This is a genomic window from Allokutzneria sp. NRRL B-24872 (assembly GCF_002155965.1).
Taxonomy (GTDB): domain Bacteria; phylum Actinomycetota; class Actinomycetes; order Mycobacteriales; family Pseudonocardiaceae; genus Allokutzneria.
Genome location: NZ_MUMH01000057.1, coordinates 1 through 40,558, shown reverse-complemented (window position 1 = coordinate 40,558; position 40,558 = coordinate 1). Strand labels below are relative to the sequence as shown.

The 40,558-nt window shown below is 70.4% G+C and carries 20 protein-coding genes, 1 pseudogene and 1 riboswitch; of the genes and pseudogenes, 16 read left to right on the top strand and 5 right to left on the bottom strand.

The window, feature by feature from the left end:
• The 7 genes and pseudogenes from CCN37_RS40890 to CCN37_RS15680 form a co-directional block, all read left to right on the top strand.
• Positions 1-3,261: type I polyketide synthase (locus CCN37_RS40890; RefSeq protein WP_143261622.1), on the top strand; the 3,261-nt coding region annotated here is incomplete at its 5' end.
• Between the two features lie 40 nt (positions 3,262-3,301).
• Positions 3,302-13,471, top strand: a pseudogene (locus CCN37_RS41535) (SDR family NAD(P)-dependent oxidoreductase); the annotation flags it as partial.
• The gene (locus CCN37_RS15700) at positions 13,468-17,985 is read left to right on the top strand and encodes an SDR family NAD(P)-dependent oxidoreductase (protein WP_371504266.1); all 4,518 of its coding nucleotides are present in this window, start codon (positions 13,468-13,470) and stop codon (positions 17,983-17,985) included. The pseudogene CCN37_RS41535 and the gene CCN37_RS15700, both read left to right, overlap by 4 nt.
• Before the next feature lie 8 nt (positions 17,986-17,993).
• The gene (locus CCN37_RS15695) at positions 17,994-22,886 is read left to right on the top strand and encodes an SDR family NAD(P)-dependent oxidoreductase (protein ID WP_371504269.1); all 4,893 of its coding nucleotides are present in this window, start codon (positions 17,994-17,996) and stop codon (positions 22,884-22,886) included.
• The gene (locus tag CCN37_RS15690; RefSeq protein WP_086821513.1) at positions 22,883-23,893 is read left to right on the top strand and encodes a hypothetical protein; all 1,011 of its coding nucleotides are present in this window, start codon (positions 22,883-22,885) and stop codon (positions 23,891-23,893) included. The genes CCN37_RS15695 and CCN37_RS15690 overlap by 4 nt, the downstream gene beginning before the upstream one ends.
• A gap of 14 nt (positions 23,894-23,907) precedes the next feature.
• Positions 23,908-25,176 carry an activator-dependent family glycosyltransferase gene (locus tag CCN37_RS15685; RefSeq protein WP_086821512.1) on the top strand — a complete coding sequence of 423 codons (1,269 nt, stop codon included), beginning with the start codon at positions 23,908-23,910 and terminating at the stop codon, positions 25,174-25,176.
• Between the two features lie 13 nt (positions 25,177-25,189).
• Positions 25,190-25,930, top strand: coding sequence for a class I SAM-dependent methyltransferase (locus CCN37_RS15680; RefSeq protein ID WP_246843073.1), 741 nt, complete (start codon positions 25,190-25,192; stop codon positions 25,928-25,930).
• A gap of 69 nt (positions 25,931-25,999) precedes the next feature.
• On the opposite strand, the gene CCN37_RS15675 is transcribed toward CCN37_RS15680, so the two are convergent.
• On the bottom strand, positions 26,000-27,190 hold the full coding sequence (locus CCN37_RS15675; RefSeq protein ID WP_210408044.1) for a cytochrome P450: 1,191 nt from the start codon (positions 27,188-27,190) through the stop codon (positions 26,000-26,002).
• Positions 27,191-27,363: 173 nt separating this feature from the next.
• Here CCN37_RS15675 and CCN37_RS15670 point away from each other — a divergent pair, with 173 nt between their 5' ends.
• Together CCN37_RS15670 and CCN37_RS15665 are read left to right on the top strand one after the other, a co-directional pair.
• Positions 27,364-28,224 carry a sigma-70 family RNA polymerase sigma factor gene (locus CCN37_RS15670; RefSeq protein WP_086821511.1) on the top strand — a complete coding sequence of 287 codons (861 nt, stop codon included), beginning with the start codon at positions 27,364-27,366 and terminating at the stop codon, positions 28,222-28,224.
• 80 nt (positions 28,225-28,304) lie between these two features.
• Positions 28,305-29,045, top strand: a complete 741-nt coding sequence (locus CCN37_RS15665; RefSeq protein WP_086821510.1) for an SDR family oxidoreductase — start codon at positions 28,305-28,307, stop codon at positions 29,043-29,045.
• A 6-nt stretch (positions 29,046-29,051) separates the two neighbouring features.
• On the opposite strand, the gene CCN37_RS15660 is transcribed toward CCN37_RS15665, so the two are convergent.
• On the bottom strand, positions 29,052-29,807 hold the full coding sequence (locus CCN37_RS15660) for a trypsin-like serine protease (protein WP_086821509.1): 756 nt from the start codon (positions 29,805-29,807) through the stop codon (positions 29,052-29,054).
• A 42-nt stretch (positions 29,808-29,849) separates the two neighbouring features.
• The gene (locus CCN37_RS15655) at positions 29,850-30,872 is read right to left on the bottom strand and encodes a CdaR family transcriptional regulator (protein WP_086821508.1); all 1,023 of its coding nucleotides are present in this window, start codon (positions 30,870-30,872) and stop codon (positions 29,850-29,852) included.
• Positions 30,873-30,967: 95 nt separating this feature from the next.
• Here CCN37_RS15655 and CCN37_RS15650 point away from each other — a divergent pair, with 95 nt between their 5' ends.
• Positions 30,968-31,855, top strand: coding sequence for an alpha/beta hydrolase (locus CCN37_RS15650; protein WP_086821507.1), 888 nt, complete (start codon positions 30,968-30,970; stop codon positions 31,853-31,855).
• Positions 31,856-31,859: 4 nt separating this feature from the next.
• On the top strand, positions 31,860-33,002 hold the full coding sequence (locus CCN37_RS15645; RefSeq protein WP_086821506.1) for a serine hydrolase: 1,143 nt from the start codon (positions 31,860-31,862) through the stop codon (positions 33,000-33,002).
• Here the strand turns inward: CCN37_RS15645 and CCN37_RS15640 are convergent.
• Complete coding sequence (locus tag CCN37_RS15640) at positions 32,965-33,597, bottom strand: YbhB/YbcL family Raf kinase inhibitor-like protein (RefSeq protein ID WP_210408043.1); 633 nt, start codon at positions 33,595-33,597, stop codon at positions 32,965-32,967. The genes CCN37_RS15645 and CCN37_RS15640 overlap by 38 nt on opposite strands.
• A 125-nt stretch (positions 33,598-33,722) precedes the next feature.
• Positions 33,723-33,911: riboswitch (cobalamin riboswitch) on the top strand.
• Between the two features lie 24 nt (positions 33,912-33,935).
• Here CCN37_RS15640 and CCN37_RS15635 point away from each other — a divergent pair.
• The 4 genes from CCN37_RS15635 to CCN37_RS42360 are packed head-to-tail and all read left to right on the top strand — an operon-like array spanning position 33,936 to position 39,255.
• The gene (locus CCN37_RS15635) at positions 33,936-35,435 is read left to right on the top strand and encodes a CoA-acylating methylmalonate-semialdehyde dehydrogenase (RefSeq protein ID WP_086821505.1); all 1,500 of its coding nucleotides are present in this window, start codon (positions 33,936-33,938) and stop codon (positions 35,433-35,435) included.
• Between the two features lie 6 nt (positions 35,436-35,441).
• Positions 35,442-36,575, top strand: coding sequence for an acyl-CoA dehydrogenase family protein (locus CCN37_RS15630; protein ID WP_086821504.1), 1,134 nt, complete (start codon positions 35,442-35,444; stop codon positions 36,573-36,575).
• On the top strand, positions 36,572-37,612 hold the full coding sequence (locus tag CCN37_RS15625; RefSeq protein WP_371504259.1) for an enoyl-CoA hydratase/isomerase family protein: 1,041 nt from the start codon (positions 36,572-36,574) through the stop codon (positions 37,610-37,612). Before CCN37_RS15630 ends, CCN37_RS15625 begins: the two co-directional genes overlap by 4 nt.
• The gene (locus CCN37_RS42360) at positions 37,612-39,255 is read left to right on the top strand and encodes an enoyl-CoA hydratase (protein WP_086821502.1); all 1,644 of its coding nucleotides are present in this window, start codon (positions 37,612-37,614) and stop codon (positions 39,253-39,255) included. Before CCN37_RS15625 ends, CCN37_RS42360 begins: the two co-directional genes overlap by 1 nt.
• Here CCN37_RS42360 and CCN37_RS15615 read toward each other — a convergent pair.
• Complete coding sequence (locus tag CCN37_RS15615; protein WP_086821501.1) at positions 39,242-39,973, bottom strand: glyoxalase; 732 nt, start codon at positions 39,971-39,973, stop codon at positions 39,242-39,244. The two genes, CCN37_RS42360 and CCN37_RS15615, sit on opposite strands and share 14 nt — an antisense overlap.
• A 321-nt stretch (positions 39,974-40,294) precedes the next feature.
• On the opposite strand from CCN37_RS15615, the gene CCN37_RS15610 reads away from it, so the two are divergent.
• Positions 40,295-40,558: hypothetical protein (locus CCN37_RS15610; protein ID WP_143261621.1), on the top strand; the 264-nt coding region annotated here is incomplete at its 3' end.

Sequence of the window (40,558 nt, the reverse complement as noted above, 5' to 3'; positions counted from 1 at the left end):
ACCGGGCAGGGCAGCCAGCGCGCGCGGATGGGGCTCGACCTGGCCGCCCACCACCCGGTGTTCGCCGCAGCCTATGACGAGGTGATCACGGAGCTGGACCGGCACCTCGACCGGCCGCTGCGCGAGGTGCTGGAGAGCAGCGCCCTCGATGAGACCGGCTACGCGCAGCCCGCGCTGTTCGCCCTGGAAGTGGCCCTGTTCAAGCTGATCACCTCGTTCGGCGTGCGCCCGGAGGTGGTGCTCGGGCACTCCGTCGGCGAGCTGGCCGCCGCGCACGTCGCCGGGGTGTTCTCCCTGGCCGACGCGTGCGCGCTGGTCGCGGCCAGGGGACGGTTGATGCAGGAGCTGCCCGAGCGCGGCGCGATGGTGTCGGTGCGCGCCTCCGAGGACGAGGTGTTGCCGCTGCTCGGCGACGCCGTGTCGATCGCGGCGATCAACGGCCCGGAATCCACGGTGATCTCCGGGAACGCCGCCGCGGTCGCGGCGATCGCGGCGGAGCTGGCCGAGCGCGGGCACAAGACGAAGCAGCTCACGGTCAGCCACGCGTTCCACTCACCGCTGATGGACCCGATGCTGGAGTCCTTCCGCGCCGTGGCCGAGCGCATCACCTACTCGCCGCCGACGATTCCCGTGGTGTCCGGTGCGGAGATCACCACCGCCGACTACTGGGTGCGCCACGTTCGTCAGCCGGTGCGTTTCCTGGACGCGGTGCGCTCGGCCGGAGCGCGCACGTTCGTCGAGCTGGGGCCGGACGGCGTGCTCTCCGCGATGGGCCAAGACTGCGTTGACGCGGTCTTCATCCCGTTGCTGCGCAAGAGCAAGGACGAGCACCAGGCGTTTCTCGCCGGGCTGGCCGGAGTGCACGTGCGCGGGTTCTCCGTGCGGTGGGAGCAGTTCTTCGACGGCGCCCGCCGGATCGACCTGCCGACGTATCCGTTCCAACGCCGCCGTTACTGGCTGGAGGGCTCCACCGCGAGCGCTGACCTGTCCTCGGCCGGTCTGGAGCGGGCCGCTCACCCGTTGCTCGGCGCCGAGGTCGAGCTGCCGGAGAACGGCGGTCTCGTGTGGACGGCGAAGCTGCCTGCGACCGGGTGGTTGGCCGATCACAGCGTGCTGGACACGGTGCTGCTGCCGGGAACCGCGCTGGTCGACCTCGTCGCGCACGCGGGAGCACGAGTCGGCCTGCCTCGGATCGCTGAACTCACGCTGACCGCGCCGGTGGTGTTGCCCGCCGAGATCCAGGTTCGGGTCGACGGGGACGCCGTGACGGTGCACTCGCGGGTGGAGCGGGAGTGGGTCAGGAACGCCACTGCTGTCCTGAGTGGACAGTCCTCCGCGGACTTCGCGGGTGATTGGCCGTCGAGGCTGACTCCGCGCCCGGACTGGTACGCCTCGAACGCTGGGATCGCCTACGGCCCGGCCTTCCAAGGCGTGCGCGCGGCCGAACAGCGCGGGGACTCGTTCTTCGCCGAGGTCGAGCTGCCGGAAGGGCTCGCGGTTCAAGGATTCGGCGTGCACCCCGCGCTGCTCGACGCCGCGTTGCACGTGATCTCCCTCGCCGGTGCTGACGGGGTGCCGTTCGCGTGGGAGGGCGTGCAGTTGCATGCCTCCGGAGCGCGTGAGCTGCGGGTTCGGGTGACCAAGGTCGGCGAGGACGCGTTCTCGATCTCCGCGACGGATGCCAGCGGGCAGCCGGTGTTCTCGGCCGACTCGCTGACGTTGCGGCCGTTGGACACCGCCGGGCTCGCCGCGCCGCTGTATCGGCTGGAGTGGCAGCCGTTGACCGGCTCGCCCGCGCCTGACAGGGAGTTCGTCCACGCCGAAGTCGACGATGTGACTGCGGCCCTTGAGCTGATCCAGGGTTGGGATCGTCCGGCGAAGCTCGTCGTGGTCAGCTCGAACGGAGCGGTGTGGGGCCTTGTGCGCTCGGCGCAGGCTGAGCACCCGGGCCGGTTCGTGCTCGCTGACGTGGACGATGTCGCGATGTTGCCGACAGCGCTCGGGCACGGAGAACCGCAGTTCACGGTGCGCGGTGGGGTGGTCAGCGTGCCACGCCTGGTGCCCGTGAAGCCCGGTTCGCGGTCGCGGACGTGGGACGGGACGGTCATGATCACCGGCGGGTCGGGGGCGCTGGCCAAGCGGATCGCCGCACACCTTGTCACCGCGCACGGCGTGCGACGGCTCGTGCTGGTCAGCCGCAGCGGCTCCACAGTGGACTTGGACGCCGCCGTCACGGCTGTGGCATGCGACGTGACCGACCGCGAAGCGCTCCGCGAAGTGCTTGCGCAGCACGAGGTCAGCACTGTTGTGCACGCGGCGGGAGTGCTCGACGACGGCGTGTTGAGCGGGCTGACGCCGGAGCGGCTGGCGGCAGTGCTGCGGCCCAAGGTGGAGGGCGCGTTGGCTCTCGACGAGGTGTGCGGCGACAACGTCGAGCTGGTGCTGTTCTCCTCGGCGGCCGGTGTGCTCGGCGGTGCCGGGCAGGCCGCGTACTCGGCGGCCAACGCGTTCCTCGACGCCTTCGCCGAGCGCAGGGCCGCCGCTGGCAAGCCGACCAAGTCGCTGGCCTGGGGTTTGTGGGCGGAAGGCATGGGGGCCGGCGTCGACGCGGCGCGGACCGGCCTGGTGGCGTTGGAGTCGCCGTTGGAGGTCTTCGACGCGGCCATGGCCACGGACGGCGCGGTCGTGGTGCCGGTGCGGTTCGACCTCGCCGCGTTGCGCTCTCGTTCGGACGTGCCCGCAGTGCTGCACGGGCTCGTTCCGCAGTCCACTGTGGAGGTTGCGGTCGAATCGCTCGCGCGGCGGTTGGCCGGGCTGGATTCGGCTGAGCGGGACCGGGTGCTGCTGGAGACGGTTCGCGAGCACGCGGCGGCGGTGCTCGGGCACTCCAGCGCAGACGCCGTCCGGGCGCAGCGGCCGTTCAAGGAGCTGGGCTTCGACTCGCTGAGCGCGGTGGAGCTGCGGAATCGGCTCGGCGCGGCGGCCGGGCTGACCCTGCCCGCGATGCTGGTCTTCGACCACCCGACCCCGCAACGGGTCGCGGACTTCCTCCGCTCCCATATGTCCACTGTGGACACATCTGGGCTCGCGGAGCTGGAGGCGCGGCTCCCCGACCTGACCCCGGATGAGAAGGACCGGCTCGCCGCGCGGCTGCGCGCCTTGCTGGCGGCGCTGTCGGAGAACCCGGCGACCGGGGATCTCGACGGTGCCAGCGACGACGAGCTGTTCCAGATGTTCGACAACGACCTGTCCCTGCCCTGAGACTTCGGAAGGACCAGCGCACGTGGCCGACCACGACACCGAGACGAAGCTCCGCGAGTACTTCAAACGTGCTCTCGCGGAGCTGAAGGAGACGCGCGAGCGTCTGCGCGAGGTGGAGGACAGCCAGCGCGAGCCGATCGCCGTCGTCGGCATGGGCTGCCGCCTGCCCGGCGGGGTCGCTTCGCCGGAGGACCTGTGGCGCCTGGTGGAGGACGGCGTGGACGCGGCGGGGCCGCTGCCGTCCGACCGTGGCTGGGACGTGGCGGGCAGCTACCACCCCGAGCCGGGGACGCCCGGGAAGGCCTACGTGCGCGAGGGTTCCTTCCTGCACGAGGCCGCGCTGTTCGACCCGGCGTTCTTCGAGATCTCGCCGAGGGAAGCCCTGGCGATGGACCCGCAGCAGCGCCTGTTGCTGGAGACCTCGTGGGAGGCCGTCGAGCGCGCGGGTATCGACCCGCATTCCTTGCGCGGCAGCAGGACCGGGGTGTTCGCGGGGGCGATGTACCACGACTACGCGCCCGCGCTGGACAGCGTGCAGGAGGACTTCGGCGGCTACCTCGGCACCGGCACTTCGGGCAGCGTGCTGTCCGGCCGCGTCGCCTACGTGCTCGGCCTTGAAGGTCCCGCGGTCACCGTCGACACGGCGTGCTCGTCGTCGTTGGTGGCGTTGCACATGGCGATCCAGGCACTTCAGCGCGGCGAGTGCGAGATGGCGCTCGCCGGTGGTGTCACGGTGATGTCCACGCTCGGCGGCATCATCGAGATGAGCCGCCAGCGCGCGCTGTCGCCGGACGGTCGTTCGCGGGCCTTCGCGGCCTCGGCGGACGGGGTCGGCTTCTCCGAGGGTGTCGGCGTGCTGCTGGTGGAGCGCCTGTCCGACGCGGAGCGCAACGGCCACCCGATCCTCGCGGTGATCCGGGGGAGCGCGGTCAACCAGGACGGCGCCTCCAACGGCCTCACCGCGCCGAACGGCCCTTCGCAGGAGCGCGTGATCGACGCGGCCCTCGCGAGCGCGGGGCTGACCTACGCCGACGTGGACGCTGTGGAAGCGCACGGCACGGGGACCGATCTCGGCGATCCCATCGAGGCCGCCGCTCTGCTCGCCACCTACGGCAAGGATCGTGCTGAGCCGTTGTGGCTGGGGTCGTTGAAGTCCAACGTCGGCCACACGCAGGCGGCTGCCGGTGTGGCGGGCGTGATCAAGATGATCATGGCTATGCGGCAGGGAGTTCTGCCGCGCACGCTGCACGTGGACGCGCCGACGCCGCACGTCGACTGGTCGAGCGGCGCGGTGCGGCTGCTCACCGAGGCACAGCCCTGGCCTTCGGGTGATCGCCCGCGCCGGGCGGCGGTCTCGTCCTTCGGGATCTCCGGAACCAACGCGCACGTCGTCGTCGAGGCTCCCGCGCCCACCTCCCTGCCTGCGGTCGAGGCCGTGCGCGGTGAGATTCCGCTGCTGTTGTCGGGTCGGTCCGAGAAGGCATTGCGGGATCAGGCTTCCCGTCTGCTGGAGCTGGTCTCGTCGGCTGATCTGTCGGATGTCGCGTTCTCGCTCGCCACCGGGCGGGCTCAGTTGGAGAACCGCGCCGTCGTTGTCGGGGCCGACCGGGACGAGCTGCTGCGCGGCCTTCGTGCACTGGCTGACGGACTGCCCGATTCGACCGTGGTCACCGGGGCTGTGCGAGTCGATCGACCGGTGTTCGTGTTCCCCGGTCAGGGGTCGCAGTGGAGCGGTATGGCCGTTTCGCTGTTGGATGAGCCGGTCTTCGCTTCTCGGATGGCTGAGTGCGCTGCGGCTCTGCGTCCGCATGTTGAGTGGGATTTGTTCGAGGAGCTGCGCGGTCCGCTGGAGCGGGTGGACGTTGTACAGCCGGTGTTGTTCGCGGTGCTCGTGTCGCTGGCCGAGCTGTGGCGGTCTTACGGGGTTTCGCCTGCTGCCGTGATCGGTCATTCTCAGGGAGAGATCGCGGCTGCGTGTGTGGCTGGCGCTCTGTCCCTTGAAGACGCCGCGAAGGTTGTTGCTCTGCGGAGTTTGGCCATTGCGCAGGACCTGGCTGGTCGTGGCGGAATGATGTCCGTTGCCCTGCCTGTGGCTGAAGTTGAAGTGCTTTTGCCGCAAGGTGTTTCGGTTGCGGCGGTGAATGGGCCCGCTTCGACTGTGGTGTCGGGTGATCCTGCGGGGTTGGATGCGCTGGCTGCGTTGTGCGAGGGCGTTCGGGTTCGGCGGATTCCGGTGGACTACGCCTCGCACTCGGTGCATGTGGAGGCGATCCAGGGCCGCTTGTTGAGCGCCTTGGCTGGTATCACGCCGCGTGCGTCGGAGATTCCGTTCTACTCCACGGTGACTGGCTCGCGGATCGATACCGCGACGCTGGATGCGGAGTACTGGTACCGCAACCTGCGGCAGCCGGTGCTGTTCGAGGACACCGTGCGCGCTCTCATCGCCGCCGGCCTCACGGCATTCGTGGAGACCAGTCCGCATCCGGTTCTGGTTCCGGCGATCCAGGAGACCGGCGGTTTCGCGGTGGGCTCGCTGCGGCGTGATGACGGCGGTCGGCGGCGCTTCCTGACCTCGCTCGGTGAGGCGCACGTGCACGGCATCGACGTGGACTGGTCGAAGGCAGTGCGCGGGCGGTGGATCGACCTGCCGACCTACGCTTTCCAGCACCAGCACTTCTGGCTGGAGCAGGCGCGCCACGTGTCCGGTGTGGACAGTCGGCGCTACCGGATCGATTGGAAGCCGGTCACTCCGGCCGCCGCTGTCCTCAGTGGACGGTGGATCGTGCTGGGCGAGGACGACGGCTGGTTCGCCGACACGCTCACCGCGCACGGGGCGGAGGTTGTCCCTGCGGATGCTGAGGGCGAGATCGCCGGAGTGCTGTCGCTGCACGGGCTCGACGACACCCCGCACCCGGAGCACCCCGAGGTGACGAGCGGTGCCGCGGGCGTGTTGGCCCTGGTCAAGAGCGGCCTTCGGGCACCGCTGTGGTGCGTCACCAGTGGCGCGGTCGAGCGTGTGACCAACCCGGCGCAAGCTCAGCTGTGGGGGCTCGGCCAGGTCGTCGGCCTGGAGCTGCCGGAGCACTGGGGCGGCATGATCGACCTGCCCGAACAGCGCGACGAGCGGGTCGGCTCGCTGCTGGTCTCGGCGCTCGCGGGCGCGGAGGACCAGGTCGTCGTGCGCGGGGCAGGACTGCTCTCCCGCCGCCTCGTTCCCGCGCCGAACAAGGGAAACCCCTGGCGTCCCACGGGCACCGTGCAACTCGTCGGCGGCAACGAGGAACTGGCGGAGTGGCTGCTGTCCAACGGTGCCGACCGCGTGGTCACCGAAGGGCCTGCGGACCTCATCGTGCACGCGCCCGCGCCGGTCGGCCTGGCTCCACTCGATGAGACGGATCTCGGCACCTTCGCTGCGGCCGTGTCCGGGCGAGCTGGGGAGATGCTGCGGCTGGCCGAGGACACGCCCATGGTCGTCTTCTCGTCAGTTTCCGGGGTGTGGGGCGGGATCGGGCAGGGCGGCTACGCGGCCGGGACCGCCTATCTCGACGCCCTCGCCGCGCGTCGCGGCGCTCCGACGCGGGTCGTCGCGTGGAGCCCGTGGCGTGGCGCTGGGGTGGATGAGGACGACCTGCTGCGTCGTGGTTTGCGGGCGATGGAGCCGGAATCCGCGCTGAGTGCGGTGGACGCGGACTCCGGCCATCTGGTTGTGGCCGACGTGGACTGGGACGTGTTCCTGCCCCGCTACACCGCCGCGCGCCCACGCCCGCTGGTGTCAGAACTGCTTCCTGAGCCGGTTGTCGCGCCCGGGCAGGGGTCCGCGCTGGCGGCTCGGCTGGCTGAGGTGGCCGAGGCCGATCAGCGCACCTTCGTGCTCGACCTGACCCGCGCGCACGTCGCTGCGGTGCTCGGTCATGAGAGCGCTGGTGCAGTTGAGGCGGCCAAGGCGTTCAAGGAACTGGGATTCGATTCGCTGGCCTCGGTCGAGCTGCGCAACCGGCTCGGCGCGGCGACCGGGCTGACGCTCCCGGCGACGCTGATCTTCGACTACCCGACGCCCGTCGCGCTGGCGGAGTTCCTGCTGGAGCAGGTGCGCGGAGCGGCCGAGCGCACGGAAGCACCCGCACTGTCCACTTCGGATGAACCGATCGCGATCGTGGGCATCGGCTGCCGTTTCCCCGGCGGGGTCAGCTCGCCGGAGCAGCTGTGGGACCTCGTGGTCAACGGCGTGGACGCGGTGACCCCGCTGCCGGAGAACCGGGGTTGGGACGTCGACTCCCTTTACGACCCCGAGCCCGGTGTGCAGGGCAAGACCTACGTCCGCGCGGGCGGATTCCTGCACGAGGCGGCTGACTTCGACGCGGCGTTCTTCGGGATCTCCCCGCGCGAGGCACTGGCGATGGACCCGCAGCAACGGCTGCTGCTCGAAGCGACCTGGGAAGCCCTGGAGCGGGCCGGGATCGACCCCACCGGGTTGCGCGGCTCGTCGACCGGAGTCTTCGCGGGCGTCAACGGCCAGCACTACATGCCGCTCGTCGTGGGCTCGGCCGAGGACTTCGACGGCTACATGGGCACCGGCAACTCGGCGAGCGCGGTGTCCGGTCGCATCTCCTACGTGCTCGGTCTCGAAGGCCCAGCGGCCACTGTGGACACTGCGTGCTCGTCGTCGTTGGTGGCGCTGCACATGGCCGTGCAAGCACTTCAGCGCGGCGAGTGCGACATGGCCCTGGCCGGTGGTGTCACGGTGATGTCCACGCCGGAGATGTTCGTGGAGTTCTCGCGGCAGCGCGTGATGTCGGCGGACGGCCGCTCCAAGGCGTTCGCCGAGGGCGCGGACGGGGTCGGCCTCTCCGAGGGCGTCGGCGTGCTCTTGGTGCAGCGGCTGTCCGACGCGGAGCGCAGCGGTCACCCGATCCTCGCGGTGGTGCGGGGGAGCGCGGTCAACCAGGACGGCGCCTCCAACGGCCTCACCGCCCCGAGTGGCCCTTCGCAGCAGCGGGTCATCCGCCGCGCGCTGGCCGTCGCCGGACTGCGACCGTCCGATGTGGATGCTGTCGAAGCGCACGGCACCGGCACTGTTCTCGGCGACCCGATCGAGGCCCAGGCGGTGCTGGCGACCTACGGCAGGGGCCGCGCGCACCCGCTGTGGCTGGGGTCGTTGAAGTCCAACATCGGTCACACGCAGGCTGCGGCGGGCGTGGCCGGGGTGATCAAGATGATCATGGCGATGCGGCACGGAGTGCTGCCGCAGACCCTGCACGTGGACGCGCCGACCCCGCACGTGGACTGGTCTTCGGGCGAGGTCGCGCTGCTCACCGAACGCGTCGACTGGCCGGAGGTGGACCGCCCGCGTCGCAGCGCCGTGTCCTCCTTCGGCATCGCGGGCACCAACGCCCACATCATCCTGGAGGCCGGACCTCCGCGTCCCGTCGCCGAGAGGACCGAGTCGGCCGCTGATCACCTCCTGGTGCTGTCCGGCCGAGGTGAGAAGGGCCTGAGGGCACAAGCCGCCCAGCTGGCGTCCTTTGTGGACTCCAGCCCGGAGAGCTTGGCGGACATCGGTTTCTCGCTTGCGACCGAGCGAGCCGCGTTGGAGCAGCGCGCGGTCGTCGTCGGCGGTGACAAGGAAACCCTGCTCGCCGGTCTGCGCGCGCTGGCGGAAGGCCGTCCCGAAGCGGGTGTGCTGACCGGCCAGCCGCAGAGCGACAACCGCGTCGTCTTCGTCTTCCCCGGCCAGGGCTCGCAGTGGGTGGACATGGCCAAGGCGCTGCTGGAGGAGTCGGAGGTCTTCCGGTCCTCGGCGCAGGAGTGCGAGCAGGCGCTGTCGGAGTTCCTGGACTGGTCGGTGCTCGACGTCCTGCGCGGCGCGCCCGGCCTGGAGCGGGTCGACGTGGTGCAGCCCGTGCTGTTCACCATGATGGTCTCGCTCGCGCGGATGTGGCTCGCCCACGGCGTCCGCCCGTCGGCCGTGGTCGGCCACAGCCAGGGCGAGATCGCCGCCGCGCACATCGCGGGCGGTCTGTCCCTTGTGGACGCCGCGCGGATCGTGGCCCTGCGCAGCCAGGCTTGGCTGAAGCTCGCTGGTCAGGGCGGCATGGTCTCGATCGCCTTGCCCGCCGACACCGTGCGCGAGCGGATCGAGCGCTTCGGCGACCGCATCTCGGTCGCGGCGGTCAACGGCCCGCACTCCGCCACGGTCGCGGGCTATCCCGATGCGCTCAAGGAGATCACCGAGGAGCTGACAGCCGAAGGCATCCGCGCCCGCGCCATCCCCGGCGTGGACACGGCGGGCCACTCCGCGCAGGTCGACGTGTTCTACGACCACCTGCACGACGTGCTGGCCCCGGTTTCGCCGCGCACCTCGGAGATCCCGTTCTACTCGACGGTGACCGGCGGGCTGTTCGACACCGCCGGGCTGACCGCCGCGTACTGGTACCGCAACATGCGGGAGCCGGTGGAGTTCGAGCTGGCCACGCGCGCGTTGCTGGCGCAGGGGCACGGTGTGTTCCTGGAGTGCAACCCGCATCCGATGCTGGCGACCTCCATGCAGGAGACCTTCGAGGACACCGGAGCTCAGGCCGCGACGCTGGGCACGCTGCGCCGCGAAGAAGGCGGGATGCGGCGCTTCCTGACCTCGCTCGGCCAGGCCCACGTCAAAGGCGTCCATGTCGACTTCGACGCGGTGTTCCCCGGAGCGCAGCGCGTCGACCTGCCCACCTACGCCTTCCAACGCCAGCGCTTCTGGCTGGACCCGTCCGGACTGAGCGGTGATGTGAGCACGGCGGGCCTTGACGCCGCTGATCACCCGCTGCTGGGCGCCGTGCTCACGCTGCCGGACTCCGACAGCGTTGTGCTGACGGGGAAGATCTCGCTGCGCACACACCCGTGGCTCGCCGATCACGCCCTGTCGGGCACGGTTCTCCTGCCGGGAACGGCTTTCGTCGAGCTGGCCATTCGCGCGGCCGATGAGGTCGGTTGCGGTCGGCTGGACGAGATGACCCTTGAGGTGCCCCTGGTCGTGCCGGAGCGCGGTTCGGTGAGCCTCCAGCTGGTGGTCTCCGGCGCCGATGAGTCCGGCCGTCGACCGTTCGCGTTGCACACGCGTGACGGAGAGGACACCACCAGGCACGCCAGCGGTTTCCTCGCAGTGGAACCAGCGAGTGCTGTCCACAGTGGAGAGTGGCCGCCGTCCGGTGCCGTTCGCGTCGATGCCGACGAGCTGTACGCGCGGTTGGACTCGCTGGGCTACGGCTACGGGCCGGTGTTCCGAGGTGTGCGGACCGGATGGGTGCGTGACGGCGAGGTCTTCGCCGAGATCAGCCTGCCCGCCAAGCCCGACGGCTTCGGCGTGCACCCGGCGTTGCTCGACGCGGCGGTGCAGAGCCTGGGCTTCGGCTCGTTCTTCCCAGAGGACGGCGCGGTCCGGCTGCCGTTCTCCTGGCAGGGCGTGACCCTGCACGCCAGTGGAGCTACCACGCTGCGGGTGCGGATCAGCTCGGCGGGACCGGACGCGGTCGCCCTGCACGCGGTCGACGGCGCCGGTCAGCCGGTGCTGTCGGTGGACTCGCTGACCGTGCGGACCTTGGACGCCGGATCACTCGGGCAGTCCACAAAGGACTCTCTGTTCCGGCTCGAATGGACCGAGGTGCAGGCCACCGAGGTTGACTCCATGGCGGACACCACCGTGGTGCACTGGCCCGCTGGAGGCTCCGTCCGCGAAGCCGTTCACCGCGCTCTGGAGCAGGTGCAGGAGTTCCTGACGGACCACGACGGCCGCATGGTGTTCGTCAGCCGGGACGCCAGCGATCCGGCCACGGCGGCGGTGTGGGGCCTGGTGCGGTCCGCGCAGACGGAGAACCCCGGGCGGTTCGTGCTCGCCGACATCGACGACGACGCGGTGCTGCCCGCTGTGCTCTCCACGGGGGAACCGCAGGTCAGGGCCCGCGATGGCGTGATCACCGCGCCGCGGCTGGCCCGAGCTGGCACGACCGTCCTGACCGCTCCCACGGAGGGGCCGTGGCGCCTGGAGGCCGGTGGCGGGACGCTCGACGGGCTCTCGCTGATCCCGGCTCCCGAAGCCGCGGAACCGTTGGCGGACGGGCAGGTGCGCATCGCGGTGCGCGCGGCCGGAGTGAACTTCCGGGACGCGATGATCTCGCTCGGCATGTACCCGGGGCTCGCGATCATGGGCACCGAGGGCGCGGGCGTGATCACCGAGGTCGGCCCCGGCGTGCCCGATCTGGCGCCCGGTGACCGCGTGATGGGCATGTTCCCCGGCTCGTTCGGCCCGGTCGCGGTGGCCGACCACCACATGGTCGTCCGGATGCCGTCCGGGTGGAGCTTCGCCGAAGCGGCCTCCGTGCCCGCCGTGTTCCTCACCGCCTACTACGGCCTGCGCGATCTCGCCGACCTCAAGGCCGGTGAGTCGGTGCTGATCCACGCGGCGGCCGGTGGTGTCGGCATGGCGGCCGTGCAGCTCGCGCGGCACTGGGGCGCGACCGTCTACGGCACCGCGAGCCAGGGCAAGTGGGACACCTTGCGGCAGCAGGGGATCGAGCACATCGCCTCCTCGCGGACACTGGACTTCGAGCGCGAGTTCGACCGCGTGGACGTCGTGCTGAACTCGTTGGCGCGGGAGTTCGTCGACGCGTCGCTGCGGCTGCTGCGGCCAGGTGGCCGGTTCATCGAGATGGGCAAGACCGACATCCGCGAGGCCGCTGACCTGCCCGAGGTGTCCTACCGCGCGTTCGACCTGGTGGAGGCGGGACCGGAGCGCACGCAGGAGATGCTGCGCGAGCTGGTCGCGTTGTTCGAGGCCGGAGTGCTGAAGCCGCTGCCGATCCGCGCGTGGGACGTGCGCGAGGCCCCCGTGGCGATGCGCTTCCTCAGTCAGGCCAAGCACATCGGCAAGCTCGTGCTGACCGTGCCCGCGCCGATCGACCCCGAGGCGACCGTGGTGATCACCGGTGGCACCGGCGTCGCTGGTGGCACGATCGCCCGCCACCTCGTCGCGGAGCACGGCGCTCGCGATCTGCTGCTGGTGAGCCGCACCGGTAAGGCGCCGGAGCTTGAAGCGGAGTTGGTCGGGCTCGGCGCGAAGGTCACCGTCGCCGCGTGTGACGCCGCTGATCGGGACGCGCTGGCCGAAGTCCTCGCCGGGCGCAAGATCACCGCCGTGGTGCACGCCGCCGGTGTCCTGGATGACGGCGTGATCAGCGCACTGGACGCGCAGCGGGTGGACACCGTGCTGCGGCCCAAGGTGGACGCCGCGCTCAACCTGCACGAGCTGACCCGCGATCAGGACCTGGCCGCGTTCGTGCTGTTCTCGTCGGCCTCCTCGATGTTCAGCAGCCCGGGGCAGGCCAACTACACGGCGGCCAATGCCTACCTGGAAGCCTTGGCGCGCAAGCGGAACGAGGTTGGCCTGCCCGCGTCCGCGCTGGCGTGGGGGCTGTGGTCGGAGGCCAGCGGCATGACCAAGCACCTCGATCACGAGGAGCTGGTGCGCCGGATGGCGGCGGGCGGACAGCTGCCGATGAGCGCCGAGGAAGCCGCAGCGCTGTTCGACGCGGGAGTCGCGGCCGTCGAACCTGTGCTGGCGCCGATGAAGCTCGACCTCGGCGCACTACGGTCCAAGGCCGTCGCGCCGCTGCTGCGCGGATTGGTGCGGACCGGGCCGACGCGAGCGGTCAGCGCGGCGGAGGCCGGGGCGGAGGACTTGGCCGCGCGGCTGGCCGGGCATACCGCCGAAGAGCAGCACGAACTCGTGCTGGAGGTGGTGCTCGGCCAGGCAGCGACCGTGCTCGGCCACGGAGGCGCGGCGAGCATCGAGCCCGACCGCGCGTTCCGCGAGCTGGGCTTCGACTCGCTGACCGCCGTCGAGCTGCGCAACCGGATGAACGCGGTCACCGGCCTGAAACTGCCCGCGACGCTGGTGTTCGACCACCCGACGCCGACCGCCCTCGCGGCCCACCTGTGCGCGGAGATCGCGCCGGAGCCCACCGAGCCGGTGCTCGACGAGATCGACCGGCTGGAGCGGTCCCTGGGGCGCTTCGACCGGCTCGACGCGGCGGTCCAGGACGAGGTCGGCGCGCGCATGGCCGACCTGCTGGCGCGCTGGCGGGCGCTCAACGAAGAGACGCCCACGACAGACATCGGAACAGCGTCGGACGACGAGATCTTCGACTTCCTCGACCAGAAACTGGGGCGGTGACCGGGATGAGCGCGGCAGAGGACAAGCTCCGCGACTACCTGCGACGGGCGACGGCGGAGATCAACAGTCTCGGCGAGCGGCTGCGCGTCGCCGAGGAGCGCGGCACCGAGCCGATCGCGATCGTCGGCATGAGCTGCCGTTACCCCGGCGGAGTCGCTTCTCCCGAGGAGTTCTGGGAGCTGCTGGAGTCCGGTGTGGACGCGGTCGGGCCGATCCCCGCCGACCGCGGCTGGAACGCCGAACGCCTCTACCACCCCGATCCCGACCACCCCGGCACGACGTACTGCCGCGAGGGCGGTTTCCTCGATGACGTGGCGGGTTTCGACGCGGAGTTCTTCGGGATTTCCCCGCGTGAGGCTCTGGCGATGGACCCGCAGCAGCGGTTGTTGCTGGAGACCTCGTGGGAGGCGTTCGAGCACGCCGGGATCAACCCGGACACCGTGCGCGGCGAGCAGGTCGGCGTGTTCGCCGGTGCCTGGCACGACGCCTACGCGGCGGGTGCGGGAACGGCTTCGCCGGAGCTCGAAGCGGCGATGCTGACCGGCGGTGTGGTGAGCATGGTCGCCGGTCGCGTGTCCTACGCGCTCGGTCTGGAAGGCCCTGCGGTCACGGTGGACACCGCGTGCTCGTCGTCGTTGGTGGCGCTGCACCTGGCTGTGCGGTCACTGCGCGTGGGCGAGAGTTCGCTGGCGTTGGCGGGTGGCGTGACCGTGCTGGCCGCGCCGGATCTGTTCGTTCAGTTCAGCCGCCAGCGCGGGCTCGCACCTGACGGGCGCTGCAAGGCGTTCGGTGCCTCCGCCGACGGGTTTGGGCCGGGCGAGGGTGTCGGCATGGTGCTGCTGGAGCGGCTTTCCGACGCTGAGCGCAACGGCCACCCGGTGCTCGCGGTGGTGCGGGGGAGCGCGGTCAACCAGGACGGCGCCTCCAACGGGCTGACCGCGCCGAGCGGAGCCGCGCAGCAGAAGGTGATCAAGGCCGCGCTCGCCGACGCCCGGCTGCTCCCGTCCGAAGTGGACGTTGTCGAAGCGCACGGAACCGGCACCGAGCTGGGTGATCCGATCGAAGCGCGCGCCGTGCTGGCGACCTACGGCAAGGACCGGGACACGGCGCTGTGGCTGGGATCGGTGAAGTCGAACATCGGCCACACGCAGGCCGCCGCTGGGGTGGCTGGCGTGATCAAGATGGTCATGGCGATGCGGCGCGGTGTCCTGCCTCGCACCTTGCACGCGGACACACCGTCCCCGCACATCGACTGGTCGGCGGGGAACGTGTCGCTGCTGACCGAGTCGGTGCCGTGGCCGTCGGAGAACCCGCGCCGGGCCGCCGTGTCCGCCTTCGGGATCTCCGGTACCAACGCGCACCTCGTCCTCGAAGCCGCTCCCGAGAAGCGTCACGAGGTCGCCGACCGGCCGGACAGGTATCGGCTGATCCCGGTCTCCGCTCGCACGCCCAAGGCGTTGGCGGCTCAAGCACTCCAGCTGTCGTCCACAGTGGACAATCTCGACGATCTCGGGTTCTCGCTGGCCACCGGTCGCGCCACGTTCGCGCACCGCGCTGTCGTTGTGGCGCGTGACGTCGACGAAGCACGCCGTGGCCTGACCGACCTCGACACCGCCGTGCGTGGGGTGGCGAGGGCTACGGCCAAGCCCGTGTTCGTCTTCCCCGGCCAGGGCTCGCAGTGGAGCGGCATGGCCGTTTCACTGTTGGATGAGCCGGTTTTCGCGGCTCGCATGGCGGAATGCGCCTCGGCACTGAGTCCCTACGTGGACTGGGACCTGTTCGAGGAGCTGCGCGGCCCGTTGGAGCGCGTGGACATCGTGCAGCCCGCGCTGTTCGCGGTCATGGTGTCGCTGGCCGAGCTGTGGCGGTCCTACGGCGTCGAGCCCGCTGCGGTGATCGGCCACAGCCAGGGTGAGATCGCCGCTGCTTGTGTGGCGGGTGCTCTGTCCCTTGAGGACGCGGCAAAGGTCGTTGCTCTGCGCAGCATCGAGATCCGGCGGTCCCTCGCCGGGCACGGCGGCATGGTGTCCGTGTCGCTGCCCTTGGCAGAGGTGTTGCCGCGCTTGGAGAAGCACGGTTCCAAGATCTCGGTCGCCGCGGTGAACGGCCCTGCGGTGGTCGTGGTGTCGGGGGAGCCTGGTGCTTTAGACGAACTGCTCGCGGAGTGCGAGGCCGATGGCGTGCACGCGCGGCGGATTCCCGTGGACTACGCCTCCCACTCCGCTCAGGTGGAGAGCATCCGGGACTCCTTGCTGACCACCCTCGCCGGGATCACGCCTCGTACGTCGGAGATCCCGTTCTACTCCACTGTGGACGGTGGTCGGATCGACACTGCGTTGTGCGACGCGGAGTACTGGTACCGCAACCTCCGGCAGACCGTGGAGTTCGACGGCGCCGTCCGGGCGTTGCTCGCCTCCGGGCACGGCGCGTTCGTCGAGTGCAGCCCACATCCTGTGCTCGTGCCGGCGCTTCAGGAGACGATCTCCGCGACGGAGAGCACGGCGTCGGCCTTCGGGTCGCTTCGCAGGGACGACGGCGGCGCTCGGCGCTTCCTCACCTCGCTGGCAGAAGCGCACGTGCGCGGAGTGCGACTGGACTGGGCGAAGCTGTTCCCGGACGCGCGTCGCGTGGAGCTGCCGACCTATGCCTTCCAACGCCAGCGCTACTGGCTCGACGCGGTGGCGCCATGGTGGGAAGGCGTCACGCCGGAGTCCATTGTGGACAGCTGGCGGTACCGGATCGACTGGAAACCGTTGCCGGAGCGCGAGGCTTCGCTGTCGGGAACGTGGCTCGTGGTCGGTGACGGCGGTGACCCGTGGGTCGCGGCCCTGACCGAGCACGGAGCGGATGTGGTCCGCGCGGCCACGGTCGCCGACATCGACCGCAGCGCCTCCTACGCCGGAGTGCTGTCACTGCTCGGCACCGACGAACGGCCGCACCCCGAGCACCCGTCGATTCCCGTTGGTGTGGCGGCGACGTTGGAGCTGGTGCACGCCGAGCTGGACGCGCCGCAGTGGTTCCTGACTGAGCGCGCCAGCCCGGAACAGGCGCAGATCTGGGGCATGGGCCGGGTCGTCGGCCTGGAGCAGCCGGAGCGCTGGGGCGGCCTGGTGAACGTGCCCGAGGTGGCCGACGCCGACGCCAAGCGGCGATTCGCGGCCGCATTGAGCGACGTCGGCGGTGAGGACCAGGTCGAGATCCGCGCGGAAGGTGCCTTCGGCAGGCGGCTCGTCCGGGCGCCGATCGGTGCGGCCGAGCGGTCGTGGAGTCCACAAGGGACAGTCCTGGTCACCGGTGGCACAGGCGCGATCGGCAGCCACGTCGCGCGTTGGCTGGCGAAGTCCGGTGCTGAGCACGTGGTCCTAGCCAGCCGCCGTGGCCCCGCCGCGCCGGGAGCGGCCGAGCTGGAGGCTGAGCTGGTCGAGCTGGGCGCCAAGGTCACCATCGTGGCCTGTGACTTGGCCGACCGCTCATCGGTCAGCGGCTTGGTCGAAGCCGGCCCGTTCTCGGCAGTCATGCACACGGCCGGAATGCCGCAGACGTCCACATTGGACGAACTGGACCTAGCACGGTTCGAGGCGGTCGTGGCGGGCAAGGTCGCGGGTGCCGAGCACCTGGACGCCCTGCTGGACGACCCCGCGACGACCTTCGTGCTGTTCTCCTCCAACGGAGGCGTGTGGGGCAGCCGGGGCCAGGGCGCCTACGCCGCCGCGAACGCCCACCTCGACGCGCTCGCCGTGCGCCGCCGGGCACGCGGCCTGCACGCGGTGTCCGTGGCGTGGGGGTTGTGGGGCGGCGGCGGGATGGGCGAGGGCGCGGGCGAGGACTACCTGCGCCGCCACGGCCTCGGCGTGATGGACCCGGAGCACGCGCTGGCCGCGCTCCAGCAGACCCTGGACCACGACGAGACCACCGTGTCCGTCGCCGACGTGGACTGGCCGCGCTTCGCGGTCGGATTCACCGCAGCCCGCCCGCGCCCGCTGATCGAAGGCTTGGTTGAGGCACCCGCTGAGGAGCAGGTGGCGGAGAACGACCTCGCCGGGGAGGTGGCCGCGCTGGCCGAGGATGATCGGCGCTCGTTCGTGCTGGACCTGGTGCGGCGGCAGGCCGCGGCGGTGCTCGGGCACTCGGGTGTGGAGTCCGTCGAGCCCGACCGGCCGTTGCGCGAGCTGGGCTTCGACTCGCTGACCGCCGTGGAGTTGCGCAACCGCGTCGCGGAGGCCACCGGGCTGAAGCTGCCGACGACGCTCGTGTTCGACCACCCCACGCCCGAGGCGCTGGCCCGCTTCGTGCTGGGCGAGTTCCACTTCGACGGCGAGCCCGCCGACCCGGAGGAACGTGCGGTGCGGGCGGCTCTGGCGAACATCCCGCTGGCCAAGCTGCGGGAATCCGGCCTGCTCACCGAGCTGCTGCGGCTCGTCGACGGGCAAGAGCCAGACGATGACAGCGAGATTGACGACATGGACGCCGACATGCTCGTGCGGCTCGTCCTCGACGGCGCCGAGGAGTCCTGATCATGGCCGTGTCCCAGGAGAAACTGCTCGAAGCGCTGCGCGTCTCGGCCAAGGAGACCGAGCGGCTGCGCAAGGCCAACCAGCGACTCGTCGCCGAGGCGCGCGAGCCGATCGCGATCATCGGCGTCGGCTGCCGCTACCCGGGCGGGGTCACGTCGCCGGAGCGGCTGTGGGAGCTGGTCGCGGCCGGTGTGGACGCGGTGGGCGACATGCCCGCCGACCGGGGCTGGGACGTCGACGGCCTCTACCACCCGGAGCCGGGAACGCCGGGCCGCACGTACTGCCGCGAGGGCGGATTCCTCGACGACGTCGCGGGTTTCGACGCGGAGTTCTTCGGGATCTCTCCGCGTGAGGCTCTGGCGATGGACCCGCAGCAGCGGCTACTGCTGGAGACCACCTGGGAGGCGTTCGAGCACGCCGGGATCGCGCCGCTGTCGGTCAAGGGCAGCCGCACCGGAGTGTTCCTCGGCGCCTCCTACCAGGGCTACGCACCGCCGCCGGAGGACGTGCCCGAGGAACTCGGCGGATTCCTGTTGACCGGCAACGCCTCCGCGGTGCTCTCCGGTCGTCTGTCCTATGTGTACGGTCTGGAAGGGCCTTCGCTCACCGTCGACACCGCGTGCTCGTCGTCGTTGGTGGCACTGCACCTCGCCGCGCGGGCTCTGCGCGCCGGTGAGTGCTCGATGGCCCTCGCCGGTGGAGTCGCGGTCATGGCGACGCCGGACGCCTTCGTCGAGTTCAGCCGCCAGCGAGGCATGGCGGCCGATGGCCGGTGCAGGTCCTTCGCGGCGTCGGCGGACGGCACAGGTTGGGGCGAGGGCGTCGGAGTGCTCGTGCTGGAACGCCTGTCGGACGCGCGCCGCAACGGTCACGAGATCTTGGCCGTGGTGCGAGGATCGGCGGTCAACCAGGACGGCGTGTCCAACGGGCTCAGCGCGCCGAGCGGACCCGCGCAGCAGCGGGTGATCAGGGCAGCGCTGGCCGACGCCGGGCTCGAACCGTCCGATGTGGACGCTGTGGAGGCGCACGGCACCGGGACCCGGTTGGGCGATCCGATCGAGGCCCAAGCGGTACTGGGTACCTACGGCGAGGACCGCACCCAGCCGCTGTGGCTGGGGTCGCTGAAGTCCAACATCGGCCACGCGCAAGCCGCCTCGGGCGTCGGCGGCGTGATCAAGATGGCGTGGGCGATGCGGCACGGAGTACTACCGCGGACCCTGCACGTGGACGCGCCCACGCCGCACGTCGACTGGTCCAGTGGCGCGGTGCGGCTGCTCACCGAGGCGCAGCCCTGGCCTTCAGGTGAACGCCGGTGCGCCGTCTCGTCGTTCGGCATCAGCGGCACCAACGCGCACATCATCCTCGAATCGGCCAAACCGGAGACCGTGCCCGCCGTCGAGATCAACGGGCCGACGCCGTGGTTGCTCTCCGGCCGATCCGTGCAGGCGTTGGAGCAACAGGCCCGTGAACTTTCGTCCATTGTGGACATTGCTCCGCACGCGGACGTCGCCTACTCGCTCGGCACCACGCGCTCCGGCCTCAGCCACCGCGCCGTGGTGCTCGGGCCTGAAGGACTGGGGCGGCTGACCCCGTTCTCGCCCAGGCCGGGCAAGCTGGCGTTCCTCTTCGCCGGGCAAGGCAGCCAACGCGTCGGAATGGGGCGCGAGCTGTACGCGTCGTTCCCGGTGTTCGCGGCGGCCTTCGACGAGGTTGCCGGGCACCTTCGGGTGTCGGAGGACGACCTGGACCGGACCGGCAACGCGCAGCCGGCGTTGTTCGCGCTGGAGGTCGCGCTGTTCCGGCTCGTGCGGAGCTGGGGGCTGAAGCCGGATCTGCTGCTGGGCCATTCGGTCGGCGAGATCGCCGCCGCGCACGTCGCGGGAGCCCTGTCGCTGCGCGACGCGTGCGCGCTGGTCAAAGCCCGCGCTGAGCTGATGCAGGCGCTGCCCGAAGGCGGCGCGATGGTGTCGGTCCGCGCCACCGAAGCCGAAGTCCAAGACTTGCTGAGCGACGAGGTCGGTATCGCGGCGATCAACGCGCCCGGCTCGGTCGTGCTCTCCGGCGCCGAAGCCCCGGTGCTGCGCGCGGCCGATGAACTGGCGGCACGCGGGCGTAAGACCACGCGGCTCCGCGTCAGCCACGCGTTTCACTCCCCGCTTATGGAGCCGATGCTCGCCGAGTTCCACCGGGTCGCATCGAAGATCTCCTATGCCGCAACGGCCATCCCGGTGGTCTCGAACCTCACGGGCGAGCCCGTCACCGCCTACACCGCCGATTACTGGGTGCGGCACGTGCGCGAAGCGGTGCGGTTCCAAGCCGGGATCGAGTACCTGCGCGAACGCGGTGCCACGGTCTTCGTCGAGCTGGGGCCGGACGGCACGCTCTCCGCACTCGGCCGCGACTGCACCGCCGACGCTGTGTTCCTGCCGACGCTGCACCGGGAGCGCGGTGAACTGGAGACGATCCGCTCCGCCATCGGCCACGCCGCCGCGCACGGTGTCGAGGTGGACTGGGACGCGTTCCTGCCGGGAGCCCGCCGCGTCGACCTGCCGACCTACCCGTTCCAGCACAAGCGCTTCTGGCTGTCCCGCACTCGCACGTCCACTGTGGAGGACTGGCGTTACCGGGTCACCTGGCGCCCGCTGACCGTTGCCGCCGCAGAGCCCGGCGAAGGCTGGATCGTCGTCGGCGAGCCCGACGCGATCTCTGAACGCCTTGGCGCGACGGTGGTGTCGCGTGCCGATCTCGGGAGCGGAATCCCCGAGGCCAAGGGCATCGTCTCGACCCTGGATGCGGCGGGCACCTTGGAGCTGGTCCGAATGCTCAAGGGGAGCACCACGCCGCTGTGGTGCGTGACCCGGGGTGCCGTCGCGGTCTCGGCGAGCGAGGTGCCCGACCCGGGCCAGGCGCAGGTCTGGGGCCTGGGCCGGGCAGTCGGCCTCGAACACCCCGAACGCTGGGGCGGCCTCATCGACCTCCCCGAGACCGGGGGAGAGGACGCACTCGCGCACGTGCTCGCGAATGGTGGGCCTGAGGACCAGATCGCCATTCGCTCCAAGGGAATCTTGGTCCGGCGCCTTGCGAGGGCAAGGGTGCGCGGTGGCGGCCGGGAATGGACGCCGGGCGGCACCGCGTTGATCACCGGCGGCACCGGGGCGCTGGGCAAGCACGTCGCGCGCTGGCTCGCGAAGTCCGGCGTCGAGCACGTCGTGCTGCTGAGCCGCAGCGGTACTGGCACGCCCGAACTCGGAACCAAGACCACGGTCGTCGCGTGCGACGTCACCGACCGGGACGCGCTGGCCGCCGTGATCCGCGAGCACGGTCCATTTAGGACGGTTGTGCACGCGGCGGGCATCGCGCAGGCCACGCCGGTCGAAGAGATGACTGAAGCCGAGTTCGCGGACGTACTCGCAGCCAAGACCCTAGGCGCACAACACCTGGACGCGCTGATCGACGACCCGGCCACGACGTTCGTGCTGTTCTCGTCCACCTCCGGGGTGTGGGGCAGCGGCGGCCAAGGTGCCTACGGAGCCGCCAACGCCTACCTCGACGCACTCGCCCAGCAACGCCGTTCACGCGGGCTGCACGCCGTGTCGGTGGCGTGGGGGCTGTGGGACGGCGACGGCATGGGCGCGGGCGACGGCGGCGAATACCTGCGCCGCCGTGGGCTCGGCACGATGGACCCGGAGCACGCTCTCGCCGAGCTGCGCACGGCCCTCGAACACGATGACACCACGATCGCCGTCGCCGATGTGAACTGGCCTCGCTTCGCCAAGGGCTTCACCGCGTTGCGCGCTCGGCCACTGATCGAAGACCTCGTGCCCGTGGTCGCGGAAACCGTTGCTGTACAAGAAGCTCCGAAGGACCTGGACCAGCTCGTGCGTACGGCGGTGGCCGCCGTTCTCGGTCACGAGGAGCCCGTTCCGGCAGAGCGGGAGTTCCAGGAGCTGGGCTTCGACTCGCTGACCGCCGTGGAGCTCCGCGACCGGCTCAAGGCCGCGACCGGGCTCGACCTTCCGGCGACCCTGGTGTTCGAGCACTCCAACGCGCGAGCACTCGCCGAGCACCTGAAGACCCGATCCACGCCCGAGCGTACGAGCACCTTGGCGCCGCTGTACCGGACGGCCGTTGCGGAGGACACCGCCGAGGAGTTCATCGCGGTGCTGGGCGACCTCGCCCGCTTCCGCCCGAGGTTCACCACCGGGCACCGCGTCGACCTGGTGCGGCTGGCTGAAGGTGCACGAGGTCCGAGCCTGGTGTTCTGCTGCGGCACCGCCGCGATGGCCGGGCCGCACGAGTTCGCCAGGCTGGCCAACGCCGCGCGCGGTGACCACGACGTCTGGGCGTTGCCTCAGCCGGGGTTCGTGCCGGACGAGCCGTTGCCCGCGACCCTGGAGGCCGTCCTCGACGCTCAGGCAGAGGCGCTGAGCGCGCTGGACGGGCCGTTCGTGCTGCTCGGACACTCCGGCGGCGCGAACATGGCGCACGAGCTGACCCGGCACCTGGAACAGCTCGGCCGAGGACCGGCGGGCCTCGTCGCCATCGATGTGTTCCCGCCCAACGACCAGAGCGCGATGAACGTGTGGCAGCGCGAGATCACCGACTACGCGCTGGACAACGCGCCGGTGGAGATCGACGACGCGCGACTCACCGCCATGGGCGCTTACCGCAGGCTGCTCGGCGACTGGAAACCGTTGCCCCCCAATGCACCCGTGCTGTTGCTGCGGGCATCGGAGCCGATGGCGGAGTGGACCGGCCCCGGTGACTGGCGGGCGGAGTGGCCCGGCGCGCACACCGTCGCCGACGTGCCCGGCGATCACTTCACGATGAACGGCGAGCACGCGGAGGTCGCCGTCCGCACGATCGAGGACTGGCTGAACGCGCTCGGAGGAGAGCTGTGACCACTATCGACCGAGTGTTGGGCAGGAGCCTGCACTTCACGCGCGCCGCGCACTGGTTCTCCGGCGAGCACGGCGACGCCTATGCGTTGCTGTTGCGCGGCATGGACGACAACGCCGAGCAGCTGGTTCGCGCGCGCGGCCCGGTGCACCGCGCGGACGACGGCAGCTGGGTGATCGCTGACCCGGCCCTGGGCGCTGACGTGCTGGCCGACCCCCGCTTCGGGCTCCGCCGCGCCGATGGGACGCACCCCGGCCAGCACGTGCACCCGCTGGAGAACTCCGGGCTGTTCCGCGCTTTCGCCGACTACGAGCGCGTACGGGGGATCATCGAGCCGGTCACTGGGGACCACGCCCGCGCTCGCGTGCAGGCTGTTGCGCGCCGTCTGCTCAGCGAGCTGGGCCCGCGCTTCGACCTCGCGGACTTCGCGCGGCGGTTGCCCGTCGCGGTGCTCACCGATCTGTTCGAGCTGACCGACGAGCGGTTCCCCGCGCACTTCGCCGGGCTCGGCCGAACCCTGGACAGCGTGCTGTGCCCGCAGCGCTCCGCCGACGCGCTGCGCACCGCGAACGCGGTCGACGGCCTGCACGAGGTCTTCGCCGATCACCTCGCCGCGCTCACCGCGGAGCAGGCCGGACCGGCGCCGGAGGACACCCGCCTCGCCGGGATGCTGCTCGCGGTCACCACCGCCGAGATCGTCCCCGGCCTGATCTGCAACGCCGTCCTCGGTGATCGGAACGCCCCTGCGGTGGCACTGGAGAGCCGCGTCGCGCACGAGGCGGTTCAGCTCGGCGAAGCGGAGATCGCCGCCGACGACCACGTCGTCGTGCTCGCCGGTGGTGCGCTCGACCGGAGTGTCCACTTTGGACTAGCGGCGCCGCTGATCCGGCTCCAGGTGGAGGTGGCGCTGGAGTCGCTACCGGATCTGCGCGTCACCGGCCCGGTGGTGCGAAACCGGCGCAGTCCCGTGCTGCGTTCGGTGTCCCGCATGCCCGTGACGACCGCGTGAGCGAGGAGAGACCCATGCGCGTGCTGTTCAGCTCCTTCGCCCACAAGACCCACTACTACAACCTCGTCCCGCTGGCCTGGGCGATGCAGACCGCTGGCCACGAGGTCCGCGTGGCCAGCCAACCGTCCCTTGTGGACGCGATCACCGGCACCGGGCTGACGGCGGTCCCGGTCGGCAACGACGACTCGATCATCGAGCTGATCACCAGGATCGGCGGTGACATCGGGCTCTACCAGAAGGGTCTCGACTTCACCGAGCAACGACCGGAGCGGCTGACCTGGGAGTACCTGCTCGGCATGCAGACGATGATCACCGCGTTCTGCCACGAGCCGCTCAACGGTGACGCCACCATCGACGAGCTGACCGACTACGCGCTGTCCTGGCAGCCAGACCTGATCGTCTGGGAGCCGATGACCCTGGCCGCGCCCATCGCCGCCACGGTCTCCGGCGCCGCGCACGCCCGGCTGCTGTGGGGACCCGACGTGGTGACCAGGGCCCGGCAGCAGTTCCTGCGCGCCATGGCCGAGCAGCCGGAGGAGCACCGCGAGGACCCGTTCGCGGAGTGGATGACCTGGACGCTCGCCCGCTACGGCAAGGAGAAGGCGTTCTCCGAGGACCTGCTCACCGGGCAGTGGACCATCGACCCGTCCGCCCCGAGCACCCGCCTCGACCTCGGCGTGCCCACCGTCGGTACCCGCTACGTGCCGCACAACGGCCCCTCGGTGATCCCGGCCTGGCTCGCCGAAGCGCCCACCAGGCCCCGGATCTGCCTCACCGTCGGGGTGTCCGCGCGCGAAACGCTCGGCAAGGACGAGGTGTCGCTCGCCGACCTGCTCGACGCGCTCGGCGACGTCGACGCCGAGGTCGTCGCCACGCTCGACGCGACCCAGCAGGCACTGCTGCCGCGCGTGCCCGACAACGTCCGGCTGGTCGACTTCGTGCCGATGAACGCGCTGCTGCCCACCTGCTCGGTGATCATCAACCACGGCGGCGCCGGCACGCACTCCACCGCGATGCTGCACGGGGTGCCGCAGGTGATGCTGACGAACCTGTGGGACGCGCCGCTCAAGGCCCAGCAGCAGGAGGAACTCGGCGCGGGCATCGCCATCCGGACCGACGAGGTGACCGCGCGCGGAGTGCGCGACGCGGTCGTGCGGGTGCTCACCGAGCCGTCCTTCCGCGAGGGTGCGCTGCGCCTGCGCGCGGAGATGCTGGCCGAGCCCAGCCCGAACGCGATCGTCGACCGGCTTGAAGACCTGACCAAGGCGCACCGGCGCCACTGAGAGGAGCACGAACGTGGCGTACGAGGACTCCATGTACGAGGACTACACAGAGGAAGCCGCCGAGGTCTACGACGCGGTGCACCAGGGCCGCGGCAAGGACTACCGGACCGAGGCCGCCGACATCGCCAAGCTGGTCCGCGGCTACCGGGCCGATGCGGCGTCCCTGCTCGACGTCGCCTGCGGCACCGGCGCTCACCTGCGGTTCTTCGCCGAGGAGTTCGCCGAGGCCGAGGGCGTCGAGCTGTCCGGCGACATGGTGGACATCGCCCGCCGCAAGACCCCCTCGCTGAAGGTGCACCAGGGCGACATGCGGGACTTCGCGCTCGGCCGCGAGTTCGATGCGGTGACGTGCATGTTCAGCTCGATCGGGCACATGGCCGACACCGCGGAGCTGGACAGCGCCGTCGCCACCTTCGCCCGCCACCTCACCCCCGGCGGGGTCGTGGTGGTGGAACCGTGGTGGTTCCCCGAGACCTTCACCCCCGGCCACATCGCCGCCGACGTGGTCCGGGCCGACGGTCGCACCATCTCGCGGGTCTCCCACTCGGTGCGCGAAGACGATCACACCCGCATCGAGGTGCACTACGTGGTGGCCTCCGCCGAACGCGGCATCCGCCATTTCAGCGAGGTCCACGAGATCACGCTCTTCGAACGTTCGGAGTACGAGCGGGCGTTCGTCCGGGCGGACCTGCGCGTCGAATTCCTGGAAGGAGGTCCGTCCGGCAGGGGGCTTTTCATCGGCCTCCGCGACTAACCGCGCGAACAATGCGAAAGGACCCTCGGAGAAATGTCCGAGGGTCCTCAAGCCGTGCCATTTCGCGAATTATGGCCGCACCTTCACCGGAACGTGCTTCGCGGTGAGCTCGTCCGGCTCGTAGAACTCGACGCCGTCGTGGTCGACCTCGAACCGCGGGAACCGCTCGAAGAGCAGCGGCAGCAGCACCTTGGCCTCCAGCCGGGCCAGCGCGGAGCCCAGGCAGTGGTGGATGCCGTGGCCGAAGCTGAAGTGCCGGTTGCGCTCGCGGTGGATGTCGAAGACGTCCGGGTTCGGGAAGACGGTCTCGTCCCGGTTGGCCGAGGCCATCCAGGCGATCACCATCTGTCCCTTGCGCATCTGGTGGCCGTGCAGCTCCGTGTCCTGCTTGAGGATGCGGAAGATGTTGTTGAAGGGGCTGCGGTAGCGCAGCACCTCCTCGATCGCGGCCGGGATCAGCGAGTGGTCGGCGCGCAGCTCGCGCTCGGCCTCGGGGTGTTCGTCCAGGCAGAGCATGATGTTGGCGATCAGCGTGCTGCTGGAGATGTGGCCCGCCGACAGCAGCAGCGCCACGATGCCGACGATCTCCTTGTCGGTCAGCCTGCGCCCGTCCAGCTCGGCGTGCACCAGGTCGCTGAACACGTCGTTGGTCCGCACGGCCCGCTTCTCGGCCGCCTTCTCGTGGAAGTAGGCGACCATCTCCTGGATGACCGGGCCGGTGGTCTCGGCGAAGTCCTCCGGCAGGTTCGGGTACTCCATCGCCTGGTTGCTCAGGAAGTTGTCCACCCAGTCGCGGAACTTGTCCTGGTCGGCGGCGGGGATGCCGAGCAGGTCGGCGATCATGATCACCGGCAGCGGGTAGGCCAGGTGCTCGACCATGTCGAAGCTGTCCCCGGAGATGCCGCTGAGCAGGTCTTTCGCGATCTCGACGATGCGCGGCTCCAACGCCGCGATCCGCTTTGGGGTGAAGGCCTGGCTGACCAGCCTGCGCACCGGGCCGTGCCCGGGCGGGTCCATGCCGCCGAAGACGCCGGGGCCCATCAGCACCTCGGTCTCCGGGGTCAGCGGGAACGCCTCGCGGAAATCCGAGGAGAAGATGGAGGGGTCGGAGGCGACGTGCGCGAAATCCGCGTACCCGAATACCTGCCACGCCTGCCGGGACTCGTCCCAGTAGACCGGATGATTGGCCCGCATGTACGCGAACCAGTCGAGCAGGTCGGCCGCATTGGCGTCCCTGCGCAACTCAAGCGAGAGAGACAAGATTACCGCCCATCAGGTCGAGGATACTCCGCCACCCTAACCCAGCACCCGGTGTGGAAGAACCAATCTCTTCAAATTCCGGAATTGATGTTACCCAGGCGGCGCGACCGTTCACCGGCGGTCGTGCGACCATCGGGGGCCGGTGGGAGACCGCTGGGAGATCGGAGCGGGCGATGACGCGGATGGAGCACGCCGACGCGGTGTTCGCCGGAGTGCGGCCGAGGCTGTTCGGCATCGCCTACCGGATGTCGGGCAGCGTGGCCGACGCGGAGGACCTCGTCCAGGAGACCTGGCTGCGCTGGCAGGCGGCCGACCGCGATGCGGTGCTCAACCCGGACGCCTACCTCGCGACGACGATCACCAGGCTCGCGATCAACGAGAGCAAGACCGCGCGGGCGCGCCGGGAGACCTACGTCGGGCCGTGGTTGCCGGAGCCGGTCGACACCGCCGCGGACCCGCAGATCGGTGCCGAGCGCGGCGCGGTGGTGGAGCTGGCCTTGTTGGCACTGCTGGAAAAGCTCACTCCGACCGAGCGTGCGGCGTACGTGCTGCGCGAAGCGTTCGACTACCCCTACGAGCGGATCGCGGAGATCGTCCGGAGCACGGCGGTCGCGGCGCGGCAGCTCGTGAGTCGTGCGCGCAAGCGGCTGGCGGGGGAGCGGCGGGCCCGCGTGGAGGCCGCCGAGCAGCAACGGCTGCTGACCGCGTTCGTGGCGGCGGCGCGCGCGGGGGACTTGGCGGAGCTGGAGCGGTTGTTCAGCGACGACGTGGTCAGCTACTCCGACAGCGACGGCAAGGCCCGCGCGGCGCGCTCGCCCGTGGTCGGCGCACGCACCCTGGCGAAGGTGGTCAGCGCGTGGGCGCCGGAGTTCTGGCGGGACGCGGAGACGTCCTTCGTGCAGGCCAACGGCTTGGCGGCGGTGGCACTGCGGCGCGACGGCGTGACCTTCGCGGTGGTGACCGTGACCGCGTCGGCGGAGGGCATCGACCAGGTGATGTGGCTGGTGAACCCCGACAAGATCACGGCGTTCTGAACCAGCTGTCACAACCGCGAGGGCTGTCTTGTCCTAGCTGGTGAACGCCCGCGATGGCGGGCTCACGAAAGGGCAGGACCATGAGGATCGTTGTCATCGGCGGAACCGGGCTCATCGGCTCGCAGGTGGTCGCGCGGCTCGGCGAGCACGGCCACGACGCCGTGCCCGCCTCCCCGTCCAGCGGCGTCGACACCCTGACCGGCGACGGCGTGAAGGAGGTGCTCGACGGCGCCGACGTGCTGGTGGACGTGTCGAACTCGCCGTCATTCGCCGACGACGACGTGCTGCGCTTCTTCCGCACCGCGACCGCGAACCTCCTCGAAGCCGCGCGCGGCGCCGGGATCGGCCACTACGTCGCGCTGTCGGTGGTCGGCGCCGACCGCCTGCCGGACTCCGGCTACCTCCGCGCGAAGGTGGCGCAGGAGGAGTTGATCACCGCCTCCGGGCTGCGGCACACGATCGTGCGAGCCACGCAGTTCTTCGAGTTCGCGGGCGCGATCGCTGACACAGCAACGGAGAACGGCGTTGTTCGGCTCTCCGGCGGAGGTGTTCAGCCGATCGCGGCGGCCGATGTCGCCGCAGTGGTGGGGCGAACCGCGGCGGGTGCCGCGGTGGACGGCGTGCTGGAGATCGGCGGGCCGGAGGCGTTCGGGCTCGACGAGTGGGTCCGCACCGTGCTCGCCGCGCGCTCCGACCCGCGCGAGGTCGTCACCGACCCTGGAGCGCGCTACTTCGGCACGCTCCTGGGCCGCGACTCCCTCCGGCCAGCCGCCGGCGCCGAGCTGGCGCCGACGAGCCTGGACGCCTGGCTCGCGCGGTGATGTAGGTCAGAGCTGGCCGAGCACCCATGCGCGGTGCTCGACCAGGTCGGTGTAGATCCCGGTCCCCTGCCCGCACCGCTCGCGCTGGCGCATGCCGGGCCGGGACGTGGCGCCGACCAGTTCCCACCGCCCGTTCGCGCGCACCACGGCAGGGCCACCGGAGTCGCCGCCGCACGGACCGGACACGCCGTCGGGGTTGCTGATGCACAGTTCCTTGGACGTCGTCATCGCGCAGTCGGCGTCCGGGACGAGCTTCACGTCCAGCCTCCGCACCTCCGGCGACATCGGGCACGGCGCGGTCAGGTCGGCGCACGTGCGGCCCCACCCGAGAAGCCGGACATCGGTGCCGACGGCGGGGGAGACAGCCGGGATGGTGATCGGCGTGACGCCGCGCATCTCCTCCACCTTGAGCACCGCGATGTCGGCGTACTTCTTGCCGGGGCCGACGTTGGTGTACTCGGGGTGGAGGCGGATCTCCGTGATCCGGGCGTTGGTGCCGCCGGAGTCGCTGCGCGCGCTGCCGTGGCGGATCGCCAGCCCGTGCGGCTTGCCCACCGCTTGGTTGACGCAGTGCCCCGCGGTGACCAGGGTTGTGCTGTCCACAATGGACGCTCCGCACAGGTGGCCGAAGTCGGCGTCGTGCAGGGAGGCGATGAACGGGTACGGCTCGGTGGCGATCGTGCCGTTGACGATGGCCCCGGCCGGGACCGCCGCGTCCAGGGTGAGGAGCGCGACGGCGGTGCTGATCAAGAGAGTTCTCACGCGTGTCGACGGTACCGTCGATGATCACCGCCCGCGCAGGGGTCAAAGGTGGAACAAGCGCCACGCGGTGAGGGCGAGCCGGGCCCGGGCCAGACCGGTGGGGTCGGTGAGGTCAACGCCCACCGCCTTCCCGATCTGGTCGAGCCGCCGGGCGACGCTGCTGTGGTGCAGGTGCAGCAGCTCCGCGGCTCGGCGCAGGGAACCGTTGGCGCAGTAGACCTCCAGCGTCTGCACGTCCTCCGGGGGAAGCTGCGCGATCGCGGCGACGTCGGCGTTCTCCCGCACGGCCTCGGGCGGCAGCTCGGCCAGCAGCGCGAACGCCCCGAGGTCGGCGTACGACACGACGGGCTCGCGCGAGCTCGTGAAGCGCAGCGCGGTTCGCGCCTGCCGCCACGACCGGCTCGGGCAGCCCGCCGCGCCGATCCCCGCGCGCACACCCTCCGGAAACCGTTGCGCGTCAACGGTTGTGGCCAGAAGTACGCCCACGTCCGCCAGGGGAGCGGCCTTCACCAGGTGTGCCGGGCAGATCAAGCCGCCGATCCGGTCGAGCGGTAGTGACGTGCGCACGGCGACGACGCGCAGCGGCAGATCGGTGCCGAAACCCAACAGCCGCAAGGCTCGTGCGCGCGCGGCCTCCTCGCTGCCGGAGCTGATCACCAGCTCGATCAGCGCGGGATCGGCCATCGTGGTGCGAGCCGGGCCGTAGCGCTCCAGGATCGCGGCGGCGGCGATGGCCAACCGGTCCAGCACCAGCTCGTCCAGCGCGGCGGGCTCGCCGGACCGCGCCAGCCACACCGCCCCGACCTCCTCGTCATCGAGGACGATCGGCCTGGTCGTGGACGCGGAACCCTCGGGCGCCGCACGGCCGTCCGGGCCCATGCTGATCACCCGCCCCGACCCGTGCAGCCGCATCCCCACGACGCACTCCGCCAGGTTCGCCGAAGCCCTCGCGAGCGCGGGCAGGTCGACGCGACGGCGCATGAGCGTGTCGTAGAACATCACCACGCGCATCGCGCCCCCGGCCTCCGCGTCCAACTGCGACAACCGCTGCGCCAGTGCCTCCATGAGCTGGAGGGTATGCGACGAACGGCGCGCCGCGCAGAGGGTGAGCGCGACGCTCGTCGGCTGCACTCCGCGCCCGGCGCCAGCACGATGTGCGCATGGACCCCGAGCTCGAAGCCTTCCTCCCGCTGTTCCCCAAGGCGAACCTCGACGACCCGCCCGCCGCGCGCAAGGGCCTCGCCGCGCTGGCCGCCTCGGTGCCGCCGCCGGACACCACCGGCATGCACATCGAGGACGTCACGGTGCCCGGTGACCCCGGTGTCCCGGTGCGGATCTACACCCCGCACGACGCGCGCGGCGCCATCATCTGGCTGCACGGCGGCGCATTCGTCATGGGTGATCTCGACACCGAGCACACCTGGGCGACCCGCGTCGCGCAGAACTCCGACGCGGTGGTGATCTCCGTGGGCTACCGCCTCGCCCCCGAGAACCCGTTCCCCGCAGCGTTCGACGACGCCTACGCCGTGCTGACCTGGGCAGCTCAAAACGCTGGCCTCGACCCCGACCGCATCGCAGTCGGCGGGCACAGCGCGGGCGGCGGGCTCGCGGCGGCGGTTGCTCTGCGCGCACGGGACGAACGCGGGCCGCGCATCCGATTCCAGTTGCTCAACCAACCCGGGCTCGACGACCGCCAGGAGAGCTGGTCGGCGCGCGAGTTCACCGACACGCCGTGGATGAACCGCGACAAGGTCACCGCGTCCTGGCGGCACTACCTCGGCGGAGCACCCGCGACGCAGTACTCCTCACCGGCGCGCGCCGCCGATCTCTCCGGCCTGCCGCCCGCCTACATCGCCACCGCCGAGTTCTGCCCCAACCGCGATGAGGACATCGACTACGCGGTGCGCCTGATGCGCGCGGGCGTCTCGGTCGAACTCCACCAGTGGCCCGGGACCTTCCACGGCTCGCAGGCGATCCTGTCCGCCGAGGTCTCCCAGCGTCAGAACGCCGAACTCGGCGCCGCCCTGCGCCGCGCCCTGGAGGGGTGAACCCATGTCGAGGATCAAGCTGATCGCCTGTGGAACCGTTGCCGCACTGGGACTCGGCGCGGGCTCGGCCGCCGCGTTACCCGACGATCTGAAGTCCACTTTGGACGCAGTACACAGCGAGGGCATGCCGGGCGTGTTCGCCGAGGTGCGCGACGGGAGAACGGTGTGGCGCGGAGCGGCCGGAGTCGCTGATCTCGCTACCGGCCGCCCCGTCACCGCCGACATGCGCCACCGCGTCGGCAGCGTCACCAAGACCTTCACCGCCGCGGCCGTGCTGCTCCAGGTGGAGCAGGGTCGCCTGCGGCTTGACGCGCCGATCGGCGACTACCTGCCCCACCTGGTGCCCGGCGAGCGCGGTCGCGCGATCACCGTGCGGATGCTCATCAACCACACCAGCGGCCTCGCCGACTACCTGACCATCGCGTTCCCGTCGCTCGCCGAGATGCAGCCGAAGAGCTTGGACGACAACAGGTTCCGCCGCTTCCGCGCGAACGAGCTGATCGCGATGGGCGTCAACGCGCCGCCCGCCGGTGAGCCGGGGAGCACCCCGGGCGTGTACTCCAACACCAACTACCTGCTGCTCGGCCAGCTCCTGCGGAAGGTGACCGGCAGGCCCGCCGAAGAGGTGATCACCCGCACGGTGATCGACCGCGCCGGCCTGCGGCACACCGAATTCCCTGACGGCACAAGGATTCGCGGGCCGCACTCACGCATGTACGAGTCGCTGTTCGGCGCCATCGACCCGCCCCGCGACTACAGCGTCTACGACATGTCGTGGGTGAGCACCGGTGCCGCGCTGGTCACGACCATGGCCGACCTCAACCACTTTTACGCGCAGCTGCTCAGCGGCAAGATCGTCAAGCCGGGGTCGCTGGCGCAGATGCAGCGCACGGTCCCGGTGATCAGCCTGGAGGGCAATCAGATCGACTACGGCCTCGGCCTGCACAAGGTCACCACGAGCTGCGGCACCTTCTGGGGCCACGACGGCTCGGTGTGGGGAGCGCAGGCCCTGTCGCTGACCAGCGCGGACGGCAGGCGGCAGTTGTCCTACGCGCTGAACCTCGCGCACTGGACCAAGCTCGACCGGCTCGACCAGGCGCTGGAGAGCTTCACTCAGAAGGCGTTGTGCGCTGGACGAATCCGTTGACCCGGCCGTAGCCGAGCACGTGGCCGCTCATCGTGAACGCGGCCACGGCGGGTGAGCTGGCAGCGGGCAGCTTGAGGCTGGCCGTGTCCAACGCGTACACGGTGACGACGTAGCGGTGCGGGATGTCCCCGGCGGGCGGGCACGGCCCGAGGTAGCCGGTGGCTCCCGCATCGTTGGTCCCGGAGACCGCGCCCGCGGGCGGCGTGTGGTCGAGCTTGGTCTGCGAACCCGGGATGTCCCAGGTCATCCAGTGCCAGAAACCGCTGCCAGTACTGGCATCCGCGTCCTGCATCGACGCCGCGAAGCTCTTCGTACCAGCTGGGGCGCCGTGCCACTCCAGGCGCAGCTGCTGGTTGCCGCCGGTGCAGCCGAAGGTGTTGGCCCACGCGCTCGACGGGATCTTGCCGTCCCGCACGTCCGGGCTGATCACGGGAAACTGCTTGGCCTTGACCGGAACTCCGGCCCGGATCTTGGTGTGGCCGAAGGCGTCGGCGGCGACCACCTCGGCCGCGCCGATGCTCTCCGGCTCGGCCGTCACGACGACGCTGACCGCGCCGACGAGGGCCAGGGCCGAACCGATGATGCGCTTGTTCACGTGTCCTCCTGCGTGTCCGAATGCGATCGACGCTAGGAGTGATAATCGATTATCGCAACGCCGGACTCAGGAAGCTGATGGGGCACTCGAACGAGCGAGTGTGACGAGGGCCGCTGTCGACTTAGTTGGACGTCCTACTATATGGTCCCCAACAGACCCGCGGTGCAGGGAAGCTGGTGTGAAACCAGCGCGGTCCCGCCACTGTGACCGGGGAGCGCGTCGTCGAAGGACAAGGCCACTGGCGAGAGCCGGGAAGGCCGGCGGCGCGTGGCGATCCGGAAGCCAGGATACCGGCCACGGGTGTCGTTCGTGTTGTCCACGAGGATGGAGCCACACGCATGCTTCCCGTGCGCGCGCATTTTGTTGATGGCAAAGAGTTCCCGGGCGTCTCCGGCAGACTCGCCGACGTCTACGACCCCAGTACCGGTTCGGTCCAGGCCCAGGTTCGCTTGGCGGACAAGGAAGACGTGGACGGGGTTGTCGCCTCGGCGGTGACCGCGCAGGCGGAGTGGGCGAAGTGGAACCCGCAGCGCAGGGCCAGGGTCCTGCTGCGCTTCCTGGACCTGGTCAACCGTGAGATGGACTCGCTGGCCCGGCTGCTCTCCGCCGAGCACGGCAAGACCATCGCCGACGCCAAGGGCGACATCCAGCGCGGCCTTGAGGTCGTGGAGTTCGCGGCCGGAATCCCGCACCTGCTCAAGGGCGAGTTCACCGACGGCGCCGGCAGCGGCATCGACGTGCACTCGCTGCGCCAGCCGCTCGGCGTGGTCGCCGGGATCACGCCGTTCAACTTCCCCGCGATGATCCCGCTGTGGAAGGCCGCGCCCGCCATCGCGTGCGGCAACGCCTTCGTGCTCAAACCCTCCGAGCGCGACCCCTCGGTCCCGCTGCGCCTGGCGGAGCTGTTCCTCGAAGCCGGTCTGCCGCCGGGCGTGTTCAACGTGGTCAACGGGGACAAGGTCGCCGTGGACGCGCTGCTGCACGACGAGCGCGTCCAGGCCGTGGGCTTCGTCGGCTCCTCGGAGATCGCGCAGTACATCTACGCCACGGCCGCGGCCAACGGCAAGCGCGCCCAGTGCTTCGGCGGCGCCAAGAACCACATGATCATCATGCCGGACGCCGACCTGGACCAGGCGGTGGACGCGCTGCTCGGCGCCGGGTACGGCTCGGCGGGCGAGCGCTGCATGGCGATCTCCGTCGCGGTCCCGGTCGGCGAGGACACCGCGAACGCGTTGGTGGCCAAGCTGGTCGAGCGAATCCCGTCGCTGAAGATCGGCGTCTCGCACGACGAGAGCGCCGACTTCGGCCCGCTGGTCACCGCCGCCGCGCTGGAGCGCGTCCGCGACTACATCCAGATCGGCGTCGACGAGGGCGCTTCCCTGGTGGTCGACGGCCGCGACTTCGTGTTGCCGGGCAACGAGAACGGCTTCTTCATCGGCCCGTCGCTGTTCGACGACGTGCGCCCCGGCTCGCGCATCCACCGCGAGGAGATCTTCGGCCCCGTGCTCGCGATCGTGCGCGCGGCGGACTACGAGGAAGCGCTGCGCCTGCCCAGCGAGCACCAGTACGGCAACGGCGTGGCGATCTTCACCAGGGACGGCGACACCGCGCGGGACTTCACCAGCCGCGTGAACACCGGCATGGTCGGCGTGAACGTGCCGATCCCGGTTCCCGTTGCCTACCACACCTTCGGCGGGTGGAAGCGCTCCGGTTTCGGCGACCTCAACCAGCACGGTCCCGACTCGATCCGCTTCTACACCAAGACGAAGACGGTCACCTCGCGCTGGCCCTCCGGCACCCGCCAGGGCGCGAGCTTCGTCATCCCGACGATGAGCTGAGGCGGCGTGTTCGCGCTGACCGACGAGCAGCGGGAGATCGCCGACACCGCACGGCGCTTCGCCGCTGAGCACTTCGCGCCCAACGCGGTGCGCTGGGACCAGGAGAAGCACTTCCCGGTCGACGTCCTGCGCAAGGCCGCCGAGGTGGGCATGGGTGGCGTGTACGTGAGCGAGGACTTCGGGGGCTCCGGACTGTCCAGGCTCGACGCCGCGTTGATCTTCGAGGGCCTGGCGACGGGGTGCCCGTCGCTGGCCGGGTACCTGTCCATCCACAACATGGTCGCCTGGATGGTGGACCGCTTCGGCGACACCGCGCAGCGCGCCCGGTTCCTGCCGGGACTGTGCTCCATGGACGACCTCGGCAGCTATTGCCTCACCGAGCCCGGAGCCGGTTCCGACGCGGGAGCCCTGCGCACCAAGGCTGTTCGCGACGGCGACCACTACGTGCTCAACGGGGTCAAGCAGTTCATCTCCGGCGCCGGAACGTCCACCGTGTACATCGTGATGGCCAGGACCGCCGACACCGGGCCGCGCGGGATCACCGCCTTCATCGTGCCGATCGAGGCGTTGTCCTTCGGTCCCAACGAGATCAAGATGGGGTGGAACGCCCAGCCCACCCGCCAGGTCATCCTGGAGGACGTGCGCGTGCCCGTTGCCAACCGGCTCGGCGCGGAGGGCGAGGGCTTCCGGATCGCGATGAACGGCCTCAACGGCGGGCGCCTCAACATCGGCGCCTGTTCGCTGGGCGGGGCGCAGAGCGCGCTGGACCGCAGCCTGGACTACCTCCGCGACCGCGAGGCGTTCGGTGCCCCGCTGCTGCGCGCTCAGGCGTTGCAGTTCCAGCTCGCCGACATGGGCACCGAACTGGAGGCCGCGCGGATGTTGTTGTGGCGCGCCGCTTCCGCGCTGGACGCGAAGGACCCGCGAGCGGTGGAGCTGTGCGCGATGGCCAAGCGCTTCGCCACCGACACCGGCTTCTCCGTCGCCGACCGCGCGCTGCAACTGCACGGCGGCTACGGCTACCTCGCGGAGTACGGCATCGAGAAGATCGTGCGCGACCTGCGCGTGCACCAGATCCTCGAAGGAACCAACGAGATCATGCGCGTGATCGTCTCGCGCGGAATGACGGGGGCGGCATGATGACCACGGACGTGTTGCTGCGCAAGGAGAGCGGCCTCGGCCGGATCATCCTCAACCGGCCGCGCGCGATCAACGCGCTGACCCACACCATGGTGCAGCTCATCGACGCCGCGCTGGTGGAGTGGGCCGACGACGCCGACGTGCGCGCCGTGCTGATCACCGGAGCGGGGGAGCGCGGCCTGTGCGCGGGCGGCGACATCGTCTCCATCTACGAGGACGCCCGCTCCGGCGGCAGCGCTTCGCTGGACTTCTGGCGCGACGAGTACGTGCTCAACGCCCGCATCGCCCGCTACCCCAAGCCCTACATCGCGGTGATGGACGGCATCGTGATGGGCGGCGGCGTCGGCGTTTCGGCGCACGGCAGCGTCCGGATCGTCACCGAGCGCTCTGTCGTGGGGATGCCGGAGGTGGGGATCGGCTTCGTGCCCGACGTCGGCGGCACCTACCTGCTGTCGCGCGCGCCGGGCGAGTTGGGCACGCACATCGCCCTCACCACAGCACGTTTCGGCGCGGGCGACGCCGTCCACTGTGGATTCGCCGACCACTTCGTGCCGAGCGCTTCTTTGGACGACTTCGTCAGCGCGCTGAGCGTGAGCGGTCTGGACGCGGCGTTGTCGCTGTCGACGGCGGCTCCGGCGTCTTCGTTGTCCGAGCAGCGTTCGTGGATCGATTCCTGCTACGCGGCCGACTCCGTGCAGGAGATCGTCGACCGCATGCGCGATCATGGCTCCACGGAGGCGAAGGCGGCCGCGGAGCAGATCCTCGGCAAGTCCCCGACGGCGTTGACCGTGACGCTGCGGGCGCTGCGCCAGGCTCGGCGGCTGCCGTCCCTTGAACCGGCGCTCGACCAGGAGTTCCGTGTGGCCAACGCCATCCTGCGCTCGCACGACCTCGTCGAGGGCATCCGCGCGCAGGTGATCGACAAGGACCGCGACCCGCACTGGAAGCCCGGCTCGCTCGCTGAAGTGTCCACTGTGGACGAGTACTTCGCCGATCTCGGAGCCCGGGAACTCGGCCTGGCACAGGGGGAGATCTGATGACCACGATCGGATTCATCGGCCTCGGCAACATGGGCGCGCCCATGGCGGCGAACCTCGCGGCGGCGGGCCACGAGGTCACCGGCTTCGACCTGGTGGCCAAGCCCGACGGCCTGCGCGTCGCGGCCTCCGGACAGGAGGCGGTCAACGACGTGGACGTCGTGATCACCATGCTGCCCAGCGGAAAGCACGTGCTGTCCTGCTACGCCGACCTGCTGCCCGCCGCGCGCCCGGGAACGCTGTTCATCGACTGCTCCACCATCGACGTCGCCGACGCGCGCGCCGCTGCTTCGGAGGCGATCAAGGCCGGGCACCACGCCCTCGACGCCCCGGTCTCCGGCGGTGTGATGGGCGCTTCGGCGGGGACGCTGACGTTCATGGTGGGCGGTCCTCTTGAGGTGTTCGAGCGCGCAGAGCACGTGCTGTCCGTCATGGGCCGCAAGGTGGTCCACTGTGGACAGTCCGGCAACGGTCAGGCCGCGAAGATCTGCAACAACATGATCCTCGGCGTGTCGATGATCGCGGTCAGCGAGGCGTTCGTGCTCGGCGAACAGCTCGGCCTCACCCACCAGGCCCTCTACGACGTGGCCTCCACCGCGTCCGGCCAGTGCTGGGCGCTCACCACGAACTGCCCCGTCCCCGGCCCCGTGCCGACCAGCCCGGCGAACAACGACTACCGCCCCGGCTTCGACGCCGCGCTCATGGTCAAGGACCTCGGCCTCGCCGCAAGTGCCGTGACCGCGAACGGTGTGGACGCCGCGCTCGGGCTGCGCGCCGCCGAGCTGTACCGCGCCTTCGCCGAGAACGGCGGCGCGGGCCAGGACTTCTCCGCGATCGTCTCCGCCATCCGTCAGCGCTCCCAGGGAGAACCGATGACCGAGACCATCATCGTCGACCGCAAGGACCGCGTCGGCCTGATCACGCTGAACCGCCCCAAGGCGCTCAACGCCCTCAACCTCCAGGTGATGCAGGAGGTCGTCGCGGCGGCCCAGGACTTCGACCGCGATCCGGAGATCGGCGCCATCCTGATCACCGGCTCCGTCCAGGCTTTCGCGGCGGGCGCGGACATCAAGGAGATGCAGCCCCAGTCCTACTTGGACGTCTACCTCAGCGACTGGTTCGCCGGGTGGGACGCCCTCGCTCGGGTCCGCAAGCCCACCATCGCCGCCGTCGCTGGCTACGCGCTCGGCGGAGGCTGCGAGCTGGCCATGCTCTGCGACGTCCTGCTGGCCGCCGACACCGCGAAGTTCGGCCAGCCCGAGATCAAGCTCGGCGTGATCCCCGGCATCGGCGGCTCGCAGCGGCTGACCCGCGCGGTCGGCAAGGCCAAGGCCATGGAGCTGTGCCTGACCGGCCGCATGATGGACGCCGAGGAAGCGGAGCGGGCCGGGCTGGTGTCCCGGATCGTGCCCGCAGACCGCCTCCTCGACGACGCCGTGGAGACCGCGGCCACCATCGCGTCGATGTCCTTGCCCACGGCCATGATGGCCAAGGAGGCCGTCAACCGCGCCTTCGAGAGCTCGCTCGCCGAGGGCATCCACTTCGAGCGGCGGCTGTTCCACGCCACCTTCGCCACCGCCGACCAGAAGGAGGGCATGGCCGCCTTCGTCGAGAAGCGCGCGCCCCACTTCACCCACCGCTGAGCCACACGTCGAGCAGGGCGGGGTTCGCCACCGAGCCCCGCACCTCGACCTGTTCCGCCTCGGTGAGGACGAGTTCCCGGAGCTGCGCGCCCCAATCCGCGACTTCGTCGTCCAGCGCCACGGACACCTCGATCAGCATCGCCAGCGCCTGGGCCCGTTCCTGGGTCGTCGCGCTGTCGCTCTGCCGTTTCAGCCCCGATCTCAGTGCGCGCTGAGCGGCCCGGTCGTCGTTCTTGAACTCACGCAGAATCCGCGCGTTGTCCATCGCCTTCGCCAGCCCCGCGAGCTTTTTCGAGCCCCCGTACTCCAACTCCATCGGCTCGTCCCGCTGGATGAAGATGATCGAGTTCCCCGACGGGTCGACGATCGTGAACCGCGACGCCCCCGCTCGATATCGAGTGATCCTCGGCAGCCCCTTCGCGAGCACCTTCCCGTACACCTCGCGCATGGCCGCCACGAACGTCGCGTGATAGGCCGCGACGTCGTCCACCATCACCAGGCACCCGCCCGTGTTCTCTGCCGCCGGGTCCACGCTGTCGGACGCGCGGCCGTAGTGGATGTCGAAGCCGCTCCACCTGAAGGCCAGGTACAGGTACGGCTTCGTCTGCTCGTAGATCGTCTTGAAGCCGAGGGCACGCCAGAAGGCGAGCGTTTCGTCCGGGTGGACGCAGGACAGCAGGGGCACGGTCGTCTCGTTGGCCAGGACACCGTCAGGCACAGTCGGGCTCCTCTCGATCGCCGCCGCAGTGTGCCAACTTCTCCGGGTATCCGCCTATGCAAATTTTGGCGGTCTGTTGCATGCAGCTGTTGCAGCCGGTGCCGGTCGGTTCGGCTTTGGACGGGGGCGGCGCGGCTGGGTTGGTGTGCCCGCCTCTGTCGGATTTCGCATTATGGCAACTTATTGTGCGGCGGAAGCGTTTTCTTTTGCGCTATGTCGCCATAGCGTCGCGCGGGCGGATTTGCGTGAAGTTGTTGTGGCACTTGGGAATTCACTCTTCGGGGCCATGATCGTCTATTTTCTTGAGGGTAGAATCGGGTTATGCCCCCTGATGATCCTGATGAACTCCTGCACGCCGCCTACACCGCGATCGGTAAAGCGGTAGCCGACTTCTCCACCGTCTTGATGGGTTACGTCTCCGATCTTGATGCGTGTGATCGTGAGTACGCCGAGAACCTGCTCATGCCCCTGCTGCGCGTGACTCGTGCGAAGGCCAACCGTCTGCTGGACCGTGCTTCTGATCTGACTACGCGCCCTGCGGTGTTGCAGGCGTTGGTTTCAGGCCGGGTTGATGAGGGCAAGGCC

Bases quoted from the DNA above. Each gene is read 5' to 3' on its own strand.
- CCN37_RS15665 (WP_086821510.1), top strand. From the start codon at position 28,305: ATGAGGATCGTTGTCATCGGCGGAACCGGGCTCATCGGCTCGCAGGTG.
- CCN37_RS15625 (WP_371504259.1), top strand. From the start codon at position 36,572: ATGATGACCACGGACGTGTTGCTGCGCAAGGAGAGCGGCCTCGGCCGG.
- CCN37_RS42360 (WP_086821502.1), top strand. From the start codon at position 37,612: ATGACCACGATCGGATTCATCGGCCTCGGCAACATGGGCGCGCCCATG.
- CCN37_RS15670 (WP_086821511.1), top strand. From the start codon at position 27,364: ATGACGCGGATGGAGCACGCCGACGCGGTGTTCGCCGGAGTGCGGCCG.
- CCN37_RS15635 (WP_086821505.1), top strand. From the start codon at position 33,936: ATGCTTCCCGTGCGCGCGCATTTTGTTGATGGCAAAGAGTTCCCGGGC.
- CCN37_RS15650 (WP_086821507.1), top strand. From the start codon at position 30,968: ATGGACCCCGAGCTCGAAGCCTTCCTCCCGCTGTTCCCCAAGGCGAAC.
- CCN37_RS15645 (WP_086821506.1), top strand. From the start codon at position 31,860: ATGTCGAGGATCAAGCTGATCGCCTGTGGAACCGTTGCCGCACTGGGA.
- CCN37_RS15655 (WP_086821508.1), bottom strand. From the start codon at position 30,872: ATGGAGGCACTGGCGCAGCGGTTGTCGCAGTTGGACGCGGAGGCCGGG.
- CCN37_RS15685 (WP_086821512.1), top strand. From the start codon at position 23,908: ATGCGCGTGCTGTTCAGCTCCTTCGCCCACAAGACCCACTACTACAAC.